The organism is Streptomyces sp. ADMS, from assembly GCF_033441795.1.
In the GTDB taxonomy this organism is placed as follows: domain Bacteria; phylum Actinomycetota; class Actinomycetes; order Streptomycetales; family Streptomycetaceae; genus Streptomyces.
On the sequence record NZ_JAVFVX010000023.1, the window covers coordinates 45,579 to 87,610 of the forward strand.

At 71.3% G+C, this 42,032-nt stretch carries 32 protein-coding genes and 2 pseudogenes; 20 read left to right on the forward strand and 14 right to left on the reverse strand.

Annotated elements, in window-relative coordinates; translation table 11 throughout:
• The coding region (locus RB628_RS13030; RefSeq protein WP_318320539.1) for an ATP-binding protein at positions 1-977 on the reverse strand (977 nt) is incomplete at its 3' end.
• Positions 978-1,178: 201 nt separating this feature from the next.
• Between RB628_RS13030 and RB628_RS13035 the strand changes: the two genes are divergently transcribed.
• A complete protein-coding gene (locus RB628_RS13035; protein ID WP_318320540.1) occupies positions 1,179-4,100 on the forward strand; it encodes an AAA family ATPase in 2,922 nt (973 codons plus the stop codon).
• A gap of 181 nt (positions 4,101-4,281) precedes the next feature.
• A complete protein-coding gene (locus tag RB628_RS13040) occupies positions 4,282-4,890 on the forward strand; it encodes a response regulator transcription factor (protein ID WP_318320541.1) in 609 nt (202 codons plus the stop codon).
• Positions 4,891-4,920: 30 nt separating this feature from the next.
• Here the strand turns inward: RB628_RS13040 and RB628_RS13045 are convergent, their stop codons facing one another.
• A complete protein-coding gene (locus RB628_RS13045; protein ID WP_318320542.1) occupies positions 4,921-5,043 on the reverse strand; it encodes a hypothetical protein in 123 nt (40 codons plus the stop codon).
• Between the two features lie 189 nt (positions 5,044-5,232).
• Here RB628_RS13045 and RB628_RS13050 point away from each other — a divergent pair, with 189 nt between their 5' ends.
• Entirely contained in the window at positions 5,233-6,408 is a 1,176-nt protein-coding gene (locus RB628_RS13050; RefSeq protein ID WP_318320543.1) for a type ISP restriction/modification enzyme, read from the forward strand.
• A 446-nt stretch (positions 6,409-6,854) separates the two neighbouring features.
• Complete coding sequence (locus RB628_RS13060) at positions 6,855-8,045, forward strand: CaiB/BaiF CoA transferase family protein (RefSeq protein ID WP_412180648.1); 1,191 nt, start codon at positions 6,855-6,857, stop codon at positions 8,043-8,045.
• An 82-nt stretch (positions 8,046-8,127) separates the two neighbouring features.
• On the opposite strand, the gene RB628_RS13065 is transcribed toward RB628_RS13060, so the two are convergent.
• The 3 genes from RB628_RS13065 to RB628_RS13075 form a co-directional block, all read right to left on the reverse strand.
• A complete protein-coding gene (locus tag RB628_RS13065; protein WP_318320545.1) occupies positions 8,128-8,397 on the reverse strand; it encodes a hypothetical protein in 270 nt (89 codons plus the stop codon).
• A gap of 115 nt (positions 8,398-8,512) precedes the next feature.
• Entirely contained in the window at positions 8,513-9,367 is an 855-nt protein-coding gene (locus RB628_RS13070; RefSeq protein WP_318320546.1) for an anti-sigma factor domain-containing protein, read from the reverse strand.
• Positions 9,364-9,906, reverse strand: a complete 543-nt coding sequence (locus tag RB628_RS13075) for a sigma-70 family RNA polymerase sigma factor (RefSeq protein WP_318320572.1) — start codon at positions 9,904-9,906, stop codon at positions 9,364-9,366. The genes RB628_RS13070 and RB628_RS13075 overlap by 4 nt, the downstream gene beginning before the upstream one ends.
• 250 nt (positions 9,907-10,156) lie before the next feature.
• On the opposite strand from RB628_RS13075, the gene RB628_RS13080 reads away from it, so the two are divergent.
• From RB628_RS13080 to RB628_RS13095, 4 genes are all read left to right on the forward strand, one after another.
• Entirely contained in the window at positions 10,157-11,695 is a 1,539-nt protein-coding gene (locus RB628_RS13080) for a DUF4331 domain-containing protein (protein WP_318320547.1), read from the forward strand.
• 160 nt (positions 11,696-11,855) lie between these two features.
• A complete protein-coding gene (locus RB628_RS13085; protein ID WP_318320548.1) occupies positions 11,856-13,478 on the forward strand; it encodes a tetratricopeptide repeat protein in 1,623 nt (540 codons plus the stop codon).
• Positions 13,475-15,205 (forward strand): sulfite exporter TauE/SafE family protein, encoded by a 1,731-nt coding sequence (locus RB628_RS13090; protein WP_318320549.1) that lies wholly within the window; start codon positions 13,475-13,477, stop codon positions 15,203-15,205. Before RB628_RS13085 ends, RB628_RS13090 begins: the two co-directional genes overlap by 4 nt.
• 92 nt (positions 15,206-15,297) lie before the next feature.
• Positions 15,298-16,932 carry a serine/threonine-protein kinase gene (locus RB628_RS13095; RefSeq protein ID WP_318320550.1) on the forward strand — a complete coding sequence of 545 codons (1,635 nt, stop codon included), beginning with the start codon at positions 15,298-15,300 and terminating at the stop codon, positions 16,930-16,932.
• Between the two features lie 35 nt (positions 16,933-16,967).
• On the opposite strand, the gene RB628_RS13100 is transcribed toward RB628_RS13095, so the two are convergent.
• Entirely contained in the window at positions 16,968-17,774 is an 807-nt protein-coding gene (locus RB628_RS13100; RefSeq protein WP_318320551.1) for an SGNH/GDSL hydrolase family protein, read from the reverse strand.
• A 310-nt stretch (positions 17,775-18,084) separates the two neighbouring features.
• Between RB628_RS13100 and RB628_RS13105 the strand changes: the two genes are divergently transcribed.
• From RB628_RS13105 to RB628_RS13135, 7 genes are all read left to right on the forward strand, one after another.
• On the forward strand, positions 18,085-19,296 hold the full coding sequence (locus RB628_RS13105) for a S8 family peptidase (RefSeq protein ID WP_318320552.1): 1,212 nt from the start codon (positions 18,085-18,087) through the stop codon (positions 19,294-19,296).
• Between the two features lie 219 nt (positions 19,297-19,515).
• Positions 19,516-19,953, forward strand: a complete 438-nt coding sequence (locus RB628_RS13110; protein ID WP_318320553.1) for a hypothetical protein — start codon at positions 19,516-19,518, stop codon at positions 19,951-19,953.
• Positions 19,954-19,990: 37 nt separating this feature from the next.
• The gene (locus RB628_RS13115; protein WP_318320554.1) at positions 19,991-21,094 is read left to right on the forward strand and encodes a GNAT family N-acetyltransferase; all 1,104 of its coding nucleotides are present in this window, start codon (positions 19,991-19,993) and stop codon (positions 21,092-21,094) included.
• A 396-nt stretch (positions 21,095-21,490) separates the two neighbouring features.
• Positions 21,491-22,351 (forward strand): glycosyltransferase family 2 protein, encoded by an 861-nt coding sequence (locus RB628_RS13120; RefSeq protein ID WP_318320555.1) that lies wholly within the window; start codon positions 21,491-21,493, stop codon positions 22,349-22,351.
• Entirely contained in the window at positions 22,348-23,355 is a 1,008-nt protein-coding gene (locus RB628_RS13125) for a glycosyltransferase family 2 protein (RefSeq protein WP_318320556.1), read from the forward strand. Before RB628_RS13120 ends, RB628_RS13125 begins: the two co-directional genes overlap by 4 nt.
• Positions 23,352-24,152 carry a polysaccharide deacetylase family protein gene (locus tag RB628_RS13130; protein WP_318320557.1) on the forward strand — a complete coding sequence of 267 codons (801 nt, stop codon included), beginning with the start codon at positions 23,352-23,354 and terminating at the stop codon, positions 24,150-24,152. The genes RB628_RS13125 and RB628_RS13130 overlap by 4 nt, the downstream gene beginning before the upstream one ends.
• Positions 24,145-27,924 (forward strand): lipopolysaccharide biosynthesis protein, encoded by a 3,780-nt coding sequence (locus RB628_RS13135; protein WP_318320558.1) that lies wholly within the window; start codon positions 24,145-24,147, stop codon positions 27,922-27,924. Before RB628_RS13130 ends, RB628_RS13135 begins: the two co-directional genes overlap by 8 nt.
• Positions 27,925-28,073: 149 nt before the next feature.
• Here the strand turns inward: RB628_RS13135 and RB628_RS13140 are convergent, their stop codons facing one another.
• Positions 28,074-29,501: a GH39 family glycosyl hydrolase gene (locus RB628_RS13140; protein WP_318320559.1), complete on the reverse strand. Its 1,428-nt coding sequence runs from the start codon at positions 29,499-29,501 to the stop codon at positions 28,074-28,076.
• A 193-nt stretch (positions 29,502-29,694) separates the two neighbouring features.
• On the opposite strand from RB628_RS13140, the gene RB628_RS13145 reads away from it, so the two are divergent.
• Positions 29,695-30,789, forward strand: a complete 1,095-nt coding sequence (locus RB628_RS13145; protein WP_318320560.1) for a DUF5925 domain-containing protein — start codon at positions 29,695-29,697, stop codon at positions 30,787-30,789.
• A gap of 197 nt (positions 30,790-30,986) precedes the next feature.
• Here RB628_RS13145 and RB628_RS13150 read toward each other — a convergent pair whose 3' ends face one another.
• Positions 30,987-31,355, reverse strand: coding sequence for a GntR family transcriptional regulator (locus RB628_RS13150; protein WP_318320561.1), 369 nt, complete (start codon positions 31,353-31,355; stop codon positions 30,987-30,989).
• Between the two features lie 71 nt (positions 31,356-31,426).
• Here RB628_RS13150 and RB628_RS13155 point away from each other — a divergent pair, with 71 nt between their 5' ends.
• Positions 31,427-32,392, forward strand: a complete 966-nt coding sequence (locus RB628_RS13155; RefSeq protein ID WP_318320562.1) for a GNAT family N-acetyltransferase — start codon at positions 31,427-31,429, stop codon at positions 32,390-32,392.
• Positions 32,373-32,891: a DUF402 domain-containing protein gene (locus RB628_RS13160; RefSeq protein WP_318320563.1), complete on the forward strand. Its 519-nt coding sequence runs from the start codon at positions 32,373-32,375 to the stop codon at positions 32,889-32,891. Before RB628_RS13155 ends, RB628_RS13160 begins: the two co-directional genes overlap by 20 nt.
• Before the next feature lie 54 nt (positions 32,892-32,945).
• Here RB628_RS13160 and RB628_RS13165 read toward each other — a convergent pair whose 3' ends face one another.
• Complete coding sequence (locus RB628_RS13165) at positions 32,946-33,533, reverse strand: class I SAM-dependent methyltransferase (protein ID WP_318320564.1); 588 nt, start codon at positions 33,531-33,533, stop codon at positions 32,946-32,948.
• A gap of 137 nt (positions 33,534-33,670) precedes the next feature.
• On the opposite strand from RB628_RS13165, the gene RB628_RS13170 reads away from it, so the two are divergent.
• Both RB628_RS13170 and RB628_RS13175 read left to right on the forward strand, forming a co-directional pair.
• Complete coding sequence (locus RB628_RS13170) at positions 33,671-33,805, forward strand: hypothetical protein (protein ID WP_318320565.1); 135 nt, start codon at positions 33,671-33,673, stop codon at positions 33,803-33,805.
• A 200-nt stretch (positions 33,806-34,005) separates the two neighbouring features.
• Entirely contained in the window at positions 34,006-35,007 is a 1,002-nt protein-coding gene (locus RB628_RS13175; protein WP_318320566.1) for a lytic polysaccharide monooxygenase, read from the forward strand.
• A gap of 103 nt (positions 35,008-35,110) precedes the next feature.
• Here RB628_RS13175 and RB628_RS13180 read toward each other — a convergent pair whose 3' ends face one another.
• From RB628_RS13180 to RB628_RS13200, 5 genes and pseudogenes are all read right to left on the reverse strand, one after another.
• Positions 35,111-36,007, reverse strand: coding sequence for an esterase/lipase family protein (locus tag RB628_RS13180; RefSeq protein ID WP_318320567.1), 897 nt, complete (start codon positions 36,005-36,007; stop codon positions 35,111-35,113).
• A gap of 341 nt (positions 36,008-36,348) precedes the next feature.
• On the reverse strand, positions 36,349-37,329 hold the full coding sequence (locus tag RB628_RS13185; protein WP_318320568.1) for a DNA polymerase thumb domain-containing protein: 981 nt from the start codon (positions 37,327-37,329) through the stop codon (positions 36,349-36,351).
• Entirely contained in the window at positions 37,326-40,907 is a 3,582-nt protein-coding gene (locus tag RB628_RS13190) for a DNA polymerase III subunit alpha (protein ID WP_318320569.1), read from the reverse strand. The genes RB628_RS13185 and RB628_RS13190 overlap by 4 nt, the downstream gene beginning before the upstream one ends.
• A gap of 313 nt (positions 40,908-41,220) precedes the next feature.
• Positions 41,221-41,723, reverse strand: a pseudogene (locus RB628_RS13195) (trypsin-like serine protease); the annotation flags it as partial.
• Positions 41,717-42,032 (reverse strand): annotated as a pseudogene (locus RB628_RS13200) (hypothetical protein); the annotation flags it as partial. The pseudogenes RB628_RS13195 and RB628_RS13200, both read right to left, overlap by 7 nt.

Here is a 42,032-nt window from a genome sequence, read left to right on the forward strand (position 1 = left end):
CCCGACACCTGCACGCCACCCAGACCCAACCGCCCTTCCGACGACCGCACACCACGCAGATCGTCGAGCCGAAGTTCGCCCTGTTCTGCCAGGCGGGCGAGTGCGACCGCCGTCGCGATCGTGTCGGCATCCGGTGACGCGTCCGGCCAGCCGAGCCGGCCCAGCTCCGCGACGTCCGCCGTGAGCCGCAACCCGCCGTCCGGCACGGCCAGACAGACCTGACCGTCGAGTTCGAGCAGGCCGCCGTACTCCTCCAGCGCGGCGAGCACCGACAGCACGGCCCCCGGGCTCCCCGCCAGCGGGCCCAGCGCACGCGACACCGCCGTCACCAGGTCGGGTTCGACCGGGCGGCCCAGCCGCCGCACGACGAGCGCGCCGACGTCGGCCGACGACAGCGGCCGCAGTTCGAGCACCCGGTCCGCCGCCGCGAGCAGTTGCGCTCCGGTGATGTGCCCCGGGCTCATCGGCCGGCCGGCCATCACCACCGGCACACCCACGGGGCGGAACGCGCGCAGCAGCAGCCCCAGGGCGGAGGCCGTCCGCGCCGGCATCCGCTGGGCGTTGTCGAGGACAAGGGCGAAGGCGACGTGATGGGCGGCGTCCGCCAGCACCTCCCCCAAGGTCGACAGCAGGGCCACCTCGTGGCCGGGGCCGGCGGTCCGCAGTTGCACCCGGCGTACGGCGGTGACGCGCGCCGGGAGCCGGCCGTCGTGGATCTTGGCGAGTACTCCGCAGACGGCGTCCGCGAGGGCGTCCGCACCGGCCCCGCCCCCGGTGGCCTCCCAGCCGAGCCGCAGGACCTTGGCGCCGTCCTGGACCACCGCCCGCCGCGCCTGCTCCACCACGGCGGTCTTGCCGGTTCCGGCCCCGCCGGTGACCAGCACGGTCCGCGCCTCGGCACCGGTCGTACGCAACGCCTCGGCCACGTCCCCGACTTCGGCGTCCCTGGCGACAAGAGGCGAACGGTCCTGCCGCACGGCGACTCCTCGTTGGCCCCGTTCTCCGCACGCCGAACTGGCCGCACGAGAACGCGCGGTTCGGCCCGATGTCCCGAGCAGATCACCTGTTTCCCTGCCGGGTTCGCCATGATGGCAGGTATGAGAACCGGCCGGTCCGCCCGGTCGGACCGAGGCGGATGCCGCCCGGTACATGGGTCGTCGAGAGTTACGGTGAGGACAGTGGCTGCCCAGGTAGACGCCGAGTTGGTCCTAGGCGGCACGGCCGCGCGTTTCGACCGGACGGGCGCGCGCCTGTTCGGCCGGGAGCGCGAGTCGGACGCGATCGACCGCGGCCTCCGCGATCCGGACGGGCCGCGTCTGGTGCTGGTCCGGGGCGAACGGGGCGTCGGGCGCAGCGCGTTCACGCGTGCCGCTGCCGAGCGACTGCGCGCGGAGGGGATCGCGGTCCTGCGGGTGGACTGCGTTCCCGGCGACGGCGAACGCCCTCTGCTCCTGGCGCTGCGGCTGTTCATGGCTCTGGAGGAGCACCGGTCCGCCGCGGCGAGGCGGCGGTCGGCGCGCCAGGCTGCCGTGGAGGCGCTGTCCGCCGTACAGCGGGGCGACTGGGCGGCGATGGCCGAGGGGCTCGCCGGCGCTCTGGCGCAGCCGACGCCCGCGACCGTGGTCGTCGAGGACGCCCAGCATGCCGACGCCGAATCCCTCGCTCTGCTCGGCAAGGTCGACTTCCGCCGGGTGCCGCCCGGTACCCGGCTGATGGTCACGGCGGTCCAGCACACCGGGCCGGACCGTACGGAGCCGTCTCCCGGGTCCGGCCGCGCCCTCGAACAGCTGGCTCGCAACCAGGCGGTGCACACGATCGTTCTGCCGCGCCTCGGGCCCGAGGACGTCACCGCCGCGGTGGCACAGCGGTTGCGGGCGGCGCCCGATGCCGGCCTCGCACGGCGGGCCCGCCAACTGAGCCACGGGATCCCCGGGGCGCTCGACGCCCTGCTCTTCGAGTGGGCCGGCCAGGACGCGATACGCATGGTCGACAGGCAGGCCTTCCTGGCCCTCGGGGCGCCGGCGCCGGTGCTGCCGGACGGTGACCGGTACGTCGAGGCGCTGCGGGCTCTGGGCGAGCCCTGCTGGACGGTGGCCGCGGCGCTGAGCATCCTGTGGCCGCTCGGCCGGCCGGCCCAGGAGTTGGTCGCGGCCTCGGCCGAACTGTCCGCCGAGGCCGTCCACGACGGCATCCGCACGCTGGTGGACGAGGGCGTCGTGGACGAGCTGCCAGGGCAGGGCGGTGCCGCGCGCGGCTGGACGTTCCGCGTACCGCTGTTGGCACACGCCGTGCGGGAGCGGCTGGGGCCGTTGGAGCGCGGCCGCCTGTCCGCCGCCGCTGTGGAGGCGTTGTGGGCGGGCGGGGCCCCGGAAGACCCACCTGGCCGGCAGGCCCCCCGGACTCCGCCGGTGGCGGCGATCCTCGCCGAGGCGGACGCGGAGACCTACCTACCGGACCGGATCGCCGACGCGGGCGTCCTGGTCGACCGCGAACGCGCGGTGACGGAACTGACGACTGCCGCAAGAGCGCTGTATCCCGACCACGAGCGCCGGGGGATGGTGCGGTGGCACCTGAGAGCCGTCCGCCTCATCGAGGAACCGACCGCACGCGACCTCGCGGTACTGCGGTGCGGCCAGGCCGCCTTCGGCTGCGGTGACTACCGGACGGCCCGGGCAGCGGCCGAGCGGATCGTGTGCGACCCGGCCGAGGGCCTCGACCCGCTGGCGCTCTACGAGGCCGCCACCCTGCTGGTGGCGTCGGCGGGTGTCGGGAGGGACTGGCCGGCACTGGACCGGATGGGCACCGCACCATGGTGGGACGGACTGCGACTGCCCGCCATGGCAGCCGTATCCGGCCGCGTCCAGGCCCTGTGGCAGTTGGAGAAATGGCAGGAGGCGCTGACCCTGCTGTCGCAGACCGAACCGGTGTGGCAGTCCACCCCTGACAGCCGGGCGTTGCTGGAGTTGTTCCACAACGTCGCGGAGTTCGTGGTGGGCCGGCCGGATCGGCTCACGCGCGCACTCGCCCTGCCGGAGGTGCCGGGCCTGACCCGGGACAAGGTGTTCGCACGGAGCGTCGCTCAGCTCGACCTGCTGCTCGGCACCGGCGACCTGCAAGGGGGAAAGTCCCTGCTGTCAGCCCGGGAACTGACACCTGAGCTGCTGCCCGAGTCCAGCCAGTTCCTCCTGCGTCACCTCCAGGGGCAGTGGGACGAGGCGCTCGCACTGGCCCGTCGGCTCATGGTCAACGGCGGGGTGCTCACCGCGGTCCCCACGCACCATCTGCTCCCGGCCCGGACGGCGGCCATCCTCCTCGCGCAGGGGCGCACCTCCAGCGCCGACCGTCTGGTCGCCAGTGTGCGCGGGCGGGCGAACGGACCTCTCGAACACTTCCTGGACCACGCCGACGCCGCGGTGCAGCGGACCCTCGGCGATCTCGGCCGGGCAGAGAAGACCCTGCGGCGCGGCCTGCGAGCGGCGGACGAGCGTGGATCCGTCTACGGCACCGACGAGTTGTGGGCCTCTCTCGCCGAGGTGCACGCGGAAGCGGGACACACCGTTCGGGCGGCGGCCTGTCTGGAGCGCCTTGAGCTGTTGGCCGGGCAGATGAACAGCGGACGGACACGGCTGCTGTACCTGCTGACGTCCGCCGGACTCCGGCCGGACTCCGCGGATGCCGGCAAGCACCTACCCGAAGCGGTCGATCTGGCCCGCTCACGCAGCCAGCCGTTCGAAACGGCGGTCACGCTCCTGGCCGCGGTGCGCGCGAACGCGGGCCCGGCGACGCTGCTGCGCGAGGCGTACGAGCTGTTCGGCGAGACCGGTGCCACGTTGTGGCGTTTCCACACCAGGTCCGCGATGCGCGAGGCAGGCCTTGTCGTACCCGGTCGCAAGCAGGCCACGGCGGAGAACGAGCACCTGCTGGCCATCCTCCTGGCGGAGGGCCTCACCAACCGCCGGATCGCCCACGTCCTGCGGCTCAGCGAGGACGCGGTCGCGAACCGTCTGTCCAGGCTGTTCGCACGCACCGGCATGCGCTCCCGCACAGAGGTCGTGACAGCGGTACTCACGGGCAGTCCGCTCACCACGGACAGCCGCTGACCTCCCCACACGCCGGTCTGACCGCTGGTGCCAGATTCCCCTGTCATTAACGGACGAAGGGCCTCCGGGACCGAGTCCGGGCAACCGCACATGCCACGATCAGCTCCTGAACCACATGGACCACTTCGAGTTCCCGATTGGGGAGCCCGTGCCTCAGCAGGTACTCACAGACACTGTGCGCGTGGCGATCCACGCATCCGACCCCATCATCCGCGCCGGGCTGGCCAGCTGCCTTCGGGACGACCGTCGCATTCACGAGGTCCCACCGGACAGGCTCCAGGAAGCCGCCGTCATCGTGGTCGCCGTGGACAGTGCCGACGCCTCGGCCCTGGACCTGCTGCGCAGCCTGAGCGACAAGCCCGACGCACGTTTCGCCCTGGTGGTGGGAAGGCAGTGGCAGACCGACATCGCGGCAGCGGTCGACCTCGGGGTCCGTGCCGTGCTCTGGCGGGACTCCTTCACCCCCGCGAACTTCATCGGAACCCTGCTCACCCTCGCGGAGGGCGGTGGCAGCCTCCCGCCCACCCTCCAGGGCACTCTGATGCAACAGATCCAGTGGGTCCAACGGGAGGTCCTCGCCCCCCGAAGCCTGGCGGCATCGGGGATCAGCCCGCGCGAGGTGGACGTGCTGCGCCTGGTCGCCGAGGGCAAGGAGTTCGCGGAGATCGCGACGAAGCTCTCCTACTCCGAACGCACCGTCAAATACATCCTCTACGGCGTGATGAAGCGCATGCGACTGCGCAACCGCGCCCACGCCGTCTCCTACGCCATACGCGCCGGCCTCATCTGACCCGCGGGCCCACCGCGCCCCGGAGAGGAGTCAGGAGCAGAGGCTTGCCTTGAGGGCGGCGTCGTTGGCCTGCGCCTCGGCGTCCGTGGCCTGGTGGTCGCTGAGGGAGAACCGGGCCCCGGCGCTCTGGCCGGCGTTGCCGCTCCCAGCCACCGGGTGGCCCCGATCTCGTCGTCGACCTTCGCCTACAGTGCGGTCGGCCGGGCGTCCGGGTGTCCGGGTGTCCGGGTGTCCGGGTGTCCGTCGCACAACGATCCCGGACGCGCTGCCCGCGTTCCCGGACACAACGTCAGCATGCGCGATGACTGGTCCGAGGCAGGGGCTGGGGGACGTCGTCGTACGATGCCCAGCGTGCCGTACGACGCCGATGCTCCGCTGCTCGCGGACCTCATGCCGTGGTCCGTCGCACCGCCACGGCTGGGCCGGGGGTGGCCGACGGCCCCCGATGCGGCTTCCCTGAAGGCGCGCTGGGACGCCCTGATGAAGGCCGAAGGACCGGACCGCGAGGCCCTGTTCGAGCCGACGCGTTCACGTACCCCGCACTCGGCGGTCGGGCAGTTGCCGGGTCAGGACAGCGGCACGGAGAAGCTCGTCCACACCACCGGCCCTTGCCCGGAGCCCGTACGGGTCCTGCTGGCGCCCTTCGACGAACAGTGGCTCATCCCCGACCACCGGCTGATCGACGCGGCGCGCCCGGAGTTGTGGCGGGTGGCGGACGAGCGGCAGGTGTTCGTCGTCGAGGCGGCGGCCGTGCGCCCGGACTCCGGCGAGCCGCTGCTGCTCGCTTCTTCCCTGCTGCCGCTGGTCCGCCCCGGCCGCGTCCGCCCGCTGTACCGGCGTCCCGGCGCCACCGAACCCAACCTGGCCCCGGGCCTGTTGGACCACCTAGCCGACCGTCTCGGCCACCGCCCCGACCCGCTCGACGTCCTCGCCTGGACCCTGGTCGCCGTACGCCCGGGACTCACCGTCCCCCTCACTGCCGACCCCGAACTCTGGTTCCGGGGTACCGAGTTGGGCCGGCGGGTGCTGTGGCTGATGCGACGGGACGGACAACGCCCCAAGCTGCCCGGCGGCCGACGTCCGTATGTGCGGTCACCGCTGCCCTCCCGTCCGTCCACCGTCCACTACGACCGCGACGAGGAGACCCTCCAGGTCGACGACGGCCGCATCTCCCCGGTACCGCCCGAGGCGTGGGACTTCGAGATGGGCGGGGTGCGGCTGCTTGAGCAGTGGTTCGCGGTGCGGATGGGCGGTGCGATCGAGCCGGGGGCTCTGGAGCTGATCCGGCCGGCGACATGGCCGCAGACGTGGACCTCCGAGCTGCTGGAACTGGTCGCGGTACTGACGCTGCTGACGGAACTACGCCCGCAGCAGGCCGGGTTGACGGTGACGGACCCCATCGCAGCAGCTGAGCTGCAGACGGCAGGCGTACTCCCGGTACCTGACAGCGCACGCCGACCGGCATCGGTGTTGGACCACCACGAGGAAGGCCCCGAAGGCCAGTTCCCGCTCATCTGACCGACCGACAGAGGCGCGGGGCTGTGACGTCGTGCGGCTCCGCCGCGTGGGCGCGACAGCCCACAACGAACCCTCACCCCCCGCGGCGCAAACCCATCGAGCACCCGCCAAAGCATCCGCTCGAGCACCGCCTCCAGATCAACCGGCCCCTCGTCCTCCGTGAACGGCGCCGCCATCCTCGGATACACCCCACCTGCCGCCTGCCCCCGAGACAGGCGACGAGCATCGCGTTCTCCTGCTCCTCCTGTGGTCCCCGAGCGCCGGCGCGTACCCCCAGCCCGGCTGGGGATACCACGTCCGGGGGAGTTTGAGGACAAGGCCCCCACAGGGCCGAAGCACGGGTCCGGGGGCGGCAGCCCCCAGGGATGGGACGGGTAGGGGCGGCGGGGGCGAAAACCCGACGGCCACCCATGACAAGGCGCTCCCCGCACGACATGATCACCCGCATGCAACCCCTCCCCCTCACCGGCCTCACCGTCGTCGCCCTCGAACAAGCCGTCGCCGCCCCCTTCGCGACCCGTCAGCTCGCGGACCTCGGTGCGCGGGTCATCAAGGTCGAGCGCGTCGACGGCGGTGACTTCGCGCGCGGCTACGACACCGCCGCCCACGGTCTCGCCTCGCACTTCGTGTGGTGCAACCGGGGGAAGGAGTCCCTCGCCCTCGACGTCAAGGATCCTCGTGGGCTCGCCGTCGTACGGCGGCTCGTCGCGGACGCCGACGTGTTCGTGCAGAACCTCGCCCAGGGCGCCGCCGCCCGCCTCGGCCTCGACGCGGCCACCCTCTGCGCCGCGCACCCCCGGCTGGTCGCCGTGGACATCTCGGGGTACGGGGCGTCGGGGCCGTACGCCGGCAAACGGGCGTACGACATGCTCGTGCAGTGCGAGGCGGGGCTGGTGTCGGTGACCGGGACGCCCGAGCAGCCGGTGAAGGCGGGGATTCCGGCGGCGGACATCGCGGCCGGCATGTACGCGTTCTCGGGCGTACTGGCAGCCCTCGTACGGCGGGGCGTGACCGGGCGGGGCGGGCCGGTGGAGGTGTCGATGCTGGACGCGCTCGCCGAGTGGATGGGCCACCCCCTCCACCACGCGATGCACGAGGGCGCTCCCCCTGCGCGCACCGGACTCGCACACGCCGTCATCGCCCCGTACGACGCCTACGCGACGGCGGACGGCGGGAGGGTGCTGCTGTCGGTGCAGAACGACCGCGAGTGGCGGCGACTGGCCGAACAGGTGCTGGGGCGGCCCGACTCGGGATCCGATCCGGCGTACGCGACGAATGCGGCGCGGGTCGAGAACCGGGAGCGGACCGATGCGCATGTGGCCGCGGCCCTCGGTGCGCTGGACGCCGATGAGGCCGTGGCACGGCTGGAGGCCGCCGGGATCGCGTGCGCGCGGCTGAGGGACGTACGGGAGGTGGCGGAGCATCCGCAGTTCGCGGCCCGGGACCGTTGGCGGGAAGTGGGGTCACCGGTGGGGCCGTTGCGCGCGCTGCTGCCCCCGATCATTCTGCCGGGCGGGGACGAGGCACGGATGGGTGATGTGCCCGCGCTCGGGGAGCACACCGAGGCGCTGCTGCGTGCCGTGGGGATGACGGGCGAGGAGATCGCAGCGATGCGCCGGGACGGTGTGGCCGCCTGAGCGCGGGCGTGGAGCGAAACCGAACGGTGGACGTGAACGGTGAACCGTGACCGGGAACGGCTGGGACGCCGGTAGGCTCCGTTCAGCGCCCGCCGAACAGGGTGCGGCTCAGGCGGCGCAACGGGGCGAAGAGCGAGAGCCTGCTGACACGCTTGCCGAGGTCGCTGCGCTGCTTCACGGTGTCCCGTGAGGTGAGTTCACGCATCAGCGAGGTCGCCTCCGCCGTCTCGCGCTGGGGGACGGCGGGTCCCGACAGCACCGAGAGATGGCGGTCGAGGCGCGCCTTGGTCGCACTGCTCCCGCACGTGATCGCAGGGACGCGTGCCCTGCTGTGCATCGTTATCTGTTCCATGTCACTCCCCACCCGTACGAGTCCACCCGGCCCGGGCAGGTTAACCCTATCGCCCCCTCGGGGCGATCGTGTATCGCGGTCACAGGATTCACCTTCCCCACAAGGCTGTTGACGATTACTCTCCGAATCCAACCGATTCCAGGGCGAGTTGGACAACTGGTGCGCTGGTGGGCTGCTCTGAGCCCCCATCGGGTTCAACGGTCACAGCGAGTGATGTGGCCGACTTGTCGAGACCGGTCGCGACCAAGGGCGTGTCGCCCTTGAAGAGTCCCAGGGAGCGCGGTTGCACATCAGGGCGCATGAGCCACAGTTGGTGCACGCGGTCGCTCGGCAGCTCGCCGTACCCACTGAGGGTCACCACCGCGCGCCCTTCGGAGGCGGAGGCGATCGCACTGATTCCCTGGCCCTGCGTGTCCCGGCCGGCGGTCGCCCGTGCGTCGGGAGCGGACAGAACGTCGGCAATCTCACGTGCCTGGGCCTGCGCGGCGTCCAGCTTGTCCTGGGTCTGCGTGTTCTGGACGGCGAACAGCGCGGCGACGACGAGAGCGGCTGCCGCCGTGACTGTGGCGAACGGGGCGAACATGGGGCGCATGCGGGGCGCACGGCTGCGGACCGGCGGCGGGGGCTCGGTGCCCCACACATGCGCCGGCAGCTGATGGCTCCGCTTGCGGGGTGCCTCGGCGGGGCGTGTGTGGGCGTGCGCCGGGGAGTGTCCCGGAGACTCCTGCGGAGTCGCGCGTACGGCGGACAGGACCCGGTCGCGCATGGCGAACGGGGGCGGCGCGGCCGTGGACCAGGCCAGCCGGACCGCGTCCTCGGACAGCAGGCGCACCTCGGCGGCGCAGGCGTCGCAGCGGGTCAGATGCTTCTCGAAGCGGCGCCGCTCGTCGGGCTCCAGGGCGTCGAGGGCGTAGGGGGCGGCGAGGGAGTGGAGATCCTCGCGGCGGAACAGTCTGCCGAGCACGCTCATGCGACACCTCCCAGGCATTCGCGCAGCCGGGTCAGTCCGTCGCGCATCCGTGTCTTCACCGTGCCCAGTGGGAGCGAGAGCCGCTCCGCCACTTCACGGTATGTGTACCCCTCGTAGTAGGCGAGGGTGACCGACTGGCGTTGCAGGGTGGTCAGACGGTCCAGGCAGCGGCGCACCCACTCACGTTCGAGTCCGGCCTCGACCTCCTCGGCCACATGGTCGAAGGCGGGGCGGTGGGAGCGCTGGGCCTCGCGCTGCTCGCGTTCGCCGGCCGCGCGGGCGCTGCGCACCCGGTCGACGGCCCGGCGGTGCGCGAGCGTGAGTATCCAGGAGAGGGCGCTGCCCCGTCGGGGGTCGAACCGGGGTGCGGAGCGCCAGAGTTCGAGCAGCACCTCCTGGGACACCTCCTCCGACTGCGCCGGGTCCCGCACCACGCGCCTCACCAGGCCGAACACCGGCCCGGACACGATCCCGTACAGCTCCTCGAAGGCCTTCTGGTCGCCCCCGGCCACGAGCACCAGAAGTTCGTCCGCTCCCACCCGCGTCCCCTCTCTACGGCCGCACACGGCCCCACCCCGCTCCATCACGCTTGTCGTCACCGTCACCTTAGGCATTCGTAGCGAGCGTGCCTCCGGATGGGTACGGATCAACTGCCCTCGAAACGCGGGCGGGTCGCCTCCAACGTCCTCGGGAACGTCTTCAGGAAAATTTTCAGATTCGACCAATCCGTATCCGGGAGGGCTCCGAATCCCCGTCGTCAGGCAAGTTGACACGGTGAGGACGGACGGCATGACGACAACCATCTCCAAGGGCGGCGCGCGGCGCAGGAGCATCGCGACCCTCATTTGTGGTGCGCTGGCCGCCGGTGGGCTCGCGTCCGCCGGCGTCACCGCGCTCGTACCGGGTGCGGCCTCCGCCTCCAGCCACCGGGAGGCCCCGCTCATCTCGGGGACGCCTCAGTACGACAACACGGACGTGTACGCGTTCGTGAGCCCGGACAAGCCCGACACGACGACGATCGTCGCGAACTGGATCCCGTTCGAAGAGCCGGCCGGCGGCCCGAACTTCTTCCAGTTCGCCGAGGACGCCCAGTACGACATCCACATCGACAACGACGGTGACGCACAGGGCGAACTCCTGTTCCGCTACACCTTCAAGACGCACGTCAAGAACGACAAGACGTTCCTGTACAACACGGGCGTGGTGGAGAGCCTGGACGACAAGGACCTCAACATCACGCAGACGTACGACATCGAGCTGATCAAGCTGAAGGACCAGTACGTCCAGTCCAAGACGAAGATCGCGGACGATGTGCCGGTCGCCCCGTCCAACGTGGGCAAGGCGTCGATGCCGGACTACGGCAAACTGCGCAACGAGGCCATCCACAAGCTGACGAACGGTTCGACGACGTTCGCCGGCCAGGCCGACGACCCGTTCTTCCTGGACCTGCGCGTCTTCGACCTGCTGTACGGCGGGAACCTCTCCGAGGTCGGCAACGACACGCTCAAGGGCTACAACGTCAACTCGATCGCGCTCCAGGTGCCGACCCACATGATCGTGGAGTCGGCGGAGCAGCCGATCGTCGGTATCTGGTCGACCACCCAGCGCGAGAACGCCAAGGGCAAGTACACACAGGTCTCGCGGCTCGGCATGCCGCTGGTCAACGAGGTCGTCAACCCGATCAAGGACAAGGACAAGTTCAACGCGTCCTCGCCGTGGGAGGACGCCCAGTTCCTCAAGAACGTGACCAACCCCGAACTGCCGAAGCTCATCGAGGCGATCTACAAGATCCCGGCGCCCGACGAGCCGCGCAACGACCTGGTGGACGTCTTCCTCAAGGGTGTGGAGGGCCTCAACCAGCCGCCGCACGTGACTCCGGCCGAGGAACTGCGTCTCAACACCTCGATCGCCCCGGCCAAGAGCCCCAAGCGGCTCGGTGTCCTCGACGGCGACAACTCTGGCTTCCCGAACGGCCGTCGCCTGACGGACGACGTGATCGACATCTCGCTCCAGGTCGTCGAGGGTGAACTGCTGGGCGCCAAGAACGACTTGGGTGACGCGGTCGACAAGAACGACAAGAAGTTCGAGAACTACTTCCCGTACGTGGCTCTGCCGACCGAGGGCTCGCGCGGTCCCCTCGCCAAGGGCACCACCGGCACCAACGACGTCCGCAGCCAGCTCGGCGACGCGCTGCAGCCCGCCGGCACCTCCGGCGGCACCGACACGATGCTGATCGCCGGTTCGGCGGCAGCCGGTGCGGCCGGGTTCCTGCTCATCGCCTCCGGCCTGGTGTGGTGGCGGCGGAACATGCGGAACCGGGCGTACTGACCCGCTTGCCGTTCCCACCCCCACCAACTGGCGCGGCCCGCTCGTAACCATCCCCCACGGCGCGGGCCGCGCCGTACGCCGGTCGACTCCCGGCCCCACCCGGGCGGTTGACCAGCCGATTCCCCGCCGATGACCCGCCCAGGCAACTTGAGGAGAGGGCATGCCCCCGCGTACGAACGACAACGCACCGGACCGCGAGCAGGCGCCACAGCCGCCGCTCACGCGCCCGGGCCGTGAGCTCGGCAGCCGGCCGACCGACACGGCGGGGGCGGCCGGGGACCTCGGCACCGAAGACGCCGCGCCCACCGATGGACGCGCCGACGCGGCGCTGCTGGGCCCGGACGGGCCGGACGCGACCGAATCCCCCGACCAGTCGTCCCCTGGCGCCGCTTCCCCCGGCTCCGAGGAGCGCGTCGACGCTGTCCGGCGGCTCGGGGAGTCGTCGCGGCGGTGGCGGGCGCTGCAACTCGGGGCCTGTGCCGCCGCGTTGGCGGTGGCGTTCACCGCCGGGGCCGTGGTGCTGGGGGCCGTCCGGGACGGCAGCGGGACCGCCATCGTCTCGTCCGTGCCGGCCGCCATGTCTCCCGCACTGCTCGCCAGTGGCGACCTCGACGCGAGCATCGCCTCGCTTCAGGCCCATCTCCGGGCACAGCCAAAGGACTTCGGCAGCTGGGCCACGCTCGGGCTGGCCTATGTCGAGCAGGCCCGTACCAAGGGTGACCCCTCCCGGTATCCGCAGGCCCAGCAGGCCCTGGCGCGCTCCCTTGAACTGCGGCCCGACAACGACCCCGCCCTCGCCGGGCGCGCCGCCCTCGCCGCCGCCCGCCATGACTTTCCCGGCGCCCTCACGTACGCGGACCAGGCCCTCGCACAGAACCCCTACAGCGAGCGCGCCCTGTCCACCCGTATCGATGTCCTTGTCGAACTAGGGCGCTACGAAGAGGCGTTGAAGGCCACTGACGAGGCCGACGCCAAGCGGCCCGGGGTGCCGGTCTTCACCCGGTACGCGTATGTGCGTGAGCTGCGCGGTGATGTCACCACCGCCCGGCGCGTGCTGGAGCAGGCGCTCGGTTCCGCCGCCTCGCGCGGGGACATCGCGTACGTGGCCACCGCGCTCGGGCAACTCGCCTGGAACCAGGGCGAGTACGAGTCCGCCCTGGAGTACTACGCGCGTGCCCTCGCCGCCGACGACGCCTACCTTCCGGCGCTCGAAGGCCGCGCCCGCGCCCAGTTCGCGAACGGCGACCGGGCCGGCGCCATCAGGGGCATGGAGGACGTCGTCTCCCGCTATCCGCTGCCCGGTCCGCTCGTCGAGCTCGGCGAGCTGTACGAAGTCCGGGGCGGCGAAGGTGACTTGGCCAAGGCCCGCGACCAGTACGCGCTCGTCAACGCCTGGACGGCCATCGCCCGCGCCAACGGCGTCAACGCCGACCTGGACACGGCGCTCGCCGCGGCCGACCACGGCGACAAGCAGTCGGCGCTGCGCGCGGCCCGCGCCGAGTGGGACCGCCGCGAGACCGTGCACACGGCCGACGCCCTCGCCTGGGCACTGCACGTCAACGGCCAGGACGAGGAAGCGCTCCCGTACGCCCGCCGCGCCACCGCGACCGGCTACCGCAACGCCTCCTTTCTTTACCACCGCGGCATGATCGAGCAGGCCACGGGCCACGCGAGGGAAGCCCGCGTCTCGCTCACCGCCGCCCTCGAACTCAACCCCGGTTTCTCCCCGTTGGGCGCCCAGAAGGCCCGTACGGCTCTCAAGTCCCTGGAGGCGGCGAAGTGAAGTCCCGTCGTTCTGGCGTCACCGGAGCCGCCGTGCTCACGGCCGCATGCGCGCTCGTGCTGGTTCCCGCCGGAGCCGCGAGCGCGCATCCTCTCGGCAACTTCACCGTCAACCGGTACGACGGTCTCGTCGTCGCCCCGGGACAGCTCCGGGTGGCCCATGTCGAGGACCTCGCCGAGATCCCGGCGACCCAGGCCAAGTCCGGCATCGAGAAGCTGGGTCTGGCCGAGTGGGCCGGGCAGCGGTGCGCGAGTGCCGCGCAGGCCGGCGAGGTCACCGTCGCCGGGCGCGCGGTCACCCTCTCCGTAGACAGCGCCAGGGCGAGTGTGCGGCCCGGCCAAGCAGGCCTCGACACCCTGCGCGTGGAGTGCGACCTCAGGGCCGCCCTCCCCGAGGTCGCCGAAGGTGACACCGTCTCCCTCGGCTTCCACAGCGCGGGCACCGAGTCGGGACCCGGCTGGCGGGAGATCACCGCACGCGGCGACCGGATGACGCTCGCCGCGTCCGACGTACCGGAGAAGTCCATCTCCGGTGAACTGACCACGTATCCGCAGGAGTTGCTCTCGTCACCGGCCGACACCGCGACGGCCGCCCTTCAGGTGGGCCCGGGCGGTGCGGCCCTCGCCGACAGCGGCGAGAAGGACGCACCGGCCTCCTCCGTGCTGCCGCGCGGCGCCGACCGCTGGACGCGCGCCCTGGACTCCCTGGTGGCCCGGCACGACCTCACGATCGGCTTCGCCGCGCTGGCCCTGGTCATCGCGATCGGCCTCGGCGCGATGCACGCGCTCGCCCCGGGCCACGGCAAGACCCTGATGGCGGCCACGGCAGCCGCCCGGGGCGGCAGGGCCCGCCTGCGCGACGTCATGCCGCTGGCCGCCTCGGTGACGGTCACCCACACGCTGGGGGTGGTAGCCCTGGGCCTGCTGGTGACGGCCGGCTCGGCGGCGGCGCCCTCGGTGATCGCGTGGCTGGGCGTGGCGAGCGGCCTGCTGGTGACGGGGGCGGGCCTGACCCTCGTACGCCGGGCCTGGCGCCACCGTGTACACGAGCGCACGCACGCCCATCCGCACCCGCACGACCACGACCACGACCACGAGCACCCCCACAGCCACACCCACGCCACCGCCAGGACACCGGAACGCGAACTGGTCCTCTCCCACGCGTCGCACGCACACACGGACACGGCCACCGCTCCCGCACTCGCACTCGCCACAGCTCCCGCACACGTGCACGACCACGACCACGACCACCAGCACGACCACCAGCACGATCACGATCACGACCATGATCACGATCACCCCCACAAGAACCACGCCCACAAGCACGACCCCACCACCCTCGAACACACCCACGGCGGGTTCACCCACACGCACGCCGTCGCCCCCACCGTGCGCGGCACGATCCTGCTCGGGTTCGCTGGTGGGCTGGTGCCGAGCCCGTCCGCCGTGGTCGTGCTCGTCGGAGCCGCCGCGCTGGGGAAGGCGTGGTTCGGGTTCCTGCTCGTGCTGGCGTACGGGGTCGGGCTCGCGCTCACCCTCACCGGCGCCGGATTCCTCGTCGTGAAGCTGGGGAGCGGGGCGAACCGGCTGCTGGACCGGCGTCCGGCGCTGGCCGGCGGTCCGGTGGTCGCGCTGCTGCGGCGTACCGCGCCGCTGGCATCCGCGTTCCTCGTTGTCGCGCTGGGAGCCGGATTGGTGCTCAAGGGGGCGGCATCCGCCTTCAGCTGAGCTACTTTTGGGAAGAAATCAGACGGAGTGCAGAAAATCGGCGTGCGACAAGACGGAATCAGTGAACGCGTGGCTGCGATGGGGGGACGTCCGTGTCCGAAGAACCGGGCAGTGAACGTGTGATCGCGGGACGCTACCGGTTGCTCTCACCGCTCGGCGAGGGCGGTATGGGCACGGTGTGGCGGGCCCGCGACGAGGTGCTGCAGCGCGAGGTCGCCGTCAAGGAAGTGCGCGCACCCGCCGGACTGCCGACCTCCGAGGTCGAACGGATGTATGCCCGACTGGAGCGCGAGGCCTGGGCCGCCGCCCGCGTATCGAACCGGAACGTCGTGACGGTGTACGACGTGGCGAACGAGGGGGGCCGGCCCTGGATCGTCATGGAGCTGGTCCGGGGGATCTCGCTCGCCGATCAGCTGGACGCCGAGGGACCGCTGCCCCCGCAGCGGGCCGCGCACATCGGCGCCGAGGTGCTCGCCGCGCTGCGTGCCGCGCACGAGGTGGGCGTGCTGCACCGGGACGTGAAACCGGGCAACGTACTGCTGTCCAACGACGGCCGGGTCGTGCTCACCGACTTCGGGATCGCGACGGTCGAGGGCAGTTCGGCCCTCACCATGACCGGCGAGGTCATCGGTTCGCCCGAATTTCTCGCGCCCGAGCGGGCGTTGGGGCGCACCCCCGGCCCCGCGTCCGACCTTTGGTCACTGGGCGTACTGCTGTACGCGGCGGTCGAGGGCAACTCCCCCTTCCGGCAGAACACCCCGCTCAGCACCCTGCGCGCCATCGTGGACGAGGAATTGCCGCCGCCGCTGCGGGCCGGGCCGCTGACTCCCGTCATCGAGGGGCTGCTGCGCAAGGACCCGGCCGAACGGCTCGCCGCCGACCGGGCCGAGCACGATCTGCGGATCATCGGCGCGGGGGGCACCCTGCGCGCGGACACCGCCCAGGCAGCCCCGTACACGCCGCCGATCGCGGCGGTCTTCCCGCAGCAGCCGGCGACGCCTCCGCAGCCGACTCCCGTTCCCACGGCGGCGACCCGGCCCGTTCCTCCTCCCCCGGACGCCGGCCCGGCCGAGCCGGACCGCAACCGCCGCGCGGCCGTCGTCCTGATCGCGGGTCTCGCCGCCGTCGCGCTGGCGGTGGCCGGACTGACGTACGCGCTGCTGAACAGAGACGACGGCCCCGGGGACGGCAGGGGCGCCGACGTCGGCGGCAGCGCGCAGCAGAGCAACGGCGGTACAGGTGGGGAGAGTTCGCCGAAGAACAGCCCCAGTGACTCCGGCGGCGAGGAGACGAGCGACCCTCCGAGCGGTGGTGATGGCGGCAGGACCTCGCAGCCGGCGCAGACCGTGAAGGTCGATGTCGCCGGCTCGGGCACCGACTACGCGGGACCCTGTCCGCCCCCCGACTCCGAGGCGCCCGGATTCACGGCGACCTTCACGGTGGGCAACGTGCCCACGAAGATCTCCTACCGGTGGGTGACGGAGACGGGCGAGGCTCCGGAGCAGGGCTGGCGGACGCTGTCGTTCCCGGCGGGCGGCGGCAAGACCAAGCAGAACAAGGTCTTCGTGACGACGTACGACGAGAGCGGGACGATCAGGAACGCGATCGGGGTGGAGGTCCGCGACCCGGTGAGCGTGAAGTCCAACTCCGTGCCGTTCTCAGTGACTTGTGAGACGGAGACCCCGACCCCGACGGACGGGGTCTCCTCTCCCACCGAGACGCCCTGACGGGACGTCGGTCGGACTGTCGGACTGTCGGTCGGTCAGGCGGCGCTGCTGAACGCCGGCAGATAGCCGCCCGACTGACCGGCGGCCGTCGGGTGGTAGGACTCGCCGATGTTGAGCCAGTTGAGGCTGTGCAGCCACGAGCTGCCCGAGCAGATCTCATGACCGGTGAAGGGCGTCTTGACGTCACCGAAGGTGAAGCCGTGGTCGGCCGCCCGTTTGGCGAGCGCGCTGTTCAGGTAGTCGGACGCGCTGTTGATCGCGGAGCGCTTGGCCTCGGAGAGACCGAGGCAGGTCTGGCCGAGCTTGTAGAAGCGGGGGTAGCCCAGGACGACCACATGGGCGGCGGGGGCCCGGGAGCTGATGGCGTCGTACACGGTGTCGAGCCGGCCGGGGAGGGTCGAGTCGACGTACGCCCTGGCGGTGTTGATGCGGGCGATGCAGGAACTGTCGGACTGGAGCACACAGGTCGTCATGACGTCGGCGAAGCCCGCGTCGTTGCCGCCGACGCTGATCGAGACGAGGCCCGTGGAGGAGCTGAGCGGGGTCAGCTGATTCGCCAGAACATCACCCGTTCGGGCGCCCGAGCAGGCCGTGAAACTGAAGCTGGAGGGTGAGTGGGCGGCGGCCCAGAGGTACGGGTACGCCTTCGTGCTGCGCTTGCAGTCGCCGCTGGAGCCGATGTAGCTACCGGCTCCGACCCCCGAGGAGTAGGAGTCACCGAGGGCCACATAGCCGGTGGCGGCGGCGAGTTGGGACGCCTGCGCCGACGTTGCCCCGGTGAGGGCGGCGCCGACGGCGAGGAGGAGCGAGGTCACGTATGCCGTAATTCGGGAACGTCTCATGGAACCTCCCTTAGCAGGATCTCTGCCACAACGTTCGTACCAACTACGCGTGTTGAACGGAAGTGTCCATGCCAAGACTTTCCCGCTCCTACCGGAACGGATCACCCCCGCTCACGTTACGTTGAATTGCGTGTTCATGACACGCATGTGACAACCCGCCCAACCTCTTGAGCAACTCCCGTGCATGACCGAGTCTTTACTTCGGCCCGGACGGAACGCGACGCTCCGGGCTGTGCCCGCACGCGCGGGCACCCCCCACAGACGCGCCCCCACCCTGGCGTGTGCTGCCTAAGAGGAGGACTCCCTCGTAATGGCACAGCTGCGTAGCAAGAAGCTCAGGACCGCCGCGACCACCGTCGTGGCAGCCGCCGCTCTCGTCGGCGGATTCACCGCGTTCCCCGCCCAGGCCGCCCCGGCACCCGCCGAGGGCACCGTGCTGGCCGCCGGCTCCCCCACGGCCGTCAAGGACAGCTACATCGTCACGCTCAAGAAGACGGCGGGCCTCAAGGCCGCGTCGAGCGCCGGCAAGAGCCTGATCAGCGAGTACGGCGGGACAGTGAGGAAGACGTTCAGCACGGCGCTCAACGGCTACTCGGCGACCCTCTCCGCCGCCGAGGCCCGCAGACTCGCGGCCGACCCCTCGGTGGCCTCCGTCGAGCAGAACCAGACGGTGCACCTCGACGCCACGCAGACCAGCGCCCCGTGGGGCCTGGACCGCATCGACCAGGCAGCCCTTCCGCTGTCCGGTACCTACACCTACCCCGACACGGCGGGCGCCGGCGTGACGGCCTACGTCATCGACACCGGCGTACGCATCACGCACTCGCAGATCAGCGGCCGGGCCACCAACGGCTACGACGCCGTGGACGGTGACACCGTCGCCCAGGACGGCAACGGCCACGGCACGCACGTGGCCACCACCATCGCGGGCTCGACCTACGGTGTCGCCAAAGCGGCGAAGATCGTGGCGGTCCGCGTGCTCAACAACGCCGGTTCGGGCACCACGGCCGGCGTCGTCGCGGGCATCGACTGGGTGACCGCGAACCACAGCGGCCCCTCCGTCGCCAACATGTCGCTCGGCGGCGGCGCGTCCACCGCGCTCGACACGGCCGTGGCCAACTCCATAGCCAGCGGGGTGACCTACGCGGTCGCGGCGGGCAACAGCAACGCCAACGCCTCCTCGTACTCCCCGGCCCGCGTCGCCTCGGCGATCACGGTCGGCGCCACCACCAGCACGGACGCCCGGGCGAGCTACTCCAACTACGGCGCGGTCCTGGACATCTTCGCCCCGGGTTCGTCGATCACGGCCGGCTGGTACACCAGCGACACCGCGACCAACACCATCTCGGGCACCTCGATGGCCACTCCGCACGTCGCGGGCGCGGCTGCCGTCTACCTCGCGAGCCACACCTCGGCCACCCCGGCCCAGGTCGCCACGGCCCTCACGGGCGGCTCCACCACCGGTGTGGTCACCAGCCCGGGCAGCGGTTCCCCGAACCGTCTCCTGAAGCTCGTCCCGTAACACCCCTCCCGCATCAGCAACTCGCTTGACCCGAACGGCAGTTCCCCGGAGGCAGCCGGCGCCTCCGGGGAACTCGTCCGTTTTCGGGTTCGTTCCCCTCCGGGGGAACGTCGTGCACGCGTCCGGGGAACGGGCGCGGAAGGTGCGCATCTTGACTCGCCCGTCCCGCTGCGCGACATTGAAGCCCGGCATCCGGCGCGTCGGGGGGCAAAGTCGCCAATGCAGACCATACGTATCAAGCCACCTCCATCCGGGAGCGGGCCGGGGAACGCCGACCCGGCGGAACAAGGGCCGGGAAAGGACCTGTTCCCGCTGCTCACAGGCGTGGCCGTGGCCGTCGCGGCCATCGGCGCGGTCCTCGCACTGACCGACACCGCCTCACCGCTGCGCGGCCCGTTCACGCTGTTCTTCCTCCTCGGCGCACCGGCGGTCGCCGTGGGAGCCGCGCTGCGCGGGCTGGAGCCGCTCGGCCGGACCGTGACGTCCGTGGCGGCGGCGTTGGCACTCGACCTCCTGGTCGCCCAGGGCATGCTGGCGACCCACCAGTGGTCGGTCCGCGGTGGAGTCGCGGCCGTGACCCTGATCAGCTCGCTCATTCTCCTGCTGGTTCTGGTACGGCGGCAGCGCGGCCGTACGGCGAGAAGACGGAACTCCTGACGTGGCTGGTGACGTGGCTCGTAATTTGACATCCGACGTGACCCTCACCGTGTACCGGCCCGGCGAACTGACCGCCGCGGACCGGGCCGCCTGGACGGCGATGCAGGCCAAGGCCCATCTGCACGGCTCGCCCGAACTGGCGAACCCCTTCCTGTCCCCGGAGTTCACACTCGCGGTCGGCCGCTGCAGACGCGGCATACGCATCGCGGTGCTCCGCCAGGGCGGGGAGCCGGCCGCCTTCTTCCCGTTCCAGAGATCCGTCGCCGGCGTCGGCCGGGCGATCGGGCTCGGCGTCTCCGACTGCCAGGGGCTGGTGCACCGCCCCGGATTCGACTGGGACGCACGGGACCTGCTGCGGGCCTGCGGGCTCGCCGTGTGGGAGTTCGACCATTTGGTGCAGGGCCAGGCGCCGTTCGAGGCCGAGGCCACCGGCACCTTCCCGTCCCCGGTGATGGACGTCGACCAGGGGTACGAGGCATATCTGGCCGGACTCCGGGCGCGCTCGCCCAAGTTCACGCGCACGACGCTCGCCAAGGAGCGCAGGCTCGGCCGGGACGCCGGCGAGGTCCGCTATGTACACGACGAGCGTGATCCCGAGGCACTGGACAGGCTGATGGCCTGGAAGTCCGCCCAGTACCGCAGGACCGGCCGCAGCGACCGGTTCGCGCACCCCTGGATCACCCGGCTGGTACAGCAGCTCTTCCACACCCGCTCCGACCCGTTCTCGGGCGTCCTGTCGGTGCTCTACGCCGACGAGAAGCCGATCGCCGCCCACTTCGGACTGCGCACGGAACGCGTGCTGGCCTGCTGGTTCCCGGCGTACGACCCGGCGTTCTCGAAGTACTCGCCGGGACTGGTCCTGCATCTGCGGATGGCCGAGGCGGCCGCCGCCGAGGGGATCGCGTACCTGGATCTGGGCCGGGGGCAGAAGGAGTACAAGGACTCCCTGAAGACACGTGAACTCATGGTGTCCGAGGGGTGGGTGACACGCCGTCACCCGGTGGCGGCCGGACACCGGGCGCGGCGCGCCCCCGTCCGGGCGCTGCGCAATGTGGTGCTGGCGCGGCCGGAGCTCTTCGAGCCGGCGGACAAGGCGCTGAAGCGGGTGGGCCGACTCCGTTCCAGAAATCGATCAAAGTAGTTGCGTAACGGTCAAACCAACAAAAACGTGAGACCTCGTTCCAGGTCTTGCCATAAGGGCGCAATAGTCAATACCGTCATACATCTCACCCGCATCGGTACGTCGTCCTGCGACTCAGGGGAGGGCTCAGGGTCCACGACGACCGTCGAAGCGGGGCGCGGTAGGGGGGTGCCGTGCCCGGTGGACATACGTCCCGCCGGGCCGTGCCGCGAAACCGACCACCCGCTCAGGGTGTTCGGCCAGCTTTGCCAGCTCACCCGGCATGCACGGAGACAGCAAGAGACCGATACGGAGAAGCCACTCGTCATGCCGTAAGTGAGAACCCCCCTTTCGAACCGGACAAAGAGCCGGGCCGCCCAGGGGCGGGCGGTCCACCGGACGAGAGGGACCAGACTCATGAGTTCTGTTCTGCGCCCGGCGGTTTCGGGCAAAGATCCCGTCACAGCCAGTCAGGATCTGACGACAGTCAGCCAGGATCCGACCACGGTCGGCGCATACCGGGCCATTTCCTCACACCTGGCGATCACGCCACCCGTGAGTGTGGTGATCCCCGCCATGAACGAGGCGGAGAACCTGCCGTACGTCTTCAAGACACTGCCCGACTGGATCCACGAAGTGGTCCTGGTCGACGGCAACTCCACCGACAACACCGTCGAGGTCGCCCGCGAGCTGTGGCCTGACGTCAAGGTCGTCGAGCAGCAGGGCAAGGGCAAGGGGGATGCCCTGATCACCGGGTTCGAGGCCTGCACCGGCGACATCATCGTGATGGTCGACGCTGACGGGTCGGCGGACGGCAACGAGATCGTGTCGTACGTCTCCGCGCTCGTCTCGGGCGCCGACTTCGCCAAGGGCTCCCGCTTCGCCAACGGCGGCGGCACCGACGACATGACGCCCATCCGCAAGCTCGGCAACTGGGCGCTGTGCACGGTCGTCAACAAGAAGTTCGGCGCCCGCTACACCGACCTGTGCTATGGCTACAACGCGTTCTGGCGGCACTGCCTCGACAAGATCGACCTCGACTGCACCGGCTTCGAGATCGAGACCCTGATCAACATCCGGGTCGTCAAGGCGGGGCTCAAGGTGCAGGAGATCCCGAGCCACGAGTACCTCCGTATCCACGGCGCGAGCAATCTGCGGGCCGTGCGCGACGGTCTGCGCGTGCTCAGGGTGATCCTGCAGGAGCGCTCCAACCGGCGTGCCCTGCGCAGCCGTTCGCACTCCCGCATCCTCAGCGCGAGCCGGGGAGAGGCGTCTTGAACGAGCTCGACGTCTCGGTGGTCGTCTGCGTCTACACCGAGGACCGCTGGGAGGACATCCTCGCGGCGGTCGCCTCGGTGCGGGCGCAGTCGCGGCCGGCCCTGGAGACACTCCTGGTCGTCGACCACAACCAGGCTCTGCTGGAACGGCTGGCCAAGGAGTACAAGGAGACCGACGGGGTACGGGTGCTCGCCAACGCGGGCCCGCGCGGCCTGTCGGCCGGCCGCAACACCGGGATAGCCGCCTCGCGCGGGGAGATCATCGCCTTCCTCGACGACGACGCCGTGGCCGAACGCGACTGGCTGCGCCACTTCGCCGAGGGGTACGCGGACCCCCGGGTGATGGCCGTCGGCGGCCGTACGATGCCGATCTGGGCGTCGGGCCGCCGGCCGGCCTGGTTCCCCGAGGAGTTCGACTGGGTGGTGGGCTGCACGTACAAGGGGCTGCCCGGGGGGCGCGTCCAGGTCCGCAACGTGCTGGGCGGGAACGCCTCCTTCCGGCGTACGGCCTTCGACGCGGCCGGCGGTTTCGCCACCGGCATCGGACGGGACGGCGACAAGCGTCCGCTGGGCTGCGAGGAGACGGAACTGTGCATCCGGCTCACCAGGGCCAGACCCGGCGCCGTCCTGCTGATCGACGACCGCGCGGTGATCCATCACCGGGTGCCCGAGGTCCGCGAGCACTTCGGGTACTTCCGTACCCGCACCTACGCCGAGGGCCTGTCGAAGGCTCTCGTCGCCCGAAGTGTCGGTGCGGACAAGGGACTTGAATCCGAGCGCCGGTACACCACCCGGGTGCTGCCCGCCGGCGTCGCGCGCGGTCTGCGCGACGCCCTGCTGGCCAGGCCCGGCGGTGCGGGCCGTGCGGGCGCGATCATCACCGGGGTGCTGACGGCGGCGGGCGGATACGTCCTCGGGAGCCTGCGGGCGCGGCGGGGCGGGGCCACCTTCACGGTGGTGGAGATCGAGAGCGCGGCGCGGACCGAGGGAGGGGGCCCTCGATGACCGGCGCACCCGTACCGATCCTCATGTACCACTCCGTCGCCACCGAGCCGAACGACGCGACCAGAACCCTGTCGGTGGCGCCCGGGGATTTCGCCGAACAGATGGCACTACTGGCCGACCAGGGCTTCACGCCCGTCAGCACGGCGGAACTGGCAGCAGGTTGGCGATCCGGCCGCCCGCTCCCCACGCGTCCGCTCCTGATCACCTTCGACGACGGTTACGAGGGGGTGCACCGGCACGCGCTGCCGGTGCTCGCCAAGCACGGATTCCCCGCCACGCTGTTCGTGTCGACGGGCTGGCTCAGGGGCCCGTACGACACCGGGGGCGGCCTCGACAGCATGCTGGACTGGGACCAGGTGCGCGAACTCGCGGGCAACGGCGTCGAGATCGGCGGCCACAGCCACACGCATCCGGAACTGGACCAGCTCGACGACAACGCGCTGCGCTCCGAGCTGACCCGGTGCCGGGACGTCGTCGCCGGTGAACTGGCCGCCATGCCCGTGTCGTTCGCCTACCCGTACGGCTACTCCAGCCGCCGGGTACGGGCGGCGGTGCGGGCGGCCGGATTCACGCAGGCGCTCGCCGTGGGCAACGGTCCGGCACGCCGGGAGCAGGGCCCGTACGCCCTGCGGCGCGTCACCGTGCGCCGCTCCACCGGCATCGAGGAGTTCGCGCGGCTGGCCGAAGGCGGTTCGGTCATCCGCGACTTCGCCCGGGACCGTGCCCTCACCAAGGGGTACGCCATCGTCCGCAGAGCACGACAGGTCCGCCGGAAGGCCATCCGTTCCCGTGTCTGACACGACGACCACACCCGCCACCGAGACCGCCGGGACGTCCGACGCCGGTCCACCCCAGCGACGTTCCGGCCGGCGGCTGCGGCTGCCCGGCCTGGGCAAGGGCAACGGGGGCGGCAGCCAGCTGTTCCGCAACGCCTACGCGCTGATGCTCAACACCGGCATCTCCGCCGTGCTCGGGCTCGGCTTCTGGCTGGCCGCCGCCCGCTACTACTCCGAGTCGGCGGTCGGCCAGAGCTCCGCCGCCATCGCCGCCATGAAGCTCCTCGCCGGCCTCACGGCGGTGACGCTGACGGGCGCCCTGGCCCGCTTCATCCCGGTCGCGGGCCGCGCCACCGGACGGCTCATCTTCCGTACATACGCGGGCAGTTCGGTGATCGTGGCACTGGCCGGCGGTGTCTTCCTGCTCACGCTGGACATGTGGGGGCCGTCGTACCGGTTCCTGCACGGGCCGGTGCCCGCGTTCGGGTTCGTCGGGGCCGTCGTCCTGTGGAACCTGCTCACGCTCCAGGACGGGGTGCTGACCGGGCTGCGCAGTGCCCTGTGGGTGCCCGTCGGCAACACGGTGTTCTCGGCCGTCAAGCTGGCGCTCCTGGTCGCCTTCGCGGTGGCGATCCCGACGAGCGGTGTCTTCGTGTCATGGGTCGCCGCGATCGCCATGTCCGTACTGCCGCTCGGCTGGCTGGTGTTCCGGCGGCTGGTGCCCCGGCACGTCAAGGCGACCGAGGAGCACACGGAACCGCCGGCGCTGAAGGAGATCGGCCGGTTCCTGGCCGGCGACTACACGGGATCGCTGTTCTCCCTCGCCGTGGTCTACCTGGTGCCGGTGATCGTCGCCGCGCGGGTCAGCTCCGCCGACAACGCGTACTTCTACATCACCACGACCATCGGCGGCACGGTCAACCTGCTCGCCATCAACATGGGCGCCTCACTGACCGTCGAGGGCTCGCACGATCCGGCCCGGCTGGCCGCCAACACCCGGGCCGCGCTCAGGCGCATGGCGCGGATCATGCTGCCGGTCGCCGGTGTGCTGTTCTTCGGCGCGCCCTGGATCCTGGGGGTCTTCGGCTCGGGTTACGCGGACGCGGCGACCCCGCTGCTGCGCTGGTTCGCGGTCGGCGCGGTGCTGCGGGTCGTCATGGAGACGTACTTCGCGGTGCTGCGCGCCCAGAGCCGCACCGCCGGACTCGCCTGGATGCAGGGCCTGTTGTGCACACTGGTGCTCGGTCTGACGCTGGTGCTGCTCCCCCGGATGGGTCTGACCGGAGCGGGCGTCGCGGAGATCTCGTCCCTCGCGGTGATCGTCGCGATCGCCGCACCCAAGCTGTACCGGACGGTCAGGGCGGTACCGGCCGACTCCGTCCCCGAGGGTACGGCACCGGACGGCGACCTCGCCGACCTGACCGCGGGCTCCCGCCGTCGCGGGCAGGGCTGGGCTCCGGACTCGGACACGCTCGCGCTCGGTGTCCACCTCGACTTCGACCACCTGGAACGCCGCCCGGACGTCCGCCCGGGGCCGGGGACTCCGCCCACGGGCACACCGGCGCCCCGGGTGGACCACCGGCCGGCCTGGGCCCTGGAACCGGTGGGGCCGGAGGCCGTGGGGCTGCCGACGGGCGCGGCCGGGGAGCTCGCCGTTCCGGGGAGTGCGGACGACGAACTCGTACGCGCCGCGCAGGCATCGCTCGTACGGGAGATGCGGACCTCACACGCCCCGCCCGACCCGTCGCCATCGCCTCCGCTCTCCCTGCGTGAACGTCTGCTGCCCACCCGCCTCGGCGTGGCCCTCGGCTGTCTGCTGATCGCCGCGCTGCTTCTCTACTGGGTGCCCGCGTCCCGCCTCGGCGAGGCCGACCTGGACCGGATGGGCGGGCTCGGGCTGATCTCCGTACTGCCCGTGCCGACGCTGGTCGGGGCCGGGCTGCTGGTCCTGGTGTTCTCGTCGCTGCTGTGGGGCAACCGGGAGCACCGGACGCTGCTGGCTCTCACGCTGCTCGCGACCGTCGTGTCGCTGCACGCGCTGCCCGCGGTGATCGAGGCCGAGCCACGGTTCGCGACGGCGTGGCAGCACCTCGGGTTCATCGACCACATCGACCGGACCGGGTCCGCCGTACCGGACCTGGACGCCCGCTGGAGCTGGCCGGGCTTCTTCGCCGGGGCCGCGTTCGTGGCGAAGGCATGCGGGGTCGGTGACCTCACGGAGGTCATCCGCTGGTGGCCAATGACCATGCAACTCCTGTACCTCGCACCGCTGTTCCTGCTGACGCGCTCGCTGCGGGCCAGCTGGCGCGCCAAGTGGACCGGCGTGTGGATCTTCGTGCTGAGCGGCTGGGTCGGCCAGGACTACTTCTCCCCGCAGGGTTTCACCTACCTCCTCTATCTGGTCTTCGTGGCGATCCTGCTGGTGTGGTTCCGGGCGCCACGGGTGCTGTGGGCGAGGATGCGGCCGGGCGAAGCGGAGGTCGAGCCGGCCGACCGGCGTCAACAGGCTGTCCTGCTGGCTGTGTTGATCGCCCTGTTCGCTGCGACGGTCCCGGCCCACCAGCTGACGCCGTTCGTGATGCTGGGCGTACTGGCGGTCCTCATCCTGATCGGCAGGTCCGAACTGCGGGGGCTGCCGATCCTGTTCGGCGTCATCGTCGCGGTCTGGGTCGGTTTCATGGCCGAGCCGTACTGGTCGGGGCACTTCGACGAGCTCTTCGGCGGTATGGGCGGAGTGGGCGGCAATGTGTCGTCGAGCGTCTCCGGCCGTATCGAGGGCGGCAGTTCGTCCCACAAGCTCGTCCTGTACACCCGGGTGCTGCTGGCGGGCGGGGTCATGACCCTGGCCTGCTACGGCTGGTGGCGCCGTCGCGACCACAAGTACCGCGAACGCTCCCTGCTCGTCCTCGCCTTCGTCCCGTTCCTGGGCTTCGGGATGCAGTCGTACGGCGGCGAAATGGCCCTGCGCGTCTTCATGTTCGCCCTGCCCGGCGCGGCCCTGCTCGCCGCCCTGGCGCTGTTCCCGCGCACCGGGATCACGGCGAAGGAACGGGACCGGGACCGGATCAGTCTGGCTCCCTTGGCCGCTCTGCTGGCGGGCCTGGTCCTCATGGGCGGCTTCCTGGTGGCCCGCTGGGGCAACGAGCCCTTCGAACGGACCCGGCCCGGCGAGGTCGCCGCGATGAACTACGTGTACGCGCACGACGATCCGACCGTACGCCTGCTGTGGCTGAGCAACGACCTCGTCGACAACGTGACGCCGGCCCTGCCCTGGGGCGCCAGGGACATGGAGAAGGTGCAGTACGTGCCGACGCTCGCACCGGTGGACCCGGTGCTGGTGTCGGGGCTGGTGAAGGCGCTCAAGGACGCGGGGCCCCACTCGTATCTGATGGTCAACCGCAGTCAGGTCGTCTACCTCCAGCTGGACGTGGGCTACTCGGCTGCCTGGGAGAACCGGCTGCTCCAGAACCTGGACGGCCGGGACGAACTGAAGAAGGTGTTCGTCAACTCCGACGTCACGATGTACTCGCTGCGGCAGCAACCGGAGGGCAGGGTCGCGAAGGCCGATCCCGGCCCGATCGGCCCCCAGGTGACGTGGACACCATGGTCGGTGGTGGGCGGCCTGGCGGCCGTCGCCCTGATCCTGCTGCTCACGGCCCGGGAGGTCGTCCGGGTCGCGTTGCGGCCGAGCGTGCGGCAACTCCGTTGGCTGCAGAGCAGCTTCTGGTTCTCGCTGCCGCTGCTGGCGGTACTGCTGGCTTCACTGGTGCAGCGGTTCCTGACGATGAAGTGAGGGTGGGGGTGGCTCGGTGGCCGAGTCGTCCAGCGGTCGAGTGTCCCAGTGGCTCACCGGTCGAGTGGCTCAGCCACTGGGTGATTTGCCGGCCGAGTGGCCGACTGGTTCAGCCACGGACTGGCTCACCGGCCAAGTGGCCGACCGCCTCAGCGGCTGAGCCACTTCACCTCATACGCGCCCATCGCGAACCGCTTCCCGTCCACCTGCGCGTCGATCGGCCGGTCCAGGGTGTTGACGACGAGAACGGCCTTGTCGTCGGCGAGTACGCGCACGTTGGACACGTCACCCGGGGCCACCAGGACGGTCTCGTACTCCGTGCCCGGCGGGAACGCGGCGCTGAAGCGGGAGACGAGGTCGTACATGGGAAGTGGCTGTCCCCCGCCGTCACTTGAGGTGGGGGTCCACAGGCAGCCCGCGCAGTCGGTGCCCTTCTCGGCCTCGGGGTTCCAGTAGAAACCGGAGGAGGCGCCGCCCTTGGCCATCGCGATCATGCCGGCGGCCTGGACGGCCTCGCGGCGGGTCTCGGACCAGTCCGTGCGGTCGTCGTTGCCGTCGGCGGGCTCGACGTAGTACTCGGCCCACCACAACGGCAGCCCCCGCGTCCGTGCGCGCACCCAGTTGCCGACGGCGGTGAACTTCTCGGTCGCCGCGAACTCGTCGGGCAGCAGGTCGTCGTCCTTGGTGTAGCTGGAGCCGTCCACCACGACGAAGTCGGCGCCCGCCTTGTGCGCGTTCCAGTAGTCGAAGGCGTCGAGGACCCGCTGGTCCATGGCGCCCCAGGGGCCCCTGAAGGTCGTGGAGGCGTCCGGCTTCTGCCGGGGGTCGAGACTGTCCATGACGAGATACGGCCCGCCCACCATGATGTCCTCGTCGACCTTCTTCAGCGCCTTGTAGACCAGGTTGTACAGCTCGGTGTAGCCCTCGTAGTCCCAGCGCGCCTCCGGGTTGTTCCAGAAGCCCTTGAACTCGTTCCACACGACGAAGTGGCGCACATCGGGATAGCGCTTGGCGACGGTCGCGGCGAGCGTGGCGAAGTCCTTGTAGTGCGCGCGCTCGGGGGCGGTCTCCAGGGCGGACTGGCTCCAGTTCGTGTTGTCGGAGCCGGACTTGCCGCCCTTCATCCAGTCCGGGGCGCAGCACAGGGTGACCACCGGGGTGGCGCCGGACGCGCGCATGAAGTCGATGCGGCGGTCCATCTCCGCGAAGTCGTAACGCCCCTTCACCGGCTCGGGGTTGCCCGCGCCCCAGCCCATGATGTGCTGGTTCTGCGGCAGCCCGGCGTCCTTCGAGAACAGGCCCTCGACCCGGTCGACGGCCGCGGCGTTGCCCTCGTCGGCACTGAACTGGGTGTGCGTGAAGCCCCATCCGACGTCCGGCCCGGACGACGCGGAGGAGGAGGCGGGCGGCGTGCCGTGCACCTTGTCGCCGTCGCGGGAGGTGCCCGCGGTGCTGCCGCCGTTCGAGGGCAGCGTGTTGATCAGGGTCAGGACCAGGGCCAGCGCGGCGGCCCCCACACCGAGCAGGGCGGTGAGCTGCCACCGCCGAGCCCCCGAATTCCACCCATGGCATCCCATCAAGGGCAACAGTAACGGCGGGGCACGGGCGGAGGGCAGGCCTCCGCAGCGCCCAGCCGGTCACAGGCCAGAACGTGTCGGACGCCCAGGCCGAAGACACCGCACACGTAGACACACGGCGACACACTGCGGCACTCTGCGCGCACTGCGGAAACCGGGTGCACAGGGCGCCCGGGTGCCGGATCATGGCGGCATGTCCGCGAACCCACACGACGCGCTGCCGATCCGGCTCAACGTCGACGACAGTGACTCCCCGTCCGATGTCGTCGACGCGCTGTTCCTCGGCCGCTTCGCGACGGGCGAGCAGCCGTACTCGCACGCGGTGAACATCGACCGCGTACGGTCCGGGGCGACCCTTCTTCCGCCGGGCGCCCGCGTACTGCGCGCCGCCCGCGACGACGACCGCAGCGCCACCCTGGCGGAGGGCGACGGCTGGACCCTGCTGGTGTCCCGCTGGAACCGTGGCGCCGACGTCACGGTGACGGCGACCACCCCCGAGCTGGCCGCGAAGATCCTCGACCAGACGACGGACGGCGCGGCGGACGAGCCCGAACCCCAGCCGGAGAACGTGACGATGGGCTTCTGGTACGTGTCCCCCCGCCGGGGCCCGCACCGCACGACGCGCCAGATCTCGGCGGGCACGTGGGAAGAGGTCCGCGCGAACTACACGGCACCGGTGGCGGACGCGATGGACGGCCTGATGAAGACGACCCCGGAGGACATCGCGGGCCGGCTGCTGTTGCTCCACGGCCCGCCGGGCACCGGCAAGACGTCCGCGCTGCGCACGCTGGCCCGTTCCTGGCGGGACTGGTGCCAGGTCGACTGCGTCCTGGACCCCGAGCGCCTCTTCTCCGACGTCGGCTATCTGATGGACATCGCGATCGGGGAGGATGACGGCACGGGCAAGGGCCGCTGGCGCCTGCTCCTCCTGGAGGACTGCGACGAACTGATCAGGGGCGAGGCGAAGCACACGGCGGGCCAGGCACTGTCGCGGTTGCTGAACCTGACGGACGGCCTCCTCGGCCAGGGCCGCAATGTCCTGGTGGGCGTGACGACCAACGAGGACCTGGAACGCCTCCACCCCGCGGTGGTCCGCCCCGGCCGCTGCCTGGCCCGCATCGAGGTGGGCCCCCTGACCCGCCGAGAGGCCTCGACGTGGCTGGGCACGGAGGACGGAGTGGGCCGCGAGGGCTCAACCCTGGCCGAGCTGTATGCCCTACGCAGGGGCACAACTCCTACGACGGTCCCGGACCCGAGGGAGGGCGCGGACGCGGGCTTGTACTTGTAGCAGGCGGAGGATGCTCCTGGGCGCGCGGAGGACTGCGCGTCTTTAGGGGACGCGGGGAATGCCGCGTTTCGGGGCGCGAGGAACTGCGCACCGTGGAGGCACGGGCAACCGCAGGCTTTCAGGGCGCGGGATACTGCGCGACAAGCCTCCGCAGCCGCCACCGCCCGGCAGCCGCAGAGACGCCCCCTCCTCACCCCTCACCCCTCGTAAGCCGCCCGCAAAGCATCCTTCACCGCGCCCAGCGCCGCGTCCTGCCCCAGCCCGAGCCGCCGAACCCGCTCCACGTAGGCCTGCGCGGCAACCGCCGCCTCCCGATCCGCCGCCGAGCCCGCGGCTGCGACAACCGTCCCGTTGCGCCCCCTCGTCTCGATCACCCCGTCCGCCTCCAACGCCCGATACGCCTTCGCAACCGTGTTCGCGGCGAGCCCCAGTGACTCGGCGAGCCCCCGAACGGTCGGCAACCGGTACCCCACCGGCAGCGTCCCGGCCCGGGCCTGCTCGGAGATCTGGGCGCGCACCTGCTCGTAGGGCGGCGCGCTGTCATCGATGCGGATCTTCAAGGTCACGCTGCGATTGTCCCGTACCGGCCGGAAAATGAGAGGCACCGGCCACATCTCGCCGCGTAACGTCCGGGCTCATGACAGTGACCGTGCGAGCCCTCAGCACCGAAGACCGGGCCGGCGTCGAGGCCTTCGCCCGCGTCCGCCGTCTCGCCCTCCCCTTCCTCCTGGTCACGCCGGAGGCCATCGCCTACGACATCGCGCACGCCCACCCCGACGCCCACTACCAGGCACTCGTCGCCGAGGAGGACGGCGAGGTCCTCGGCACCGCCCAGACCGCGGTCGTCCACGACAGCCCGGAGCCCGGCCAGGGGTACGTCAACGTGTACGTGCACCCGGAACACACCCTGCGCGGCGCCGGTTCGCACCTCGTCCGCGCCGCCGAGCAGCACCTCGCCGCCGCAGGGGTGACGAAGTCCTTCTCCTGGGTGTTGGACGCCCCCGACAACCGCGCCTTCGCCGAACGCCGCGGCTACCGCTCCAGCCGCAACGCGCACTTCCTCCGCCTGGACCTGGCGAACGGCAAGCTGCCCCCGCTCCAGGACCCCCCGCCCGGCGTCGAAATCCGCCCGGCCTCCGACTTCGCCGCCGACCCGCGGCCCCTGTTCGACCTGGACGCGGAGACGTCGTCGGACGAACCGAGCGATGTCGACTACGAGTTCACGGACTACGAGGCCTGGCTCCGCGAGACGTGGCAGCACCCCCTGCTCAGCCACGAGCTGACCTCGGTCGCTGTCGTCGACGGCCGCCCCGCCGCCTTCAGCGCGGTCCGTACGGACGGCACCCCCCTCCCCCACACTCGAATCCGCTCGAGCGGGGGGACCCCCATCGGCACCGTGATGACCGGCACCGCCCGCGGCTTCCGCGGCCGAGGCCTCGCGAAGCTCGCCAAGAACGACTCCCTGCACCGCGCCCGCGCCGCCGGGTACACGGAGGCACTGACGGGCAACGACGCCGGGAACGGCCCGATGATCGCGATCAACAACTGGTTCGGATACGAGATCTGCGCAACGGAGGTGCGGTATGTCCGCGAACTCGGCTGAGGCCACGCCCTCGCCCCCGACCAGCCCCTCGGTGACCGTCGTCCTGGTCAAGGGCGGCCGTACCAAGATCAGTTACCCCGCCGCGCTGCTTCACGACGACGGCACCCGGCTCGCCGTACGCGCTGCCTGGGCCAGCGGCGGAGTGCGCGACTTCGGCTTCGTCCGCTTCGAGCCGGGTGACGTGTTCACGGAGTACTACTGGCGGGACCGCTGGTACTCCGTGAAGGAGGTCCGAGACGCGACGGGCACGCTGAAGGGCTGGTACTGCGACATCACCCGCCCGGCCACCCTCACCGGCACCGACCTGGTCGTCGAGGATCTCGACCTGGACCTGTGGCGCTCCGCCGACGGCACGGACGTACGGCGGCTGGACGAGGACGAGTTCGAGGAGAGCGGTCTCGCGAAGTCGGACCCGCAGGCCGCGTCCGCCGCCGTTTCGGCCCTCGACGAGCTGGAGTCGCTGGCGCGCGAGGGCGGCTTCGAGAAGCTGCTCGACTGAACGTACAAGCGGGCTTCCAGAGATACGGGCCTACGCGCTGACCTGCTTACGGGCTTACGGGCGGGCCAGTACCGCGTACCGCTCATCCTCGACCTCGCGCCCCCACAGCCGCGCGTCGCCGGACAGTCGCTCCACGCGTACGTCCGCGGCGAGGGGCGCGAGCAGCGCGGTGAGCCGGTCGGCGGGTATGCCGACCGGGCTGACCGTCCCCCACACCCCCTCGACCAGCACCAGCCGCCCGCCGGCCCTGAGCAGCCCCTGCCAATGCCGCAGCACGCGCGCGGGGTCGGGCAACGTCCACAGGACGTGCCGTACGAGCACGACGTCGAAGCGCTCCTCCCTCACCGGCGGCGCCGCCGCGTCACCGACGAAGAACACCGCGTCACGGCCGGCCAGCTTGGCCCTGGCCTGCTCGACCATGGCCCGGGACGCGTCCACGCCGGTGACACGGTGCCCCTGTTCGGATGCGAGGAGCGACAGGCTGCCGGTGCCGCAGCCGAGGTCGAGGACGTCGGCCGGGCGGTCCGGCAACCAGGACCGCAGCCGGGTGGCCCAGGCCTCGCGCACGACCGCGTCACGCAGGCCGTGGTCGGTCTCGTCGTCGAAGGTGGCCGCCTCGGCATCCCAGTCGGTGTTCGTCATACGGCCAAGAGTGACACCGGCCACTGACAATCGAATCGTGACGGCCGCCACTGACAGGCCGGCGCCGATGAGTCACCCTCCCGGAAAGGGTCTATCTCCGCGAAAACGCGGAACACGGTAGACCGAAGGAGGCAGCCATGCGCCGCGTAACCGTGCAGAAGCCCCTGAAGAAGCCGGACTCCCGCAGAGTCCGGGAACAGGCCGACGAACGCACCACCGAGCGTCCCGAGGTCCGAAAGGACATCGCACGCATCTGGTGGCCGGAAGGATGAAACCGGCCCGCCGTCGACGGCCGTACAGAGCCTGACCGCCGTCAGGCCCGGCGCTCGCGCTGCCTACCTGAGCGCAGTCCGAACCCTTCCTTAAGCCGAGCATAAGGATCTCCCTCGCCTGCCTCCAGCAGGCGATTCCGCGGTTTCTTGGGGCTAGCTTGCTGATCGCCCCCTGATTGACCGTCGCGAGGAGTTCCCGCATGCCCGCACGCCGCCGCACGGCAGCCTCGATCGCCACCGCGCTCGGCGCGGTCCCCCTCGCCCTCGTCCTCGCCACGCCGGCATCCGCGCACGGCTCGCTGGGCGACCCGGTCAGCAGGGTCGCCCAGTGCTACGCGGAGGGCCCCGAGAACCCCGCGTCGGCCGCGTGCCGGGCGGCGGTCGCGGCAGGCGGCACGCAGGCGCTGTACGACTGGAACGGCATCCGCGTCGGTGACGCGGGCGGACGACACCAGTCGCTGATCCCGGACGGCGAGCTCTGCAGCGCGGGCAACGACGGGTTCAGGGGCCTCGACCTGGCCCGCGCCGACTGGCCGGCGACCGGCGTGCGCAGCGGCTCGTACACCTTCAGGTACCGCGTGACCGCCCCGCACAAGGGCACCTTCGAGGTGTACCTCACCAAGTCGGGTTACGACCCGGCCCATCCCCTTTCCTGGGCCGGCCTCGACCTCGAACACCCGGTCGCGACGGCCACGGACCCGGACGCGGCGGGCGGTTTCTACACGTTCACCGGCAGCCTGCCGCAACGTTCCGGCAAGCAGCTCCTGTACGCGGTCTGGCAGCGCTCCGACAGCCCGGAAGCGTTCTACTCGTGCTCCGACGTGACGTTCGGCGAGGGTGCAGACGCAGGTGCCGGTGCCGCTGCCGGCGGCGGTGCGTCGAGCGGCGCCTCCGCACCCTCCGAGGAACAGTTCGAGGACGGTGCCGACGAGTCGACGGCAGGACACGCGGGTCACGGTGAGGCGGAGGCCGGTACGTTCGCCACTTCTTCCGCCACTCCGTCCGCCGGTACGTCCATCAGTACGCCGGTCGCGCAGCCGAAGGCAGCGGGCGCCGCGGTGGACCTCGCCGACACCGGAGGTGCTTCTGGCACCGGGTACCTCGCGGTGGGCGGCGCGGGCGCGTTGGCGGCGGGCGCTGTGGCTCTGGTGCTCTCGGTCCGGCGGCGTGCGGTGGGGGGCGCCGGACAACACGGCCGCTGACCCTGGTACTCGCTCCCTCCCTCCCCGCTCCGTCCGCCGGGGCCTGACTGGCGGCTCAGGCCGGCCAGGCCCCGGCGGACGATCCCTGAGATCCCTGATCGGGTCAGCCGATCGCCGACAGACAGGTGGTGGCGGTGGCGTGCGCCGGATCGAGGGCGTTCGTCACCTCGTGGAACGCGATCCGGTCGAGCAGTCCGAGGGCGGCATGTTCGGAGATGTCCAGTGGGCACAGGGACTGGATCAGGACGTTGTGCACGTCGGATCCGTTCAGGAACTGGCTGCGGTACGGCGTGACCACCTCGTCGTACCGGGTGGCGATGACCGTGTAGTGGACGCCGGGGACGGTGTCGCCGCCGGCGTTGAGCTTGGCGAGGAAGGCGGACCCGGCCACCTGGTCGGCGAGGGCGGGGGTGAGGGTGGAGAGCAGGTTCTCGGCCCCGGGGAAGTGCTTCAGCAGGTTGGTGAGGCCGTTCAGGGTGGTGCCGTGGTTGCTGGGCGCGATGCCGATCAAGGTGTTCACCTCGGCGGCGCCGCCGAGGAACTTGAGGTAGTAGCGGGGCATCATGCCGCCCTGCGAGTGGCCGACGAGATCGGTCTCGGCGGCGCCGGTCGCGGCGAGCACCTTGTCGACGAAGACGGCGAGCTGCTCGGCCGACTTGTCGATGGGGCCGAGACCGTAGAAGAGAGGTACGCCGGGCAGTTGGCCGTAGTCGAGCGAGAAGACGCAGTAGCCGCGGTTCTTCAGATACGGCGCGAGGGTGAGCCAGTTGTCGACACCGTTGGCGAAGGTACCGTGGACGAGGATGACGGGGCGGGGATGGGCGGCGGACGGTTTGCAGGAGTAGTTGTTCCAGCCGCTGCTGGGGGCGGATTCGGTCTGCGTTGCGGCCTGTGTCTCGGCCTGCGTTGCGGCTTGTGCGGTGGTGACGGGCACGATGGTGGCCGCGGCGGCCAGCAGCAGTGCGGCGAGGGGTCTGAGTGCGCGGTTCCAGGGCAGCATCGAGTGATCTCCTTGCGGCTCAAGGGATTTGCGACGGCTCCACGCCCTGTGATCCGGATCACGAGGATGTTGTTCACTCGTCAAGTTACGAGCGAGTAGCGCAACGAGGGAAGTTACGCGTCAGTAAAAACTTCCGGCGCTGTCCGGAGACTGTGATATTGGGCGGACGCGCAAGACCCGAGCCCGGTCGGCGTCAACTCCTCGGCATGCAGGGCGAGTCCGCGCACGCGAGCTGGCCGCAGGGAACGCGCCGGAGACAGCGAGCGTCTCCGACCGTTCAGCGGCGGTCCGGTCCGCAGGGACCGCACCGTCGCGAGAGCGGCACAGCCCGGGGCAGGCAGTCAGTCAGCCAGAGCGGCTGGACGCACAGCCTCCGGCCCGAAGCGTCGACGGGCACGGTCCACTGCGGCCTCGACCGCGTGGGCGCGGGCGTCGCCGGGATCCAGGGAGAGCTGTCGGTAGGCGCTGTCGGCCGGCCGCAGGTCGTCGGCGCGAAGCGCGAAGGCGCGGACCCGTGCCCGCTGCAGCCCGAGGCCGGTCAGCAGTCCCAGGACGGCAGCGGCGAGGGCGGGTGAGTGACTGGTGGGTTCCGGCAGCGTGCGCGTACGGGTGGTGGAGCTGCGGTCGGCGTACCGCACGGTGAGAGCGAGCCGACCGGTGGTCCGGCGTTCACCGCGCAGGTGTCCGCCGATCCGGTCGGCGAGTGCCAGGACAACCCGGTGATGCTGTGCCGGGTCGAGACAGTCCCGCTCCAGCACCAGGTCGGCGACCAGGTGCTCGGCCGGTTCCGACGGGGTGACCGGGCGCGGGTCGTGGCCTCGGGAACGCTCGGCCAGCAGCCGGGCGGAGCCGACTCCGAGCAGACGTTGCAGGGTCGCCGCCGGTATGTCGGCGATCTGGCCGATGGTGTGCAGGCCGTACCGGTTGAGCGTGTCCGCCGTGGCGCGGCCGATGCCCGGCAGCGCGGTGACCGGGCGGGGGTGGAGCCAGTCGGCGGCCTGCCCGGCCCGGATCCAGGTGGTCTCGCCCGGCGCGGACGCGTCGGCCGCCATGGCGGCCAGCATGCGGTTGCTCGCGAGCCCGGCGCTGCTGTCGATGCCGTAGAAGAGTTTCAGCCTGAGCCGCGCCGTCTGGACCACGTCGTAGGGAGACAGGTCGAAGTACCGGAGGGCCGACGTCAGGTCGAGCTGGACGGCGCCCGGCGGCACGGCCTGGACGTGGGGCGTGATACCAGACATCAGTTCGACTATGTCGTCGTACCGGGCCCCGGTCAGCGCCGCGTGCAGATGGAGGTGGGCGATGTGCCGCTGACGCATGGTCATCCCGCGCTCCCCGGGCTGCGGTGGCCGAACTTCTTCAGGTCGGCCGAGCGGGTACCGGCGGGTTGCAGATCGGCGTACGGGTGCAGCCGAGCCCCTGTCGTGCCGTTGGCCAGGGTCCGCTGCGGCTGGGCCGGCGTCGGGTGCGGGCGGTCGGCACCGACGAGGGCGAGTGCGGCCTCGGGGCCGTTGTCGCGGCGTGCGGCGGCGACCTCGTCCAGGTCCCAGGCCATGCCGCCGACGACGGTACGGCGGGTGCCGCGCACCTGGACCGTGCCGCGCACCAGCAGCAGTCCACTATGGAAGACGGTGTACGCGCAGGCCGGGTGGGAGTCCTCGAAGAAGGCCAGGTCGACCAGGCCTGAGCCGTCCTCCAGCGTCACGAAGATGACCCGCTTGCCGCTGGCGATCGGCGGGGTCTGGGTGGAGGCCCGCACCCCGGCGACCAGGACCTGCTGCCCGGCGCGCAGTCCGGCCAGATGGGCCGCGTCGGTCGCGCCGATCTCGCGCAGGAGACGGTGGTGGTGCTCCATGAGGTGCCTGGAGACGTCGATGCCGAGGGTGTTCAGCTCGGCACTGAGCGCCTCGCGTCCGGTCATCTCCGGCAGGCCGCTCGGCTCCACTCCTCCCACAGCGCCTGTGTCGATGGGCAGTTGGCCCGAGCCCGCGGTCCGGTGGCGGGACTGCCGGTGCAACTCGGCGGTCTGGAGCAGCAGATCGCGCCGGGTGAGGCGGCCGTCGTGGAGGGAGCTCAGGGCGCCGATCTCGGCGAGGCGCTCGGCGACCGGTCTGCTGGGCCGGGCCCGCTGCCAGAAGTCCGACAGCGATCCGTACGGCTGACCCTCCTCGATCCGGGCGCACTCCTCCGCGCTCATACCGCGCACCGCGGAGAGCGCGAGCCGTACACCCCACTGCTCTCCGTCGGCCTTCTCCACGGTGTGCTTCACCCGGGAGCGGTTGATGTCGACGGGCAGGACCTGTACGCCACCCCGGCGGGCGTCGGCGACCAGGACGCGCTTGGGCCACATACCGGGGTCGTGTTCGAGCAGGCCTGCCAGCAGGAACGCCGGATAGTGGGCCTTGAGCCAGGCGCTCTGCAACGCGGGTACGGCGAACGCGACCGCGTGGGCGCGGCAGAAGCCGTAGGCACCGAAGGCCTCGACGGTCCTCCAGACCTCGTCCCGGACGGCCGCGCTGTAGCCACGCGCGCGTGCCAGGCCGTGGAACCAGTCCCTGACCGCGGGCAGCCGCTCCTTGTCGCCGAGCGCCCGTCGGGCGATCTCCGCGAGGGCCAGGTCGCAGCCGGTCATCACATGCAGCGTCTCGATGATCTGCTCGTGCCAGATGGTCACGCCGTAGGTGTCGGCGAGCACCGGTTCCAGGTCCGGATGGGCGTACGACGGTGTGCCGCCGTGCCGGGCGGCGATGTACCGCTCGGGCATGCCGCCGGCGACCGGGCCGGGGCGGAAGAGGCTGATGTCGGCGATCACGTCCTGCTGGTCGCGGGGCTGGAGCCGGGAGAGCAGGTCCTGCTGGCCGGGCGACTCCAGCTGGAACAGACCCAGGGTCCGGCTCTCCTGGATGAGTTTGAAGGCGAAGACGTCGTCGAGCGGGACCTGCTGGGGGTCGTCCAGGTCGATGCTGTTGCCGGTGGTCCGTTCGATCTCGGTGACGGCGTGGGCCATCGCGGACTGCATCCGGACGCCGAGGACGTCGAGTTTGATGTTGCCCAGTGCCTCGATCTCCTCCTTCGCGGCCATGGCCATGGGGTAGTCGCCCTGCGGTGTGGGCTGCACCGGCAGCCGGTCCAGCAGGGTGGCGTCGCTGATGACCACACCGCAGGGGTGCATGGCCATGCCGTGGACCAGGGAGTCGAGGCCTTCCGCCAGCTCCCACAGCGGTCCGAACCGGTGCGCCTCGGCGGCCAGTTGCCGCAGTTCGGGCAGTTCGGCGAGGGCGCTGGTGATGTCGGAGGCGCGCAGGTGCGGAAAGCTCTTGGCGATCCGGTCGACGTCCGCCGGGGCGATGCCGAGGGCGAGGCCGGTGTCACGCAGGGCGCGGCGGGCGCGGTAGGTCTCGGGCATCGCGGTGACCGCGACCCGTTCCCTGCCGAACCGGCCGAAGATCGCGTCGTAGCACTCCAGGCGCCGGGCCGACTCCACGTCGATGTCGATGTCGGGCAGGCTCCTGCGCCGCTCACTGAGGAAGCGTTCGAACAGCAGCCGGTGGTCGAGGGGGTTCGCGGTGGCGATGCCGAGCGCGTGGCAGACCATCGAACCGGCGCCCGAGCCGCGGGCGGCGACCCGGATGCCCAGCTCCCGGATGTCGGCGACGACCTGGCCGACGGCGAGGAAGTACGAGTCGTAGTTCAGCCTTGAGATCACAGCCAGTTCGTCGTCCAGCCGGTCCCGGACGGCTCGGTCCCGGTCCCGGTCCCGGTCCGGGCTCCCGTACGGGTTCCGGTCGCCGTCGCGGCCCAGGCCACGTCGGACCAGGCCGGCCTCGCACCGCTCGCGCAGCAGCCGGGCGGCGCCGCCCGCACCGGGACCGGCACCGAACACGGACGGTTCCGGGAAGTGGGCGGTGCCCAGGCCCAGGTCGGCCCCGGGGTCGAGGACACAGGCGCCGGCCGTGGCGGCGGTGTCGGCGAGCAGCCGGCGGGCCCGGCGTGCGTCGGCTCCGGCGCACTCGGCGACCGCGTACGCGATCTCCGTCATCCTTCCCTCGTCCTTCAGCCAGCGCTCCCCGCTGTCGAGGCGGCGCCGGTCGATCGGCCGCAGCAGCCGGGCGGCGTCCAGGACGTCGGCGAGGCGGTGTTGGTCGGGGTCGGCGTAGCGGACGGCGTTGGTGAGAACGGCGGGGGTGCGGGTGCGGTCGGCCAGGGCGAGGGTGCGGGCGGCGAGACGGAGGGAGCCGGGGCCGAGGCCGGTGCCCGTACTGGCCCCAGGCCCAGGCCCAGGCACAGGCACAGACCCAACGCCGCCGCCGGCACCGGCGTCGGTGCAGAAACGTTTATGCAGGATCACTTCCAGCCGCACCCCGCCTCCGAAAACCTCCCGCCACGGCGCCAGCAACCGCGCCGCGACATCCTCCCGGCCCACCGCCAGCGCCCGCACCGGCTCCGAGAGCGGTCCGAGGAGCACGGTCAGACCGGGGCCGCCGTACTCACGCAGCGCCTCCCACGGCACCACCACCGGCGCCGCGCCGGACGCCGTACCGACATGCGCGGCCGAGGTGATCCGGCACAGCCGCGCCCATCCGGCCCGGTCCTGCGCGAGCAGCGTGAACCGCAGCACCGGCTCGACCACATGGGTGCCGCCGCGCGCCGGGGTACGGCGCCGCCGGTCCGGGGGCGGCGGCGCGAGGGCCGCCACCCCCAGGTCGACGCCGAAAACCGGCCGGACCCCTTCCTTCACACAGGCCCGGGCGAACCGTACGGCGCCGGTGACCGTGTCCCGGTCGGTGAGGGCCAGCGTCTCCATGCCGCGCTCGGCGGCCCGCCGGGCAAGCTGCTCGGGGTGGGCGGCACCATAACGGACGGAGTAACCGGACGCGACGTGCAGATGGACGAAGCCCGTCATGCCGCACCTCCATCACTCCACCCCTTTTCAGCCAGTCAATCGATCACCAGTTCGATGATCGACCCACGCTCGATTCGCACTTCCGTTCGATTGGCTCGTTCACTCTAACCCCATCAGCCCCGGTCAGCGACCCGATCAAGAGCCGGAAACGAGCCGATCAAGGACCACGCCAGGGGCCGGACACCCTGGCGCACAACAGAAAAAGGCCTACCCCAAAGCCTCTCCGAAGACTTCTTTCCGGCCGCGCCGAACGCCGAAGAGCCGCCCGGCGCGAACGCCGGGCGGCTCCATGAATCGAACAGACAGGCAGGCGTCAGCCGATCTGCGTACCGGCGGCCGACAGCGCCTTCGTGACTGGCTGGAAGAAGGCCTCCCCGCCCGAGTCGCAGTCGCCACTGCCGCGCAGTCGCCGCTGCCGCCGGAGGTGAGGCCGATCGCGCTGCTGCCCGAGAAGAGCGAGCCACCGCTGTCACCGGGCTCGGCGCAGACGTCGGTCTGGATGAGCCCGCTGACGATGTCGCCGTTGCCGTAGTTCGCGGTCGCGTCCAGACCGGTGACCGTGCCGGAGTGCACCTGGGCCCTGGAGCCACTACGGGTCACCGACTGGCCGACGGTGGCCAGGGGGGGCGCCGGTGATCCGCTGGGAGCTGCCGCTGCAGAGGCTGACCTGGCTCGGGTGGGCGACGTCGGCCGTGCACTTGACCAGACCGCAGCCGCTGCCGCTGCCGGGGAAGCTGGACGACTCGTTCTCGCCGACACGCCGGACGAGTCCGACCAGGTCGGGACCGGCTCGGTGCAGAGCCCGGCGGTCAGGAAGCAGGTCGCGAGGTCTGGTCCTGTCTTGAATTCGCCCCTTCGGAGGTCGAATCCAGCTCCGCGTGCAACAGGGACGCGGCGGACGGCAGTTGCTCCTGCACCGATTGCCCGGCGACCTCCGGCTGTGGTGCCCGTGGCAGCTGTGACGCCTCCGCCTGCCCGGTCGCCTGCCCGGTCGCCTGCCCGGTCGCCTGCCCGGTCGCCTGCCCGGTCGGCGGCCCGGCCGACTGCTCTCTCGGCTGCCCGGCCGGCTGCTGCGCCCGTTCCAGGAAGCGGAGCAGTTCGACCGGGAAGGGCAGGACGAGCGTC

Coding starts and splice junctions, on each gene's coding strand:
- RB628_RS13105 (WP_318320552.1), top strand. CDS start 18,085: ATGGCACAGCTGCGTAGCAAGAAGCTCAGGACCGCCGCGACCACCGTC.
- RB628_RS13140 (WP_318320559.1), bottom strand. CDS start 29,501: ATGGGATGCCATGGGTGGAATTCGGGGGCTCGGCGGTGGCAGCTCACC.
- RB628_RS13145 (WP_318320560.1), top strand. CDS start 29,695: ATGTCCGCGAACCCACACGACGCGCTGCCGATCCGGCTCAACGTCGAC.
- RB628_RS13165 (WP_318320564.1), bottom strand. CDS start 33,533: ATGACGAACACCGACTGGGATGCCGAGGCGGCCACCTTCGACGACGAG.
- RB628_RS13190 (WP_318320569.1), bottom strand. CDS start 40,907: ATGACGGGCTTCGTCCATCTGCACGTCGCGTCCGGTTACTCCGTCCGT.
- RB628_RS13120 (WP_318320555.1), top strand. CDS start 21,491: ATGAGTTCTGTTCTGCGCCCGGCGGTTTCGGGCAAAGATCCCGTCACA.
- RB628_RS13060 (WP_412180648.1), top strand. CDS start 6,855: ATGCAACCCCTCCCCCTCACCGGCCTCACCGTCGTCGCCCTCGAACAA.
- RB628_RS13050 (WP_318320543.1), top strand. CDS start 5,233: ATGCCCAGCGTGCCGTACGACGCCGATGCTCCGCTGCTCGCGGACCTC.
- RB628_RS13155 (WP_318320562.1), top strand. CDS start 31,427: ATGACAGTGACCGTGCGAGCCCTCAGCACCGAAGACCGGGCCGGCGTC.
- RB628_RS13065 (WP_318320545.1), bottom strand. CDS start 8,397: ATGGAACAGATAACGATGCACAGCAGGGCACGCGTCCCTGCGATCACG.
- RB628_RS13160 (WP_318320563.1), top strand. CDS start 32,373: ATGTCCGCGAACTCGGCTGAGGCCACGCCCTCGCCCCCGACCAGCCCC.
- RB628_RS13180 (WP_318320567.1), bottom strand. CDS start 36,007: ATGCTGCCCTGGAACCGCGCACTCAGACCCCTCGCCGCACTGCTGCTG.
- RB628_RS13100 (WP_318320551.1), bottom strand. CDS start 17,774: ATGAGACGTTCCCGAATTACGGCATACGTGACCTCGCTCCTCCTCGCC.
- RB628_RS13185 (WP_318320568.1), bottom strand. CDS start 37,329: ATGACCATGCGTCAGCGGCACATCGCCCACCTCCATCTGCACGCGGCG.
- RB628_RS13080 (WP_318320547.1), top strand. CDS start 10,157: ATGACGACAACCATCTCCAAGGGCGGCGCGCGGCGCAGGAGCATCGCG.
- RB628_RS13070 (WP_318320546.1), bottom strand. CDS start 9,367: ATGAGCGTGCTCGGCAGACTGTTCCGCCGCGAGGATCTCCACTCCCTC.
- RB628_RS13130 (WP_318320557.1), top strand. CDS start 23,352: ATGACCGGCGCACCCGTACCGATCCTCATGTACCACTCCGTCGCCACC.
- RB628_RS13085 (WP_318320548.1), top strand. CDS start 11,856: ATGCCCCCGCGTACGAACGACAACGCACCGGACCGCGAGCAGGCGCCA.
- RB628_RS13175 (WP_318320566.1), top strand. CDS start 34,006: ATGCCCGCACGCCGCCGCACGGCAGCCTCGATCGCCACCGCGCTCGGC.
- RB628_RS13170 (WP_318320565.1), top strand. CDS start 33,671: ATGCGCCGCGTAACCGTGCAGAAGCCCCTGAAGAAGCCGGACTCCCGC.
- RB628_RS13110 (WP_318320553.1), top strand. CDS start 19,516: ATGCAGACCATACGTATCAAGCCACCTCCATCCGGGAGCGGGCCGGGG.